53 protein-coding genes and 4 pseudogenes (2 of these 57 cut by a window edge) are annotated in these 55,474 nt (G+C 66.5%); 23 read left to right on the top strand and 34 right to left on the bottom strand.

Features of this window, described 5'->3' with window-relative positions:
• The 3 genes in view from AC3WSN_RS25630 to AC3WSN_RS25620 are tightly spaced (at most 38 nt apart) and all read right to left on the bottom strand, a layout consistent with a single transcriptional unit that may run on beyond the window.
• Positions 1-2,599: the 5' portion of a hypothetical protein gene (locus tag AC3WSN_RS25630; RefSeq protein ID WP_492541816.1), read on the bottom strand. Its footprint begins 191 nt before the window's first position; only the first 2,599 of its 2,790 coding nucleotides appear in the window; the start codon lies at positions 2,597-2,599; its stop codon lies off the left edge, out of view.
• A gap of 38 nt (positions 2,600-2,637) precedes the next feature.
• Positions 2,638-3,999, bottom strand: a complete 1,362-nt coding sequence (locus tag AC3WSN_RS25625) for an HlyD family type I secretion periplasmic adaptor subunit (protein ID WP_492541814.1) — start codon at positions 3,997-3,999, stop codon at positions 2,638-2,640.
• Positions 4,000-4,002: 3 nt separating this feature from the next.
• The gene (locus AC3WSN_RS25620) at positions 4,003-5,766 is read right to left on the bottom strand and encodes a type I secretion system permease/ATPase (protein WP_492541812.1); all 1,764 of its coding nucleotides are present in this window, start codon (positions 5,764-5,766) and stop codon (positions 4,003-4,005) included.
• Between the two features lie 364 nt (positions 5,767-6,130).
• Between AC3WSN_RS25620 and AC3WSN_RS25615 the strand changes: the two genes are divergently transcribed.
• Together AC3WSN_RS25615 and AC3WSN_RS25610 are read left to right on the top strand one after the other, a co-directional pair.
• Positions 6,131-6,457 carry a helix-turn-helix domain-containing protein gene (locus tag AC3WSN_RS25615; protein WP_192706028.1) on the top strand — a complete coding sequence of 109 codons (327 nt, stop codon included), beginning with the start codon at positions 6,131-6,133 and terminating at the stop codon, positions 6,455-6,457.
• Between the two features lie 757 nt (positions 6,458-7,214).
• Positions 7,215-7,889: a sigma-70 family RNA polymerase sigma factor gene (locus AC3WSN_RS25610; RefSeq protein ID WP_492543252.1), complete on the top strand. Its 675-nt coding sequence runs from the start codon at positions 7,215-7,217 to the stop codon at positions 7,887-7,889.
• A gap of 139 nt (positions 7,890-8,028) precedes the next feature.
• On the opposite strand, the gene AC3WSN_RS25605 is transcribed toward AC3WSN_RS25610, so the two are convergent.
• Positions 8,029-8,253, bottom strand: a complete 225-nt coding sequence (locus tag AC3WSN_RS25605; RefSeq protein WP_492541810.1) for a hypothetical protein — start codon at positions 8,251-8,253, stop codon at positions 8,029-8,031.
• Positions 8,254-8,538: 285 nt separating this feature from the next.
• The gene (locus tag AC3WSN_RS25600; RefSeq protein WP_492541808.1) at positions 8,539-8,793 is read right to left on the bottom strand and encodes a hypothetical protein; all 255 of its coding nucleotides are present in this window, start codon (positions 8,791-8,793) and stop codon (positions 8,539-8,541) included.
• Between the two features lie 260 nt (positions 8,794-9,053).
• Between AC3WSN_RS25600 and AC3WSN_RS25595 the strand changes: the two genes are divergently transcribed.
• The 3 genes from AC3WSN_RS25595 to AC3WSN_RS25585 all read left to right on the top strand — a co-directional run bounded on the left by AC3WSN_RS25595 (position 9,054) and on the right by AC3WSN_RS25585 (position 12,246).
• Positions 9,054-10,289, top strand: coding sequence for an MFS transporter (locus AC3WSN_RS25595; RefSeq protein ID WP_492543250.1), 1,236 nt, complete (start codon positions 9,054-9,056; stop codon positions 10,287-10,289).
• A 408-nt stretch (positions 10,290-10,697) separates the two neighbouring features.
• On the top strand, positions 10,698-11,858 hold the full coding sequence (locus AC3WSN_RS25590; RefSeq protein ID WP_492541806.1) for an AraC family transcriptional regulator: 1,161 nt from the start codon (positions 10,698-10,700) through the stop codon (positions 11,856-11,858).
• Positions 11,859-11,934: 76 nt separating this feature from the next.
• Positions 11,935-12,246, top strand: a complete 312-nt coding sequence (locus tag AC3WSN_RS25585) for a hypothetical protein (protein ID WP_492541804.1) — start codon at positions 11,935-11,937, stop codon at positions 12,244-12,246.
• Positions 12,247-12,254: 8 nt separating this feature from the next.
• On the opposite strand, the gene AC3WSN_RS25580 is transcribed toward AC3WSN_RS25585, so the two are convergent.
• The 3 genes from AC3WSN_RS25580 to aspT form a co-directional block, all read right to left on the bottom strand.
• The gene (locus tag AC3WSN_RS25580) at positions 12,255-14,414 is read right to left on the bottom strand and encodes a hypothetical protein (protein WP_492541802.1); all 2,160 of its coding nucleotides are present in this window, start codon (positions 14,412-14,414) and stop codon (positions 12,255-12,257) included.
• 132 nt (positions 14,415-14,546) lie between these two features.
• A complete protein-coding gene (locus tag AC3WSN_RS25575; protein ID WP_492541800.1) occupies positions 14,547-16,196 on the bottom strand; it encodes a bifunctional aspartate transaminase/aspartate 4-decarboxylase in 1,650 nt (549 codons plus the stop codon).
• A 26-nt stretch (positions 16,197-16,222) separates the two neighbouring features.
• Positions 16,223-17,899, bottom strand: a complete 1,677-nt coding sequence (gene aspT, locus AC3WSN_RS25570; RefSeq protein WP_192706020.1) for an aspartate-alanine antiporter — start codon at positions 17,897-17,899, stop codon at positions 16,223-16,225.
• 398 nt (positions 17,900-18,297) lie between these two features.
• Between aspT and AC3WSN_RS25565 the strand changes: the two genes are divergently transcribed.
• Positions 18,298-19,221 (top strand): DUF4344 domain-containing metallopeptidase, encoded by a 924-nt coding sequence (locus AC3WSN_RS25565; protein ID WP_492541798.1) that lies wholly within the window; start codon positions 18,298-18,300, stop codon positions 19,219-19,221.
• Between the two features lie 102 nt (positions 19,222-19,323).
• Here AC3WSN_RS25565 and AC3WSN_RS25560 read toward each other — a convergent pair whose 3' ends face one another.
• The 5 genes from AC3WSN_RS25560 to AC3WSN_RS25540 all read right to left on the bottom strand — a co-directional run bounded on the left by AC3WSN_RS25560 (position 19,324) and on the right by AC3WSN_RS25540 (position 25,880).
• Complete coding sequence (locus AC3WSN_RS25560) at positions 19,324-19,689, bottom strand: PRC-barrel domain containing protein (protein ID WP_492541796.1); 366 nt, start codon at positions 19,687-19,689, stop codon at positions 19,324-19,326.
• 359 nt (positions 19,690-20,048) lie between these two features.
• Positions 20,049-20,888, bottom strand: coding sequence for a polyphosphate kinase 2 (gene ppk2 / locus AC3WSN_RS25555; protein ID WP_492541794.1), 840 nt, complete (start codon positions 20,886-20,888; stop codon positions 20,049-20,051).
• 15 nt (positions 20,889-20,903) lie between these two features.
• On the bottom strand, positions 20,904-24,095 hold the full coding sequence (locus AC3WSN_RS25550; RefSeq protein ID WP_192706015.1) for an efflux RND transporter permease subunit: 3,192 nt from the start codon (positions 24,093-24,095) through the stop codon (positions 20,904-20,906).
• A gap of 4 nt (positions 24,096-24,099) precedes the next feature.
• Positions 24,100-25,218, bottom strand: coding sequence for an efflux RND transporter periplasmic adaptor subunit (locus AC3WSN_RS25545; protein ID WP_492541792.1), 1,119 nt, complete (start codon positions 25,216-25,218; stop codon positions 24,100-24,102).
• Between the two features lie 95 nt (positions 25,219-25,313).
• Positions 25,314-25,880, bottom strand: a complete 567-nt coding sequence (locus AC3WSN_RS25540; RefSeq protein WP_192706013.1) for a hypothetical protein — start codon at positions 25,878-25,880, stop codon at positions 25,314-25,316.
• A gap of 459 nt (positions 25,881-26,339) precedes the next feature.
• Between AC3WSN_RS25540 and AC3WSN_RS25535 the strand changes: the two genes are divergently transcribed.
• Positions 26,340-26,795, top strand: coding sequence for a hypothetical protein (locus AC3WSN_RS25535; RefSeq protein ID WP_492541790.1), 456 nt, complete (start codon positions 26,340-26,342; stop codon positions 26,793-26,795).
• 91 nt (positions 26,796-26,886) lie between these two features.
• The gene (locus AC3WSN_RS25530) at positions 26,887-27,306 is read left to right on the top strand and encodes a hypothetical protein (RefSeq protein ID WP_492541788.1); all 420 of its coding nucleotides are present in this window, start codon (positions 26,887-26,889) and stop codon (positions 27,304-27,306) included.
• Between the two features lie 80 nt (positions 27,307-27,386).
• Here AC3WSN_RS25530 and AC3WSN_RS25525 read toward each other — a convergent pair whose 3' ends face one another.
• Positions 27,387-29,066 (bottom strand): SulP family inorganic anion transporter, encoded by a 1,680-nt coding sequence (locus AC3WSN_RS25525; protein WP_492541786.1) that lies wholly within the window; start codon positions 29,064-29,066, stop codon positions 27,387-27,389.
• Between the two features lie 155 nt (positions 29,067-29,221).
• A complete protein-coding gene (locus tag AC3WSN_RS25520; protein ID WP_457108446.1) occupies positions 29,222-29,650 on the bottom strand; it encodes a potassium channel family protein in 429 nt (142 codons plus the stop codon).
• A 138-nt stretch (positions 29,651-29,788) separates the two neighbouring features.
• On the opposite strand from AC3WSN_RS25520, the gene AC3WSN_RS25515 reads away from it, so the two are divergent.
• The gene (locus AC3WSN_RS25515) at positions 29,789-31,150 is read left to right on the top strand and encodes a TAXI family TRAP transporter solute-binding subunit (RefSeq protein WP_492541784.1); all 1,362 of its coding nucleotides are present in this window, start codon (positions 29,789-29,791) and stop codon (positions 31,148-31,150) included.
• 520 nt (positions 31,151-31,670) lie between these two features.
• Positions 31,671-32,882 carry a cystathionine beta-lyase gene (locus tag AC3WSN_RS25510; RefSeq protein WP_492541782.1) on the top strand — a complete coding sequence of 404 codons (1,212 nt, stop codon included), beginning with the start codon at positions 31,671-31,673 and terminating at the stop codon, positions 32,880-32,882.
• 255 nt (positions 32,883-33,137) lie between these two features.
• On the opposite strand, the gene AC3WSN_RS25505 is transcribed toward AC3WSN_RS25510, so the two are convergent.
• The 6 genes from AC3WSN_RS25505 to AC3WSN_RS25480 form a co-directional block, all read right to left on the bottom strand.
• Complete coding sequence (locus AC3WSN_RS25505; RefSeq protein WP_492541780.1) at positions 33,138-33,335, bottom strand: hypothetical protein; 198 nt, start codon at positions 33,333-33,335, stop codon at positions 33,138-33,140.
• Positions 33,293-33,811, bottom strand: a complete 519-nt coding sequence (locus AC3WSN_RS25500; RefSeq protein ID WP_492541778.1) for an enoyl-CoA hydratase-related protein — start codon at positions 33,809-33,811, stop codon at positions 33,293-33,295. The genes AC3WSN_RS25505 and AC3WSN_RS25500 overlap by 43 nt, the downstream gene beginning before the upstream one ends.
• Positions 33,812-33,921: 110 nt before the next feature.
• Positions 33,922-34,368 (bottom strand): hypothetical protein, encoded by a 447-nt coding sequence (locus AC3WSN_RS25495; protein WP_246695523.1) that lies wholly within the window; start codon positions 34,366-34,368, stop codon positions 33,922-33,924.
• Between the two features lie 294 nt (positions 34,369-34,662).
• Positions 34,663-35,253 carry a hemerythrin domain-containing protein gene (locus tag AC3WSN_RS25490; RefSeq protein ID WP_492541776.1) on the bottom strand — a complete coding sequence of 197 codons (591 nt, stop codon included), beginning with the start codon at positions 35,251-35,253 and terminating at the stop codon, positions 34,663-34,665.
• A gap of 112 nt (positions 35,254-35,365) precedes the next feature.
• On the bottom strand, positions 35,366-36,025 hold the full coding sequence (locus AC3WSN_RS25485) for a hypothetical protein (RefSeq protein ID WP_492541774.1): 660 nt from the start codon (positions 36,023-36,025) through the stop codon (positions 35,366-35,368).
• A gap of 96 nt (positions 36,026-36,121) precedes the next feature.
• Positions 36,122-36,304, bottom strand: coding sequence for a DUF3606 domain-containing protein (locus AC3WSN_RS25480; RefSeq protein WP_003600567.1), 183 nt, complete (start codon positions 36,302-36,304; stop codon positions 36,122-36,124).
• 339 nt (positions 36,305-36,643) lie between these two features.
• On the opposite strand from AC3WSN_RS25480, the gene AC3WSN_RS25475 reads away from it, so the two are divergent.
• Complete coding sequence (locus tag AC3WSN_RS25475) at positions 36,644-37,492, top strand: metal-dependent phosphohydrolase (RefSeq protein WP_238199532.1); 849 nt, start codon at positions 36,644-36,646, stop codon at positions 37,490-37,492.
• A gap of 129 nt (positions 37,493-37,621) precedes the next feature.
• Here the strand turns inward: AC3WSN_RS25475 and AC3WSN_RS25470 are convergent, their stop codons facing one another.
• The 5 genes from AC3WSN_RS25470 to AC3WSN_RS25450 all read right to left on the bottom strand — a co-directional run bounded on the left by AC3WSN_RS25470 (position 37,622) and on the right by AC3WSN_RS25450 (position 40,825).
• Positions 37,622-37,801, bottom strand: a complete 180-nt coding sequence (locus AC3WSN_RS25470) for a hypothetical protein (protein WP_192711722.1) — start codon at positions 37,799-37,801, stop codon at positions 37,622-37,624.
• Positions 37,798-38,055, bottom strand: a complete 258-nt coding sequence (locus tag AC3WSN_RS25465; RefSeq protein WP_192711721.1) for an amino acid transporter — start codon at positions 38,053-38,055, stop codon at positions 37,798-37,800. Before AC3WSN_RS25465 ends, AC3WSN_RS25470 begins: the two co-directional genes overlap by 4 nt.
• A 254-nt stretch (positions 38,056-38,309) precedes the next feature.
• Entirely contained in the window at positions 38,310-38,561 is a 252-nt protein-coding gene (locus AC3WSN_RS25460) for a hypothetical protein (protein ID WP_492541769.1), read from the bottom strand.
• Between the two features lie 129 nt (positions 38,562-38,690).
• Complete coding sequence (locus AC3WSN_RS25455) at positions 38,691-39,557, bottom strand: ImmA/IrrE family metallo-endopeptidase (protein ID WP_492541767.1); 867 nt, start codon at positions 39,555-39,557, stop codon at positions 38,691-38,693.
• Positions 39,558-39,955: 398 nt separating this feature from the next.
• Positions 39,956-40,825, bottom strand: coding sequence for an AraC family transcriptional regulator (locus AC3WSN_RS25450; protein WP_192706003.1), 870 nt, complete (start codon positions 40,823-40,825; stop codon positions 39,956-39,958).
• A gap of 164 nt (positions 40,826-40,989) precedes the next feature.
• Between AC3WSN_RS25450 and AC3WSN_RS25445 the strand changes: the two genes are divergently transcribed.
• Positions 40,990-41,553 carry a DUF308 domain-containing protein gene (locus AC3WSN_RS25445; protein WP_492541765.1) on the top strand — a complete coding sequence of 188 codons (564 nt, stop codon included), beginning with the start codon at positions 40,990-40,992 and terminating at the stop codon, positions 41,551-41,553.
• 375 nt (positions 41,554-41,928) lie between these two features.
• Here the strand turns inward: AC3WSN_RS25445 and AC3WSN_RS25440 are convergent.
• Together AC3WSN_RS25440 and AC3WSN_RS25435 are read right to left on the bottom strand one after the other, a co-directional pair.
• Positions 41,929-42,027: pseudogene (locus AC3WSN_RS25440) on the bottom strand (helix-turn-helix domain-containing protein); the annotation flags it as partial.
• A 662-nt stretch (positions 42,028-42,689) separates the two neighbouring features.
• Positions 42,690-43,706 (bottom strand): autotransporter-associated beta strand repeat-containing protein, encoded by a 1,017-nt coding sequence (locus tag AC3WSN_RS25435; RefSeq protein ID WP_492541763.1) that lies wholly within the window; start codon positions 43,704-43,706, stop codon positions 42,690-42,692.
• On the opposite strand from AC3WSN_RS25435, the gene AC3WSN_RS25430 reads away from it, so the two are divergent.
• From AC3WSN_RS25430 to AC3WSN_RS25420, 3 genes are read left to right on the top strand one after another with little or no spacing between them, the layout of a single operon-like run.
• The gene (locus AC3WSN_RS25430) at positions 43,666-44,529 is read left to right on the top strand and encodes an autotransporter outer membrane beta-barrel domain-containing protein (protein WP_492541761.1); all 864 of its coding nucleotides are present in this window, start codon (positions 43,666-43,668) and stop codon (positions 44,527-44,529) included. The two genes, AC3WSN_RS25435 and AC3WSN_RS25430, sit on opposite strands and share 41 nt — an antisense overlap.
• A 55-nt stretch (positions 44,530-44,584) precedes the next feature.
• On the top strand, positions 44,585-45,013 hold the full coding sequence (locus AC3WSN_RS25425) for a MerR family transcriptional regulator (RefSeq protein WP_492543249.1): 429 nt from the start codon (positions 44,585-44,587) through the stop codon (positions 45,011-45,013).
• Complete coding sequence (locus AC3WSN_RS25420; RefSeq protein ID WP_492541760.1) at positions 44,949-45,338, top strand: carboxymuconolactone decarboxylase family protein; 390 nt, start codon at positions 44,949-44,951, stop codon at positions 45,336-45,338. Before AC3WSN_RS25425 ends, AC3WSN_RS25420 begins: the two co-directional genes overlap by 65 nt.
• Before the next feature lie 271 nt (positions 45,339-45,609).
• Here the strand turns inward: AC3WSN_RS25420 and AC3WSN_RS25415 are convergent, their stop codons facing one another.
• On the bottom strand, positions 45,610-45,741 hold the full coding sequence (locus tag AC3WSN_RS25415) for a hypothetical protein (RefSeq protein WP_492541759.1): 132 nt from the start codon (positions 45,739-45,741) through the stop codon (positions 45,610-45,612).
• 117 nt (positions 45,742-45,858) lie between these two features.
• On the opposite strand from AC3WSN_RS25415, the pseudogene AC3WSN_RS25410 reads away from it, so the two are divergent.
• From AC3WSN_RS25410 to AC3WSN_RS25385, 6 genes and pseudogenes are all read left to right on the top strand, one after another.
• Positions 45,859-46,098 (top strand): annotated as a pseudogene (locus AC3WSN_RS25410) (transposase); the annotation flags it as partial.
• 955 nt (positions 46,099-47,053) lie between these two features.
• Positions 47,054-47,295: pseudogene (locus tag AC3WSN_RS25405) on the top strand (pyocin activator PrtN family protein).
• Between the two features lie 210 nt (positions 47,296-47,505).
• Positions 47,506-48,600, top strand: coding sequence for a methyl-accepting chemotaxis protein (locus AC3WSN_RS25400; protein ID WP_492541757.1), 1,095 nt, complete (start codon positions 47,506-47,508; stop codon positions 48,598-48,600).
• A gap of 193 nt (positions 48,601-48,793) precedes the next feature.
• Positions 48,794-49,246: a BLUF domain-containing protein gene (locus AC3WSN_RS25395; protein ID WP_192711564.1), complete on the top strand. Its 453-nt coding sequence runs from the start codon at positions 48,794-48,796 to the stop codon at positions 49,244-49,246.
• Positions 49,247-49,717: 471 nt separating this feature from the next.
• On the top strand, positions 49,718-50,002 hold the full coding sequence (locus tag AC3WSN_RS25390; protein ID WP_492541755.1) for a hypothetical protein: 285 nt from the start codon (positions 49,718-49,720) through the stop codon (positions 50,000-50,002).
• 72 nt (positions 50,003-50,074) lie between these two features.
• On the top strand, positions 50,075-50,500 hold the full coding sequence (locus tag AC3WSN_RS25385) for a hypothetical protein (RefSeq protein WP_492541753.1): 426 nt from the start codon (positions 50,075-50,077) through the stop codon (positions 50,498-50,500).
• A 7-nt stretch (positions 50,501-50,507) separates the two neighbouring features.
• On the opposite strand, the gene AC3WSN_RS25380 is transcribed toward AC3WSN_RS25385, so the two are convergent.
• On the bottom strand, positions 50,508-50,702 hold the full coding sequence (locus AC3WSN_RS25380; protein ID WP_492541751.1) for a hypothetical protein: 195 nt from the start codon (positions 50,700-50,702) through the stop codon (positions 50,508-50,510).
• Between the two features lie 234 nt (positions 50,703-50,936).
• Between AC3WSN_RS25380 and AC3WSN_RS25375 the strand changes: the two are divergent.
• Positions 50,937-51,140: pseudogene (locus tag AC3WSN_RS25375) on the top strand (integrase core domain-containing protein); the annotation flags it as partial.
• 253 nt (positions 51,141-51,393) lie between these two features.
• Here the strand turns inward: AC3WSN_RS25375 and AC3WSN_RS25370 are convergent.
• From AC3WSN_RS25370 to AC3WSN_RS25360, 3 genes are all read right to left on the bottom strand, one after another.
• On the bottom strand, positions 51,394-51,642 hold the full coding sequence (locus AC3WSN_RS25370; protein WP_492541750.1) for a hypothetical protein: 249 nt from the start codon (positions 51,640-51,642) through the stop codon (positions 51,394-51,396).
• A gap of 152 nt (positions 51,643-51,794) precedes the next feature.
• Positions 51,795-52,163 carry a response regulator gene (locus tag AC3WSN_RS25365; RefSeq protein WP_192711567.1) on the bottom strand — a complete coding sequence of 123 codons (369 nt, stop codon included), beginning with the start codon at positions 52,161-52,163 and terminating at the stop codon, positions 51,795-51,797.
• An 806-nt stretch (positions 52,164-52,969) separates the two neighbouring features.
• A complete protein-coding gene (locus AC3WSN_RS25360; RefSeq protein WP_492541748.1) occupies positions 52,970-53,539 on the bottom strand; it encodes a Ros/MucR family transcriptional regulator in 570 nt (189 codons plus the stop codon).
• 387 nt (positions 53,540-53,926) lie between these two features.
• On the opposite strand from AC3WSN_RS25360, the gene AC3WSN_RS25355 reads away from it, so the two are divergent.
• Positions 53,927-54,418, top strand: a complete 492-nt coding sequence (locus tag AC3WSN_RS25355; RefSeq protein WP_192711569.1) for a Ros/MucR family transcriptional regulator — start codon at positions 53,927-53,929, stop codon at positions 54,416-54,418.
• A gap of 241 nt (positions 54,419-54,659) precedes the next feature.
• On the opposite strand, the gene AC3WSN_RS25350 is transcribed toward AC3WSN_RS25355, so the two are convergent.
• Positions 54,660-55,474: the 3' portion of a hybrid sensor histidine kinase/response regulator gene (locus AC3WSN_RS25350; protein WP_492541746.1), read on the bottom strand. The gene runs 811 nt beyond the window's last position; only the last 815 of its 1,626 coding nucleotides appear in the window; its start codon lies beyond the right edge, outside the window — the gene reads right to left on this strand; the stop codon is at positions 54,660-54,662.

The following is a 55,474-nucleotide window of genomic DNA, read 5'->3' as shown; positions in this document are numbered from 1 at the left end:
GCCCACCGGCATGGGATGTCTGGCTGACGGAGGACGGCTGACCACCGCTCACGGCGGGCGATGCGCCCGAGCCTGGCGGATCAACCGGCTGCCCGGAGCTTATCTGCAGCCCAGGATCTGCCGCCGCAGGAGTGTTGGCGTGAGGCGCGCCCTGAGCCTCGGTGCCGGGTTGGACGTGCCCTGGACCCGCGCTGTTCGCCTCAGCCTGCGATGCTCCGGACTGAGGGCCCGCATTCGTGCCGTTGACGGCGCCATGACCGCCGGCGCCCTGCGTGGCTGATCCGCCCTCCTTGAGTTGACCCGGTGCCTCGGCGCTGTTGCCGGGTGCCTCGCTGGCTTGAGCAGAGCCTGGATCCGCGCCGTTCGCCTCGGCTTGCGACGCGCCGGACTGATGGCTCGCGTTCGCGCCGTTGGCGGCGCCATGACCCTCGGCGCCCTGTGTGGCTGATCCGACCTCGTTGAGGTGACCGGGCGCTTCGGCGCTGTTGCCGGGTGTCTCGCTGGCTTGAGCAGAGCCTGGATCCGCGCCGTTCGCCTCGACTTGCGACGCGCCGGACTGATGGCCCACGTTCGTGCCGTTGGCCGCACCGTGACCCTCGGCACCGTGGGTGGCCGATTCCGCCTCCTTGAGTTGACCCGGCGCCTCGTCGCTCTTGCCGGGTTCTTCGCCCGCCTGAGCAGAGCCTGGATCCGTGCCGGTCGCCTCAGCCTGCGATGCTCCGGACTGATGGCCCGCGTTCGCGCCGTTGGCGGCACCGTGACCGTCGGCGCCGTGCGTAGCTGATCCGGCCTCTTTGAGCTGACCCGGTGCCTCGCCGCTCTTGCCGGATGCCTCGCTGACCTGAGCAGAGCGTGGATCCGCGCCGTTCGCTTCAGCCTGCGATGCACCGGACTGATGGCCTGCATTCGTGCCCGTAGCGCCGCCATGACCGTCGGCGCCGTGCGTAGCTGATCCGGCCTCCTTGAGCTGACCCGGTGCCTCGCCGCTCTTGCCGGGTGTCTCGCTGGCTAGAGCAGAGCCTGGATCCGTTCCGCTCGCCTCGGCCTGCGACGCGCCGGGCTGATGGCCCGCACTCGCGCCGTTGGCGGCGCCGTGGCCCTCGGCGCCGTGCGTGGCCGATCCGGCCTCCTTGAGCTGACCCGGCGCCTCGCCGCTCTTGCCAGGCGACCCGTCGGCCTGAGCAGAGCCTGGATCCGCGCCGCTCGCCTCGGCCTGCGACGCGCCGGACTGATGGCCTGCATTCGTGCCGTTGGCGCCGCCATGACCGTCGGCGCCAGATCGGTTTTGATCCGGCTCGCTTCTGCCGGAATGAGCCGGATCTCCAACCGCATTCGCGGCACGCAAGGCCTCTCCCTCTGAAACGGGGCCGCCCCGCGCGGCGTGCTCCTGTCCCCCGGTCCCGTCCTCCCTCCGCGCAGGCGCCAATCGAGTCAGGTCGGCCTGCGTCGTCGCAGTGAGCCCGTCGATCGGCGATGACGGCGTCTCGGTCGCTGAATGCCCGATTGTCTGCGCTGCGCTCTGATGCTGAGACGCGGTCTCACCATTCGTGGCGGGCGACGGGCCCGTCTGCCCCGCACCGTCGGCGCTGCCCGACGCAGCCGCACCGGCGTCCGACCGGGCCTCCGGCGACGTCGACGACCCTGCGGTTCGGGGTGTGCCCGCCTCCGCCGCTTGGGCCGAAGCCTGATATGCGGGCTCCAGGCCTGCCCAGGCAGGACCGTGCACGAGCGTCGGATGTCCGGGACCGATGGCTCTGACATCGGTGCTGCCCGGTTGGGAGGGCGCGACCGAAATCGGCTCGGCCGTCGTGGAACCGGCAGTTCCGCTCGCGGCCTGGCCGCTCGCGCCGGACGTGAGCGGCACACCCGCGCTCGCGGTGCGGATCGCCTCGCCTGCAGGCACCGGGACGCTGCCCTGCTCCCACACGGCGGCAGCGTTGCCGCCCGCTGAGCCGAAGGACAGGCCCGGCTCCGTCGCCGGCTCGCCGTGGTCGGCCGCGAAGGCATCGGCCGCGAAGACCATCGCGGAGAACACGATGACGCCGAACTGCTTGCGATGGCTGTCGCGCTCATCGGCATCGCCGGAATCTCCGGCGCCCGCCGCCCGGTGCTGGAGCGTCTGGCCCAATGGACCGGCCGGAACCGGGCCGTCGCCGGCATGCTCTTGGTCAGCCGCGAACGCGTCTTGGGGTGACAAGCTCAAAGCCGCAGCCGCGACGAGAGCGGCAAGCAGGGCGGCCGGATGGACCGAGAGCTTCGTTCCGTCGGCGCCTTGCGGGATCGGAAGGAGTTCCGGGTAGCGCTGGGCGACCTGGTTGATCAGGGCACGGAAGTCGCTGCCCCGCATCGGGCTGTCCAAGACTTCCGAGGCAATGACGTAGCTGCCGTCGATCCGGGCGAAATGCATGATCGCGTCGCCGTCGGGCCGGCAGAAGACGAACCAGGGCTCCGCCTCGTCGCTCAGACCCTGCTCGCTGCCGATCTGCAGGCCGGCCCGGATCAGCGCGGCCTCGACGCGGTAGAACTCCGCGAGCTCCTGCTGCGACCAGCCGCCCTGGCTGGTCGATGCGGGCCGGAAGAAGGAGATGACCGCACCCATCGGGACCTCACTTCCGCAAATGAACTGACGAACAGGCTTTATCGCTCATGGAAACCGTGTCCGAGGGCTTCGAAGAACGGCGTAACCAGATAGTCGAGCGCCGTGCGCTCGCCGGCCGACACGACGATCTCGGCAGGCAGGCCCGCCAGGAGACGGGGCCGTACGTCGTCCGGCAATTGCTGATCGTCGATCTCGACCGTGCCGGCGAAGTAAGGCTGCTTTGTCCCCTCATCGAGCAGGCGATCGCGGGAGACCATCGTCAGCGTTCCGAAGATGGCGGGCGTGCGGCGCGTCTGGAAGGCCGGGAACTTGACCTCGGCGCGCATGCCGGCATGGACGGCCTCCAGATCGTTCGGCGCGAACTGGACGCTGATCACGAGCCGGTCGTTGGTCGGGACGATCTCCATCAGCGGCTCGCCGGAGCGGATCACCTGCCCGATCGTGTAGACCTTCAATCCCTGGATGACGCCCTGATGGGAGGCCCGGACCTCGTGTCGCCGGAGAACATCCTGGGCAACGATGAGCTTCTCGCGCAGTTCGGAACTCTTCTGACGGACGTCCAGAAGCTGTGCCGTCAGTGTCTCCTGGAGCTTCTGCTTGAGTTGCGCCGCCTGCATCCCCGCCTCGTTGATGCCGTTCTGCGCCTTGGCGGTCTCGGCCACGGACCGCCCGATCACACCCGCGAGGCGTGCGTGCTCCCGCTCCATCATCAGGACGCGGGAGAGCGGGATGAGGTTCTTCTCGCGCAGGCCGCGCAGGCCTTCCAGCTCCTGCTGGATCAGGGCGACCTGTTGCTCGACCGAGGCCTTCTCGACCGCGAGTCCGGCGATCTCGGTCTTCAGCTGCGTGACGCGCGCCTGAATGAGCCCAAGCTGTGCCTGAAACGACGCGCGCCGCTCCGACAGCTGACGGGCTTGGTCGTCGATCATGCGGGCCACGGCCTGGTCATCCCGTCGCGACGCGATCTCCTCCGGCAGGACCAGATCCGGCGCCTGCACCTGCTCGGCGCGCAGCCGCGCCTCGAGGATCAGGGCCGCGTCGAGCTGACCGCGGAGCAAATCGTTGCTGGCGCGCGATTGCACGGGATCGATGCGGAGCAGGACGTCGCCCGCGTGGACGGTCTGCCCGTCTCGCACCAGCACCTCCTGCACGATGCCGCCTTCGAGATGCTGCACCACCTTGCGGCTGCCTTCCGCGACGATGATGCCGGGACTGATGACCGCCCGGTCGAGGCGCGCAGTGGCGGCCCAGCTCCCGACGACGCCGAACGTCGCGACGATGACGGCGTAGCCGGCGACAGCGTACACGCGCCAATTGGTCGGACCGCCGCCCGCCCGCTCCACGTCAGGCGTGCGCTGCGGGGGCGACAGGCTCGGCATCGCGGCTCGCGAGAGGGTCATCGCCTATCCCGCGCTCCGCTGCGCCTCGGAATCCCGGCGGCCCTGGGACGCCGGGGTAGCGACGGGCGGCACCAGGGTCGGGACCGGGCGCGGGCCGGTGATCTGTGACAGAACCTGCTCCGCGGTGCCGTCGGTCTGCAAGGTGCCCCCGCTCATGAGCAGGACGCGGTCGGCCTCGGCCAGCAGGCTCACCTTGTGGGTCACGATCACCACCGTCGTGCCCGACTGCCTCAGCTCCGCCACCGCCTGCATCAGCGCGGCCTCACCGACCTGGTCGAGACTCGCATTCGGCTCGTCCAGCACGACCAAGCTCGGCTCGCCGTAGAGGGCGCGGGCCAGCGCGATGCGCTGACGCTGGCCGCCGGACAATCCGTGCCCGTCCCGCCCGATCACCGTATTGTACCCGTCCGGAAGGGACTGGATCAGCTCGTGACAGCCCGCCCTCCGGGCCACCGCGATGACGCGCGCGTCGTCCTCGGCGGCGAACCGCGCGATGTTCTGCGCCACTGTGCCGTCGAACAGCTCCACGTCCTGGGGCAGGTAGCCGACGTGCTGGCCGAGCGCCTGCTTGTCCCAGTGACGCAGGTCGGAGCCGTCGATGCGCACGGTGCCGTCGAGCAGGGGCCAGACCCCGGTCAGGGCGCGCACGAGGGTCGACTTGCCGGCCGCACTCGGGCCGATGATGCCCACGAGGCTGCCGGGCTCGAGCCGGAAGCTCACCGCGCTGAGGATCGGCCGCGTCGAGCCGGGTGCCGCCACAGAGATGTTCTCGACCTGGATCGAGCCCTGCGGGCGCGGCAGCATCAGGCGGCGGGTCTCCGGCCCGGCGACGTCGATGAGATCCGTCAACCGCCGGTAGCTGGCGCGGGCGGCCGTGAAGCCCTTCCAGTTGCCCACGACGGCCTCGATCGGCGCGAGCGTGCGGCCGATGATGATCGACGCGGCGATCATCGACCCGGCGGAGATCTCGCGGCGGATGGCAAGGTACGCGCCCGCCCCCAGAACCAGGGTCTGCAGGAGCATACGGACGAACTTCGTCCCGGCGACGATCAGGCCGGCCCGATCGCTCGCACGGGCCTGAAGGACCAGGACGTCGTCGTGGCGCCGACGCCAGAGACCGCGCAGGGACGCCAGCATGCCCATGGCCTGCAACACTTCCCCGTTCCGGAAGACGGTGGCGGCCTGCTGCCCCGCCTCGCGCGAGGCCTGACTGGCGGCGTCGAGTGTCCAGCGCGTCGCGATCTCGGTGAGCAACGTCAGCCCGAGGATCGTGCCGCCGCCCACGAGCGCCATCCAGCCGAACCAAGGATGCAGCACGAAACAGGCGAGCAGAAAGATCGGGATCCAGGGCAGGTCGCAGAACGCAAGCATCCCGCTGCCGGTCAGGAACTCGCGCAGGACATCCACGTCGCGCAGCGCCGTGTCGTGACGCGCGCCGGGCCGGATCAGCATGCCGCGGTGGGCGGCATCGAAGATCGGATCGGCGATCTCCCGGTCGAAGATCACGCCGCCACGCACCAGAAGGCGCGAGCGCAGCATGTCCAAGGTCGCGTAAACGGCAAGGCCGAACGCGGCGATCAGCGTGATCCCGATGAGCGTCGTTTCACTGCGGCTCGGAATGACGCGATCGTAGATCTGAAGCATGTACAGCGGGCTGACGAAGAGCAGCAGATTGATGAACAATCCGAAGATCACAGCCGTCGCCAGAACCGGTCGAAGCGCGCGCAGGCCGGTGGTCAAGGTCGACGGCAGTGAGTGATCGCCCATACTGCTTTCGTCCTGCAATCGACCGGCGCAATCAGCGGCCTTCGAAACCCCACGTCGCGAAGTCATCGCGCCGACGACCACCGGACGCCGACCTCCGCACCCTTGAGCCAAGGGTCCGATCGTCGCCACGCCCGAGGGGCCGATCGGGAACACCATATGGCAGGCTGGCCATCGGCACCCTCTTCCATGTTGGTCCCCGAGATCGACATGATAGGGCCATTCGGAGGCATGCCAAGCATCTCGTCGCGGGAGCGACGACGTTCATCGGCCGGTGTCTGGACAGGGCATGGCCGTCGCAGCTATATGGCTTTTACTGTATAAGCACCGCGTGCAGCCGCGATCGCACGCAGGAAGGCAAACCCTCGTGTATGCGCATTACCAACGCCTGGACTCGGAGGAGGTGCTGGAGCTGCGTCGCGAAGGTGGGCGGTATCTGAAGGAATTGCGGGAGGCGCAGGGCCTGTCGCAACGGCAGCTCGCCGCTCTCGTGGGTGCGGAATACTATACGTTCATCTCGCAACTCGAGACGGGGCGCGGCCGCATCCCTCCGGATCGCTACCGGGCCTGGGCAGAGGCGCTGAAAATCGAGCCCCGGGAGTTCGTCCGGAACGTGATGCGCTTCTACGATCCGATGACGTACGAGATCCTGTTCGGCGATCTCACCGCCCGGGCCGAGGACGACGAAGCCTAGGCCGTCGTTCGCCCTTCGGGCGTGGGTGCGTGGAAGAGCAGATTCCGAGGCGGATGGAGGCAGGGCCCACGCTCAAGACGTGGTCTGATCGGCATCGTGCGCCGTCTGCGATCCGAGGCGCGACGCCCCCTGCGACGCGTCGTCGGCCGACGATACGGGCGCACCGACCGCCGCCATCAGGACCCGTAACCCGTCAATCCAAACATCGACCTCAGCCCGCGTGACGCATCCAGAACGCTTGAAGACCTTGCCGGATGCGAGCGCCACGACAACATCGAAACGGCCGTCCGACCTGTCTTCAATTCGGTAGACTACAGTTTGTGACATCGTCGCTGCCCAGCGGTTCCTTTTCGAACGACAACGGGAGCGATCCAAACCCGTCCCCGGCAGCGCTCCGATCGAGCGCCGTTCCCGACCAGCCCCCTCGTTTGGCACGTCCCGAGGTCCGGGCATCGCTGAACGCGACGATCCTCGCGGCTCCTACTCGTCTCACCAAACTCCGCTGCCGACCGAACGGAGCCACCACAAACGCACAAGCCTCACAGAACGATCCTCGGCTTGCAGGGTTAGATGTTCACTGTACAGTCAGGTGGCGGGGCCTATGGCAGAGGGTGGACGCTTGAAGACGCGCATTTCCGGGACGCCATCGCTGGATGGCCCATCGTTCCACGCCGTCACGTCGGACGACGTGCACGATGGACCGGGGCTCGGCAGTACAGCGGATGTCTTGAGAGGACATGTCTTGACCGACAGGTTGATGAGCGAAGGGCCGGCATCTGGCCGGCCGAAACCACCCGACCGCCTGGATACGGCCTCACTCCCTCCCGGTGTGCGGGATCATCTCGGCGCCCATCTGCGCGGCGCCTACGAAGCGCTGACGCGGGCGCAGACACCGCAGCGTCTGCTTGATCTCGTGGCGCAGCTCGACGCCACCCTGGAGGGGCAGAGCCGCGAGAGGGCCTTGTTCTTCCGCGCGGAGCTGACCAAAGCGCTTCCTGGGCTGCGTGCGTTCGCCTTGTCGCTCATCGCCGACGCCTCGCGCGCCGACGACTTGGTGCAGGAGACCGTCCTGCGGGCCTGGGCTCACCAGAACCTGTTCGCAACAGGCTCGAACCTGAAGGCGTGGCTCTGCACCATCCTGCGCAACCAGTTCTACACCGAGTGCCGCAAGCGGAAGCGCGAGGTCGAGGATGTGGATGGCGCTGCGGCGGCGCAACTCACGGCTCCGGCAGCCCAGGAGCACGGTTCCGACCTGCAGACCGTCTGGTCCCATATCGGCAAGCTGCCCGAGCTTCAGCGCGAGGCCTTGCTGCTCGTGGGTGCACAAGGCCTCACGTATGAGGCGGCCGCCGAGGTGATGGGGTGTCAGACCGGCACGGTGAAAAGCCGGGTGAGCCGCGCCCGAGCCCTGCTCGTCGCCGAACTCGCGTAGGGTCTGCAACGCCCTCGTCGGAGCCCCCGACACCGACGCGCTCGCGACCGGGATGACGGCCGCGAGTGGGGATGGTTGAACGGCCGCGATGGCAGCCGAGAAGCCAGGGCGATCCGCGCCCGGAAGCTCGGGTCCGGTCTCAGGCGAGATCGAGTTCGAGGACCAGATCCGTCAGGTAGAAGGCGATGCGGCGGCTCGCCTCGCGGTCCGTGCACTCGACGCTGAAGCCGACCGTGAGAGGCTCGCCCGCGTAGCGGCGCAGGACAGATTCGGCCATCAGGGCGGCCTCGCGCTCCGCCGCTGCGGTGAGGACGCGTCGGCCGTCGCGGGTTTCCAGCGTCACCCGGAACTGGTTGTGAGGCATCTCAGGGCGCTCCCCCAGCCAAAGCAGGCAGCCTCATCGGACCGGTGCATGGGCCCTCTAACGTCCCTGGCGGCCAAACCGATCCAGCGCCGTACAGCAAAACTGCTACTCAGTCGGGCCGGGGATGCCGGGCCGAGACCGACCTTGCTTCAGCAGCAGGTCGGCGCCGCGCGACGGGCGGGTTGCGGCCGGCGAGAGCCGCGAAGCGGCCAGCATCGGGCTGGCAAGAGCGCAGATGGGGCGCCCGGCAGGGCGCCCCCGAGAGTCTCCGAACGAGGCGGCCGCTCAGTCGTCCCAGTCGTGATGGCGATGGAAGCCGCCGTCGCGACGCTCGATCACGCGCACGCCCGGGCGATCCCAGTCGTGATGCCGGGAGCCGACGCCGCGGTAGCCGTCGCGATAGCCCTCTCGCACGATGACGCGGGAGTGACCGTAGCCGGGACCATAGCCGTAGCCGCCACCCCACTCATGCGCCTGAGCAGTGGAGGCGGCGCCCACGAGAGCGGCACCGGCGGCGAGGGTCAAAGCGATTGTCTTCAAGCTGTGTCTCCGTTTCGATGATGGCTCCAAGAACGTCATCGCCTCGAAAACCGTTCCCTCGAAGTACGACCCCTGGTTTGAGGCAATCGCTAACCTTGATCCGGCGCGGCGTCTCCGGCCGTCTACCTGCGATCACGCGCAACGCGTCCGACGCGGAACGGTTTAGGTTGTTCGAACGTCTCTGGTGACCTGTCTTCGCGCATCGAGCGCGGGCTACGACGCCCTTCTTCCGGGAGGTCGTGGCACACCGGCCTGAGACCATGCTCGCCACCACGCACCTTGCGCTCATCAACGTCTTCACCGGCGACATCCAGGGCGGCCTCGGTCCCTTCCTGGGAACGTGGCTCGCCGAGACGGGCGGATGGTCACCGGCGCGGGTCGGGTTCGTCACGACGCTGGTGGGCGTCGGCGCGCTGTGCCTGAGCGGGCCGGCCGGCGCCCTCGTCGATCGGATCGGGCGCCCCCGCCTCCTCATCGCCGCCGCCTGCGCCGCCATCCTGGCCGGCACGCTGCTGATCATGCCGGCCAAGTCCTTCCCGGCCGTGTTTGCCGCCCAGATGCTGGCGGCCGCCGGCGGCGTGCTGCTTCTGCCCGCCGTCACCGAGTTGACGCTCGGCATTGTCGGCAAGGACCGCTTCCCGAAGCAGCAGGGCCGCAATCAGGCCTACAACCACCTCGGCATTCTCATCGCGGCAGGCCTCATCAGCTTCGGCACCGTCCAGTTCGGACCCGCCGTGGCCTTCTGGGTGCTCGGGGCCATGGCCGTGCTGGCCATCGCGGCCAGCGTGACGACGCCCGGTCACTGCTACAACGGGCGCCGCGCGGTCGGCTGGAAGGAGGACGATCCGGACGACAAGCCGGAACGTGCGACCACCCGCAGCGTGCTCGCGAACCGCAAGCTGATGGTGCTGGCGGTGGCGCTCGCGCTGTTCAACCTCGGCAATGGCGGCATGCTGAGTCTGCTCGGGCAGAAGCTCGTGGCGGCCGGCACGGACGCCACGGCCTGGACGGCCCGGTACGTCATGGTCGCGCAGCTGGTCATGATCCCAGTGGCCCTCTTCGCCGGCTCGCTCGCCGACAAGCGCGGGCGCCGCAAGCTCCTGCTGGTCGCCCTCGCCGTGCTGCCGGTGCGCGCAGCCCTATCCGCCTTCATCGACGACCCGGTCTGGCTCATCTCGGCCGAGATCTTCGACGGCGTGGCCTCGGGGATCGTCGGGGTGGCCGTGCCCGTGGTGGTGGCGGATCTCACCTGGGGCTCGGGCCGCACCCAGACGGCGCTCGGCACCGTCAACGCCGTGCAGGGCATCGGCGGCGCGCTCTCGGCCTGGTACGGCGGCCTGGCGCAGTCCGTGCTCGGCTGGACCGGTTCGTTCCTGGCGCTCGGCGCGCCCGCGCTGATTGCCCTCGCCCTGGTCATCTGGCTCGACGCGACCTCCGAGCCGGGACGCCGCACGCGCAGACGCGAGCGCTCGGCCACACGCTTGCAGCCAGCCTGACCTAGGATGCCACGGGCCAACATCCTCGGGCGCTGGTGCCCCGGGGTCCAGCTGTTCGGCGAGACGCGTGCGCGCCAGCGTGCCGGTTCTGGAAAGCCACGCGAACACCGCGGATCGGGACAGCGGACTGCGGAGGAGGGTTTCGGCGGCAGTCTCTGTCGCGTGTCGAGCAAAGCTCGAACGGTGAAACAGCGCTGCAACCGGCTGCTTCTCGCCGGCAGCAGATCCTGGCCGACTGAACCTTTCGGGGCCCTCGCGTCCGTCTGATCCCGGACAGAGTCCCATTCGATCAAGACGTCCCGTCTTATCTTATGTCAACTGCACTGCTTGTACCGACTCAGGGTTGAAACAGGGGTGGCCATGTCCTCTTCTGTCACAGCAGGAGCGCCGGGACACGCAGCGCGGCCCATGGGACCTCGCAGCGCCGGTGCGAACGGGCAGCCGCTCCCTGTCGCGTTGAGCCGTCCGGGGGTCAAACAGGCGATCTACGCCGCCCTTGTCGAACTCGGTGCCGATCCGGGCGACCTCCTTGCCGAGCTCAAGCTTGACCCCGGTTTTTTCCACGGCGGCACGCGCGTCCCCTACGCGGACCTCAACCGGCTCATCGCGCTCGGGGCCGACCGGACGAACTGTCCGCATCTCGGGCTGCTCATCGGCCAGCGCGCGTCGCTGGGGTCTTTGCGACAGCTCGGCGTGCTGATGCGGCACTCGGAAACCGTTGGCGACGCCTTGCGCGCGCTCGTCTTGCACGTCGGCGTCCAGAACTGGGGGGCGGTGGTCGGGCTTGGCATCGACTGCGACGTCGCCATCCTCAGCTACGCTCCGTATGGTCCGGAAGCCGATTGGGCGGCCATTCATTCGGAGCGGCCGCTCGCCACGATGGCCAACGTCCTTCGGGCGCTGTGCGGGGCCGATTGGGCTCTGCAGGAAGTTCTGCTGCCGCGCGCCAAGCCGCGCGACGCCAGTCCCTATGACCGCTTCTTCCAAGCGCCCGTCCGGTTCGATCAGGAAGTCGCCGCTCTGGTGTTCTCGGCCAAGCTTCTGGATCAGCGTGTCGCCGGGGCAAAACCGGTTGTCTGCCGGATGGCAGAGCGCCGCATTCGCCGGCTTGAGGCCGAACAAGCGTCGAATTTGACGGATGAGCTTCGTCAATATCTTCGGATCCAGGTGACGCGGCAGCGCTGCAAGGCTGAGCGCGTGGCGCGCATGCGGCTCGTGGACCGCCGCACCTTGAGCCGTCGCCTGCGGGCTGAGGGAACGACCTTCAGGCAGCTCGCCAACGAGGCGAAGTTCCGGGTGGCCAAGCAGCTCCTCGCTGACACCACCATGAGCGTGACGCAGATCTCGGAGGTCCTCGGCTTTTCCGAACTCGCCGCCTTCACACATGCGTTCCGGCGCTGGTCGGGCACGACGCCGAGCGTGTGGCGGCGCGAGAAGAAGCCGGTGGACACCGCTCAGCTCATGAACGCTCGGAACGCGACCGAAAGGCCCAACCCGTTATTCCGAGCCCGGTATCTCAGAGGTCCGATCTTCTTCTGTCATCTGCCCACTCCGATCGACCCTGCATGAGCGCGCGCATCAGGCGCAGCGGCGGCTGTTCGGCCCCGAAACACAGTGCGACGGCCAATAACGAAGACGTGCCGTTATGAACCCCAAGCTGCTGTTGCCCCTGATTGTTGCTCTCTCGGCATGCTCGTCGGCGACGTCGGCCCCGGGCCACATCGAGGCGCTGGGCAAGTTCTACTATCAGCCCGACTCCGGATACCATCAGAAACGGTGCGAGCGGGTGAGCGCCTTGCTGGCGTCTCGACTGTCGACTCATTACACGTGCAGCAAGCTGGATTCGCCTCGCAGTTTCGGGAAGAGCTGCCTGAGCGCGAAAGGCCCGGAATTCGTGCTGTTCGACACCATGGCGGCGTGCGAGCACCGGAAGAACGGCAAAGCCAACCTGAAATAGTGCGACTTCTACTCCGGAGGTCGAAATCGCGCGGGGGCGGGTCCCGCGTAGAGCTGACCGTCAGGACCGAACGCACCGGCGAAGGCCTGACTCCCGCTGATTTCCGCGCAGACGAGATCCTGCTCGGAATCCTCCGTCACCGCGCATCCCGAATTTGCCGCCAGCGCGCCCGGAATGAGCCGAAAGTCGCCGCGTTCGGGCGCCGCGAAGCCTGGATCGCCGGCACGTCCGTGAGGCTCGATCCCGCGCGCGTGCTTGAGCGCGACAGGAAAGCCGTTGCTGCTGACATCGTAATCGAAGACGCTCGCGAGCGCGGGGAGATCGCGGCCGGACTCGTCGACGGGCAGCCACCGGAAGCAGTCGAAGAACGGCAGCGTTCCCGTTTCGCCGAGATAGCGGGCGAGACCGTCTCCGCCGACGACGCCGCGTCCGCAGGTGCTCACATCGAACCTGCCGGGCCTCGGCCGGCACAACTCCCTCTTGTAACCGGGCACGCCGTCCTCGCAGAACAGCAGGGCGTTGTTCCAGTGCCTGAGATTGGCGGCCGGGCCGATCCCCGTCACCGGCGAACGCAGGTACCAGCTGTTGTTGAACAGGTAGATCGCCCCGCGCTCCGCGTAGCGATAGGTCCCGGGCTGCCCGTCCAGAGGCGGAAGCGCGAGCTTGACGACCCGGCCCTGGAGGCTGGCCTCGCAGGTCTGATCGCGCGGATCCATCCAGGAGACGTCACCGGCCGGGCCGATGCTCTCGACCCCGACGGGCAGCCAGCGGGCGCGTGCGTAGTCGTAGCGCCGGTCGAGCTTCGGGTCGAACGCCCCGTTGGCGGCCGGTTTCTCGACAGGATGGCGCGTGCAGGGCGGCGGGAACGATGAATGATCCGGCAAGGCGATCGCCGGGACGTCGTCGAACCAGCCGCGATTGCCGTAGACGTAGATCGGACCGCCGCCCATGTCGTCGAACGAGAACCACGCGTGGGCATTGACGATCCGGTTGCGGTAGATCCGGACGTCCGTCGCCCAGGTCTCCAGTTCGACGGGGTTGTCGCGCACGTAGGCGAACAGGTTGTCGTAGATCCAGACGTCCCGATTGTAGGGACAGGTTTCCGGCGAGAGGTCCGAGGCCTTGCGGTCGTCGCAGGCGGAAGCCTTCAGCCGAACGCCGTTATAGGCCGAGAGGACCGTGTTGCGGCGGAAGATGATCGGTCCCCGCACGTCGGTTCCGCCGAGCAGCGCGCCGTTGAAATGATCGTAGGCGCCGTGGTGGCCCACGCCCCAGGGGATGCTCCGCCAGAGCAGGCCCGGGCAACCGAGCGGGCTGACGCGGCCGTCGACGCAGCGGAACGGCCCAGCGCGTGTCAGGGCCGCGGCGTCGTAGCCGCTCGCGTCCTGCACCCATGTCACGTCCTCGACCACGAGAGAGTCAACAGGACGCTCCCGGCTGCCGCGTGCCGCAAGGCCGTAGCTGCTCCCGATCACGAGGGAGCGGTGCAGCGTGACGCGGCGACTGCCGATCGCACGGACGGCCGCGAGCCAGCACCCGTCGAATGTCAGATCCTCGATCGTGACGCCGTCACTCCGGTCGATGTCGAGGCAGGCGGCCTCCGCAAGCCGCCCGGAACGGCCGATCGGTATGGCGAGCCGCGAGCGGCGGCTGCGCTCCGGCTCGCCGGTCGAAGCCGGCGTGGTCAGGGCACCGAGCAGGTCCGAGGCCTGGGGGGCCGCGAGGGCCGTCGCGAGGCCGCCGCAGGCCTGCTCGACATCGTCCTCGGGCATCGGGCAGCCGCGGACGTCATCGACCGTGCGTCCAACCAGCCGCGTGCGCCCGCCGAGACCCCTGATCAGGATCGGCGGCGCGTCCCGCACGCCCAAGCCGGACAGAACGATCCGCCTGGCGTAGAGCGCCGCGACGGTAGGATCCGGGCTGTCGGCGAGAAGCTGGACGACGTCTCCCGGGCGCAGTCCGCGCATCGCCTCGGTGGAGAAGGCCTGCGTCTGCGGGGCGATCATCCGGCCGTCCGCATCGTAGCCCGGTCCGGACCCTGCGGGCGTGACGTAGATCGTCCGCGCCACGGCGGCCTGCGTCCCCAGGCAGAGCAGCCCTGCCGCGAGCAGACGCCGCGCGCGGTGGCCGTCCAGAAGCGCCCGAAGACGGGCCGGCGGATGTGTCATGGCGGCGTCCGCCTGACCGATGAAAGCCATCGTCGGCGCCTCGACGGTCCAAGTGTAGCCTAGAGGCGGCCCGGAGATGCGGTCGGCCGGCCCGGGTCCGGCGCGCGGACCCGGCACCCGGCGTCGGGGCGGTCACTCGGCCGGGACCTGCTCGACCTCCTGCGTGCCCGCCGCGGAGGCGCGCGTGGCGGCCTCGTAGGCGTCCCGATAGCCGCGCGCGACGGCGCGCACGCCGCGTCCGATATCGGCGTAGGCCTCGTCGGGCAGGTTGGCGAGGGAGACCCGCAGGGACCAGTCGGGCGCTTCGAACCCGCCGCCGTTGAGCAGCACGATGCCGTGGACCTCGGCCAGCCGGAAGGCGAGGTCGAGGGGATGGACGTTGCGCTTCAGGTAGGCAACGGCCTCCTCGCCGATGTTCTTGCGCGCCCAGAACTCGAAATCGATCAGCCCGTAATAGGCATCGTAATTCGGGTTGGGCGTGATTTGGAGGCCGAGCCCTTCGATCATCGACCAGGCGCGCCGGTTGACAATCTCCATGCAGGCATCCTGATAGGCCTTGTTCTCGTCCATCAATTCGGCGAGCGAGAACAGGCTCATCATCACCTGCTGCGGCAGGGAGAGGCCGGCGGTGTGGTTGAGCGCGATGTCGCGACTGTCGGCCACGATGCGGTCGATGAACTTGAGCTTGCGCGGCTCCAGGGTCAGCGGCCCATAGCGCCTGTCGAGATCGGCGGTCACGTCGGCCGGCAGCTTCGCGATGGCCGTGTCGAAGATATTGTCCTCGTGGATCGCGATGGCGCCGAGCCGCCAGCCGGTGCAGCCGAAATATTTCGAGAACGAGTAGACGCCGATAGTGTTGTGCGGCAGCTCCGCCATCAGCGATCGGAAGTCGTGCACGAACGTGCCGTAGACGTCGTCGGTCAGGATCATCAGATCGGGCCGCTTGTCCCTGACCAACCGGGTGATCTTGGCGATCGTCTCCGGGCTCAGCGCCATCCCGGTCGGGTTGCCGGGATTGACGACGAAGAAAGCCTTGACCTTGGGATCGAGCAGCTTGTCGATCTCGGCATCCGTGTACTGGAATTTGTTCTCCTGCGGCGCCTCGATGTGAACCACGTCGAGGGCATAGTCCTCGAGATGCGTCATCTCGAGATAAGGCGTGAAGATCGGCGTGCCGAGGGCGATCGTATCGCCCGGCATCAGGAGCCGGTTGGCCTTGAGAGATTTGAACAGGTAGCACATCGCCGCCGTGCCGCCCTCGACCGCGTAGATGTCGAAACGGCCGGCGGGCTTGCGCGACCCGCACATCGCCCACATCAGGTATTCGTGCACGATCCGCTCGTTGTGGACGAGCATCCGATCCGGAACGGGGTAATTGTCGCCGACGATCGAATCGACGAGTTCGTGCACGAAGGCGTCCGGCTCGAAGGCAAACGTCCGGGTCGCGTAGGGGACGAGGGCCGCCAGGAAGTCGGCGCCGGGCTGATCGGCACGCTGCTGCAGCCAGGCTGCGAGCCGCTCGGCGCTCCCGGACGCCTGCGGCATGCCGCCGAGCCCGGCCGGGTGGCTCATCACGCGCCGGCTCTCGCTCATCGCGAACTGGCCGAGGAGGAAGAAGGCGTCGCGCGGCGTCGTGGCGACCCAGTTCGGGTTGCCCCGCCCCGCATTGAGGAAGGCCGATTGTGTCCGGCGCGACGTCGCCTTGGCCAGCTTGATCAGTTCGTCCTTGATCTCGAACGGGCTGAGCGACTCGAAGTCCCGCAGATCGAACGATTCTGACATGACAATACTCCCCGTTGCGGGTTGCCTCAGGAAAAGACGAGCACCATCACCATCCCGTAGATGGTGAGCACAGTGTTGCCGATGGCGTAGGGCATGCCGTAGCCGAGAGCCGGGATCTTGCTCTTGGCGGCTTCCTGAACCATGCCGAGGGCCGCCGTGGTGGTCCGCACGCCCGCACAGGCGCCGAACAGGATCGCCGGGTGGAACTTGAAGATGTACCGGCCGATGTAGACCGACAGGACCATCGGGATGGCGGTCGCCAGGGCGCCCCAGAGAAGGAGACTCAAGCCCACGGCCTGAACGCCCGCCACGAAGCCCGGACCGGCGCTGATGCCGACGACGGCGATGAAGATGTTGAGGCCCAGCGTATTCAGCAGCCAGAGGGCCGGCCCCGGGATACGCCCGAAGACCGGGCGGATGGTCCGCAGCCAGCCGAGCACCAGACCGGCCAGCAGGGCGCCGCCGGAGGTCGACAGGCTGATCGGGATGCCGCCGAGCTTGTAGCTCAATGCACCGACGAGGCCGCCGAGGACGATGCCGGCGGCCAGGAAGGCGATATCGGTCGTCTCGACCGTCCGGTCCGGGTAGCCGAGCTGCTTGATCGCCGCTTCGACGTGCCGGCGGCCTCCGGCGAGCGTCAGGATGTCCCCGCGCAGGATCTCGGTCCGCGGCAGCACCGGGATCTCGACCATGTTGCGCATGATCTTGCGCAGATAGACGCCGCGTGCCCATTCATGGCCCGCAAGCGCCTCAAGGGTCATGCCGGCGACGGTGCGGTGCGTGACGAGAACATCGACGACCTCCGCCGGAACATTGAGGAGTTCCCGGTCCTGAACCTCCTCGAGCATGGGGTTGAGGCTGTCGACGAGGCGCTCGCGACGACCGGAGACCGCCACGATGTCGTCCGGCCGCAGCATGGTCTCGCCATCGGCCTCGATGATCTGATCGCCGCGCCGCACGCGTTCGACGAAAACGCGCATCCCCGGCCAGATCTCCCGCACCGGCCGGCCGACGATGCTGTCGTCGTCGGGCACCCGGTACGCCCGGAGCTCGATATGGCGAATGGCCGAGATGAGGCCGCCCTCGCTCACCTCGCCGCCCATCGTACGCTCGTAGTCTTTGCAGGCCTTCTCGAGGTCGACGCCGATCAGCTTCGGCCCGAGCTGCGCCAGGATGATCGCCGACCCGATCGTGCCGAAGATGTAGGTGACCGCGTAACCGATCGGAATCTGATCGAGATAGGTCTTGGCTTGGTCGGCCGGCATGTCGAGCCGCGCGATCTGGTCGGATGCCACGCCGATCGAGGCCGAGATGGTCTGCGAGCCGGCGTACAACCCCGCCGCGTAGCCGAGATCGAGGCCGGCGAGCTTCGCGCACAGGACCGGGGCGAGCAGGCAGAGGACGAGGACGACGAGGGAGAAGCCGATCTGCCGCGGCCCCTCCTTGGTCAGGCCGCTCACAAATTGCGGCCCGACCCCATAGCCGACCGCGAAGATGAACAGGATGAAGAACGTCGATTTGACGTTGGGTGAGATGGCGATCCCGAGCTGACCGATGGCGACGGCGGCGAGAAGGGTCGCCGTGACGTTCCCGAGGCTGAAGCCCCCGATCTTCCGGGGACCGATTGCAAACCCGATCGCCAGTGACAGGAATATTGCCAGCTCAGGATAGGTTTGAAAGGTCTTGACGAGCCAATCGGCCATGGGAGGCTTCCCGATCTGGCCGCCCGCCCTCGCTCCAGCGAGACCAGGCGCGCGGATGACAGCTGCCAATCTTGCCGCAACATCCAACACACTGCGTCGCGGCGAGAACGCGCGTGTGAAGCGGTGAATATTTGGATCTTCAACGAAACGGATACATTTTGCTTGATCGTATGGGACAAACCTCTACTCGAGAAATCCGATTTTCGTTGGCCGACATTCTGCTAGGTTGCGCGGCCGGGCGGCAGTTATGATCTCGGCGGCCGACGGGATGTGGCGCAGCGCTCGACCGGACGGGCCCCCGGAAACGGGGCGTCCATTCGCCGGTCGGATGATCACCGTGAGACCGTAACTGGGCCGATCCGACCCTTACGGACCTCTCATCCGTCGGGTTGCCCGTCATGGACATGGCACACAACCCACAGACGATACCGACATCCGAGTTCAGCGGTCGGGGCCGGGACGGCGGCAGGGTCGAGCGCGTCCGGTTTGGAGCCATCCCCGGGGTCCTGCTGACGGCCGCCACCCTCCTGTCGGCTGCGCCCGCCCATGCCCTGCCCGTGTCGCACGGCCGCGATCGTGTCGTCGTGACTTACGTGCCGCCGAGCGACCCCGCGCATGGCGAGATCTATCGGGCTCTGCGGCGGCAGCACGTGCTGGAGCGGCTCGGCGCGGTCGTGCGCCTCGTGCGGCTGCCCCGGCGCCTGACCCTCCGGATGAAAGGGTGCGCGGGAGAGGCGAACGCTTGGTACGATCCCGACAGCCGCGCCGTCACTATGTGCTACGAGCTGGTCGCGGGCATCATCGCGCGCGCGCCGCACGAGCCCTCGCCGGCCGGCGTCACCCAGGAGCAGGCGACCCGCGGGCCGATCGCCCAGATCCTCGTGCACGAGACCGGCCATGCCCTGTTCCACTTGTTGCGCGTCCCGATCTTCGGGCGCGAGGAGGACGCGGCCGATCAACTCGCCGCCCTGCTCCTGCTCCACCTCGCCCCTGCGCAAGCCCGGGATCTCGTCGGCGGCAGCGGGTACTTCTTCGCGATGCTCGGGCGGCAGGAAGCAACCGACACAAGCCGTTTCGCCGATGTCCACGGCCTGTCGTGGCAGAGATTCTACAGCCTCGTCTGCCTCGCCTACGGCTCCGATCCGCGTCGCTACGCCGACGTCGTCGCGAAGGGGTATCTACCGGCCGATCGGGCCACGACGTGCGGCGATGAGTACAAACAGGTCGCGTACGCGTTCAGGCGGCTGATCGGCCCGCACCTGCGCGTGCGCCCGCATCGCGGCGAACGCCTCCGGCGCGCGTGGCAAGCGCGCGAGCCGTGATAGAGCGAAGGCCGATGCGGCCGGCGGCCGCCGCGCCCAGGTCGACGGACGCCCGGATTGCGGTCTTGAGGACGCATGGCGCTGATCCGGTCGGCGCCCGTCTCAGGGTCTGATCACCGGAAGCTGTCGGATATCGTCGCGCGTGGCGCTGACGGTCAGGTCGTTGTCGCGCTGATGCAGCCGTGGGACCGGGATACCGATCTCCCCGCCCCCGAGCCATCGCCGGCGGGCGACGACGGCAATCAGCGTATGGCCGTCCGGCGAGACCCGGACATCCTGCACGCGCCCGACGGCGAGCTTGTGATCGGCATGGAGCCATCGTCCCCGGAGTGTCGGGATCAGCGAGGCCGCAGCCATCTGCATGCGCGAATCCGTCTCGACCGCGACCAGCGAGTGGGTCTCCTGCGCGCGCGCCGCGGTGGCGAGCAGGGCGAGGGTGCAGGCCACAATGCGAGCGGGGTGTCGCATCCGTCGTCCCTCCCTAACCCGAGCGCGGTTTTTCAGTCTCTGACTGGTCGGCGCACGGCCGGGTCCGCGCCGGCAATCGCCTGCTGCACAGGCGCGTTGCCGGAGAGACCGAGGCGGTCCTGTCCCGATCGAGCCGGACGGGCGCGTGGGAGCGCTCGGCCACGGCCGCCTCCGTCAGGCAGAAGCTGCTGCGCAACGCGACGGACAGGGGCATCGTCGCATCCTCCGACGCCAGCTAATCCGACCCCTCGTTTCCTGCTTGATCGAACAGGACACCGGACCAGCACCGACCTTGGCAAGCGCCACCTCGATCGTCGTCGATGCGGAGCGCGCGGTGAAACGCGGACGGCGGCCGACGCTCAGTACAGCTCCGGCACGAAGCGCTGGTCGCGCAGCGTGTCGTCGTAGGCGTTCTTCTTGCAGCGCTTCGGCAGGGTCACCGGCTCGGGCTTGAGCTTCCTGTAGGGGATCAGATGCAGCAGGTGCGCGATGCAGTTCAGCCGCGCCCTGCGCTTGTCGTCGGAGCGCACCACATACCACGGGAGATCATCGGAATCGGTTGCCGCGAGCATCGCGTCGCGAGCGCGGGAATAATCATACCAGCGCCGATAAGATTCCAGGTCCATCGGGCTCAGCTTCCACTGCCGCAGCGGATCGTTGATGCGGGCCTCGAAGCGGAGCTTCTGCTCCTGGCGGCCGACTTCCAGCCAGAACTTGATGAGCTGGATCCCGCTCCCGGTGATGAACTGCTCGATCTGCGGACAGAGGGTCAGGAAGCGGCGCTGCTCGGCCTCGCTCGTGAACCCCATGACGGTCTCGACGCCCGCGCGATTGTACCAGCTGCGGTCGAAGATCACGATCTCGCCCGCAGCCGGGAAGTGCGCGATGTAGCGTTGCAGGAAGAGCTGGCTCTTCTCGCGGTCGGACGGCGCCGGCAGAGCGACGACGCGGAACACGCGCGGACTGACCCGCTCGGTGATCGCCTTGATGGTGCCGCCCTTGCCGGCCGCATCGCGGCCCTCGAACACCACGATGATCCGCGCGCCGGTGGCCTTCACCCAGGCCTGCAGGTGACAGAGCTGCACCTGGAGCTTTCGCAACTCGCGCTCATAGGCTTTGCGCTTGAGCCGGCTGTGCTCGACGAGCGGCTCGGCGTCGGCGGGCCTGTCGGCGAGCAGCACCTGATCGGTCTCGTCCATCGGGACAACCCTCCGCTACTCGGCCGGCAGATGCTCCGGCGTACCGGCGGGCACCTTGGGCGGCACTGCCGGATGATCCCTGCCCTTCCCGCGACCCAGGAGCCGCCACGCCCGCTCGCGCAGGCCCTGGAACACGACGTAGAGCGGCGGGATCACGAAGATGCCGAGGAACGATGCGGCGATCATGCCGCCGAACACCGGCGTCCCGACATCGCGCCTGGCGAGCTGCGAGGCGCCGGTGGCGATCACGAGCGGGAGGAGCCCGAGGATGAAGGCGAAGGACGTCATCATCACTGGGCGGAAGCGGAGGCGCGCGCCCTCCGTCGCGGCCTCGCGCAGCGGCACGCCCTTCTCGCGCTGCTCCTTGGCGAACTCGACAATGAGGATGCCGTTCTTGGCGGCCAGGCCGATCAGCACCACCATGCCGATCTGCGCGTACAGATCGAGGGTGAGGTTGCCCCAGACCATCGCCAAATAGGCGCCGACGATGCCGACCGTCACGGAGAGCAGCACGGGCACCGGGATGGTCCAGCTCTCGTACAGGCCGACCAGGAATAGGAAGGCGAACAGCACCGCGAAGGCCAGAATGATCGCGGTCTTGCCCTCCGCCCGCTTCTCTTGGAAAGCGGTGTCGGTCCATTCCCCGCCGAAGCCCGCGGGCAGTGTGCGCGCCGCCACGGCCTCCATGGCCGCGAGCGCCTGGCCCGAGGAGACGCCCGGCGCGGGGCCGCCCTGCACCGTCACGGCACGGAGGTTGTTGTACCGGATCAGCGCGGGCGGCCCGACGACGATGCGGGCCTCCGCGAGGCTGCGCAACGGGACCATTCCGCCGTCCTTGTTGCGCACATTGATGCGGTAGATGTCGTCGATCTTCTGGCGGTCCGTCGCCTCGGCCTGGACCTGGACCTGCCACGCGCGGCCGAACAGGTTGATGTCATTGATGTAGTAGCCGCCGAGCGAGGCCTGCAGCGCCTGGAACACGGCGTCGAGCGACACCCCGAGGATCTGGACCTTGTTGCGGTCGATATCGAGGTAGACCGAGGGGTTCGTCGCCGAGAAGGTGCTGAAGACGCGATTGAGCTTGGGCTCCTGGTTCGCCGCGACGAGGAGCCCGCGCAAGACTTGCGCGAGCTCCTTCGGGTCGCCGCCGCGCAGGTCCTCCAGAACGTAGGCGAAGCCGCCGCCGGTGCCGAGACCGATGATCGGCGGCGGCGCGATCGGCACGACCGTGCCGCCGGGGATCTCGCGGAAGCGCTGGCCGAGCCGCGCGATCAACGCCGCGGCGCCGTCGCCCGCGCCCTTCCGCTCCTCGAAGGGCTTGAGCGTCACCACTTGGAAGGCGGCGTTGCCCTGCGAGTAATTGTCGATGAAGTTGAGGCCGACGACCGTGGTCGTGTCCGCGACCGCGTGCTCCTCGCGCAGGATCGCCTCGGCTTGCGCCGCGACCGCCGAGGTCCGGTCGACGGACGCACCCTCGGGCAGTTGCACGACCACGAAGAACGCGCCCTGGTCGTCCTCCGGCAGGAAGCCCGTGGGCGTGATCTTGGCCAGCTCGACCGTGCCCCAGGCCGCCGCGAGCGACAGCACGACGCCGATGATCGACAGGCGGACGATGCGGGCGACCGCCACGCCGTAGCCGTCGCGCACCCCGTCGATCGCGCGCATGATGAAGCCCATGATCCCGCGGCGCGGGCCGTGGTGCGGCCGCAGCAGCACCCCGCAGAGCGCGGGCGAGAGCGTCAGCGCGTTGATCGCCGAGAGGAACATCGAGACCGCGACCGCCACGGCGAACTGGCGGAACAGCTCCCCCGAGATGCCGGGCACGAAGGCCACCGGCACGAAGACCGAGAGCAGGACCAGGGTGATCGCGATGATCGGGGCCGTGATCTCGGCCATCGCCCGCTTGGTGGCCTCGCGCGGGGAGAGCTCGGGATGCTCCTCCATCACCCGCTCGACGTTCTCGACGACCACGATGGCGTCGTCGACCACGATGCCGATGGCGAGCACCATGGCGAGCAGCGAGACGGAGTTCGCCGAATAGCCCACCGCCTTCAGGGCGATGAAGGTGCCGATCAGGCTGACCGGCACGGCCAGCGTCGGGATGAGCGTCGCGCGGAGGCTGCCGAGGAACAGGAACACCACCACCACGACGAGCACGAACGCCTCGATCAGGGTCTTCTGCACCTCGTGGACGGTCTCGGTGATGAAGGCCGTCGGGTCGTAGGTGACCTTCCACTCCAGCCCCTCCGGGAAGGACGGAGCGAGCGCCGCGACGCGGGCCTTGACCTCTTTGAGCGTCGCGATCGCGTTGGCGCCCGGCGATTGGTAGATCGCCACGACGGTCGCCGGGCTGCCGTTGAGCCGGGTCTCACGGTCGAGGCTTGCCGCACCCAGTTCGATCCGGGCGACGTCGCCGAGGCGGAGCAGGGAGCCGTCCGGGTTCGTGCGCAGGACGATGTTCTGGAACTGCTCGGGCGAGGTGAGCCGTCCCTGGGTCTGGATGCTGAGCTGAAGCTGCTGCGCGTTGGAGATCGGCCGGGCACCGATCCGCCCCACGGGCGCCTGGACGTTCTGCGCCTTGATCGCGTCGATCACGTCGCTCGTGGTGAGGTTGAGCCCGGTCAGCTGGTCGGTCCGGACCCAGGCCCGCATCGCGTAATCCTGCGGCCCCCACAGGGTCGCGTCACCGACGCCGGGCGTGCTCTTGATGCGGTCGAGAAGGTTGATGGTGACGTAGTTCGAGATGAAGAGCGGGTCCTGGGCGCCCTTGGGCGAGTAGACCGCGAGCACGCCGAGCAGGGCGGACGACTTCTTCTTGACCGTGATCCCCTGCTTGCGAACGTCCTCGGGCAGCTTGGCCAGGGCGATCTGGACCCGGTTGTTGACGTTGACGGCGTTGATGTCGGGATCGGTCCCGAGTTCGAATGACCCGGTGAGCGTGTAGCTGCCGTCGTTGCCGCTGACGCTCTTCATGTAGATCATCTTGTCGACGCCCACGACCTGCGACTCGATGGGCTGGGCGACCGTGGATTCCACCACCGCGGCGGCGGCGCCGGGATACGTTGTCGTCACCGAGACCTGCGGCGGCACGATGTCGGGGTATTGCGCGACCGGAATGGTGAGCAGCGCCAGGGCACCGGCGATCGACGTGACGATGGCGATGACGATTGCCAGGCGCGGGCGGTCGACGAAGATCGCGGACAGCATGGCCTCAGATCCCGCTTGCCGACTGGGCGATCGGGTTCGCCCGAACGGCGATCCCGGGCCGCACCCGCTGGAGGCCGTCGACGATGACCAGTTCGCCGCCGGACAGGCCCTCGTCGACGATGGCATCCGGTCCGGTGCCGCCGGAGCCCAGCTTGACCCGCCGGATCACGGCCCGCCCGTCCTCGACGACGAAGACGTAGACTCCGCCCTGGTCGGCGATGAGGGCAGCCTGGGGCACCACCACCTTCTCCACAGGCGCCCCGGTCTGCAGCGCGACCTTGACGAGCTGGCCGTCCCGCAGGGTGCCGGCGGGGTTCGGCATGCTGGCGCGCACCAGCACCGTGTCGGTGGTGCGGTCGACGCTGATGTTCACGAAGTTGACCCGGCCGATCTGGTCGTAGGTCGTGCCGTCGGAGAACTGGATCCGCACGGCGATCTTGCTGCGGTCCGGGTGGGCACCGCTCTGCTGCACCCGGAGGAACTCGCGCTGGCTGACCGGAAAGGCGACGTACATGGGATCCTGGCTCACGATGGAGGTGAGCACCCCGCTATCCGGCCCGACCACGTTGCCCTTCGTGACGCTGGTGCGTCCGATCCGGCCGGCGATCGGAGAGAGGATCTTGGTGTAGCCGAGGTTGATCTGCGCCGTTCTCAGGCTCGCCTCGTCACCCATCACGGCGCCTTGCGATTGTTCGAGGGCGGCGCGCGCCTGGTCGCGCGCGACCACGGTGCCGGAATTGCGGTCGAGGAGATCCTGCGCGCGCTGGAGCTGGATCGCCGCGAGCGTCTCGGCCGCGCGGGTGCGCTCCAGCGCCCCCTCTGCCTGACGGACGGCGGCCTCGAAGAGGTCGGGCTCGATCCGGTAGAGCGGCGCGCCCTCCGCGACCAGCTCGCCCTCCTTGAACAGGACCGCGTCGAGGTACCCCGTGACCCGCGCCCGCACCTCGACGCGGCTCACGGCCTCCACCCGGCCGACGAAGTCGAGCGCCGTGTCGATGGCCTTCTTCTGCGCGGCGACGGTGCCGACGGGCAGCGCCGCGGCGGGCGCGGTCTCCGCGGCGGCGGAATGCGATCCTGCGGTCAGAAGAAAGAGGATGAAGAGACAACGAGACCAGCGGAACATGACCGTCCCTCGCCCGGAGAATCCCCGCGCATCCTTGCAGATTGCGTCTGTCCGGCTTGATCGGACGGGACAGCCGGACCTCCCGCCCGGACCGATCAGGCCCTCGGTGGCACCTCGGAACCCGAGAGCATCAGCGCCCTCAGCGTGTCGCGGCCGAGCACGCGCCCGAGTTCGCGCCACGTGAAGTAGGGGACGAGCGCGATGGCCATGATCACCGTCATGACCGCGAGGCCGCGCACGCCGCCGCCGCCGATCGCCGGCAATGCGTCGGCGAGGCTATGCCCCTTCCACAGATTGATCGCCGACTCCTCCGCCGCGTAGGCGCAGACCAGCAGCAGGGCAAACCCGGCGGATCGCAGCGCGATGGGCAGGATCAACGGCCGGCCCGCGAAGTGCGGGCGGGCGTCGAGCCCTTCCGCCACCAGCATCACCTTGGCGAGGATCCAGGCATTGATGAAGGCGAGGCCGTAGAACTGGGCGCTCAGGCCGTGCCGCGACAGCACCACCGATTCGTGCAGCACCAGCACGCCGAATACGACCCACAGATAGATGAAGATCGCGGCGATGCGTTTCGCCTCTTGGGACACGCGCCGTCCGATGCGCCGCCAGCGATCCGTCGCCCCGGTGTTGCGGACGATTGCCGGATCAGCGGGCGTGCTCATCCGCTCCCCTCCTGTCCGACCGTCCTGGATCGTCCGATCGCGAACGCCGTGCGCGACGACGATGATCATCGACAGCCGCCTGTCCCGTACGCACGCGTCGCAGGGTAGCAGTTCGGCCCTGCCGAGCGACCGTACGCGATGACCTTTCCGATCATAGGCCAAAACAATCAGCCCAGGAATGCGCTTCTGCTACATCTATGAAATTTAATCTGAAGCAATCCAGGCCATATCATCTACCGGCAATCGTATCGGGCAGGAATCGTCCTTCAGTCCTGCTTCCAATACGGCCGGGCGGCCTCGGTCCGGAACCATCGCGTGTGTCCCTTTCGATCAAGCTTTCCGATCCGGCCTAGATTAGAAATCGAGCCAATCTACTCGCATGGTGGAATGTTCATATCTCCGCTTTGGCACGCGACGAGGCTGGGCCGGCCGTTCCATCAACAAGGAGGAGCCGATCTCATGAAGTGCTTCATCATTGCTGTCTCCGCCGTCACCGCCCTGATTGTCACCAGCGCCGCTGCGGAGGCACGCGGCTTTGGGGGTGGCGGCTTCCGGGGTGGCGGCTTCCGCGGCGGCGGCTTTCACGCGGGCGGCTTCCGAGCCGGTGGCTTCCGAGCCGGCGGTTTTCATGGCGGAGGGATCGGAGGCTATCGCGGCGGATACCGCGGTGGTTATGCCTACCGCGGCGGCGTCGGCCGCTATGGCGGTGCCTATGCCTATCGCGGCGGCTATGGCCGTTACGTTCGCCCCGGCTACGGTGCCTACGGCTATCGCTATCGCCCGTATGGCTACGGGCTGGCGGCCGCCGGCGTCGGTGCCGCCGCGGCGGCGGCTGGCTACTACGGAGCGACGTCCGGCGGATGCGGTCCGTACCAATACTGGGACGCCTATGCCGGCGTCTGCCGCCCGAACTGAGGTCAACCACAGGGACGGCATTACCGCGCCAGGAACGCCGACCTCCGGCGTTCCGCATCACCCCGTCACGTGATCCGATGAGGCGTCCGTCATGCGAACCAGGATTGCTGCTTTCTGTCTCGCCGCTGCCGGATTGTCGTCCGCACAGGCGCAGGCGCAGGACTTCTCGAGCACGCCGCCGCTCCTCGTGCACGGCAATTACTGCGGCCTTGGCAACCGCGCACCGCTTCCCCCCGTCGACGCGCTGGATCGCGCCTGCGCGCGCCACGATGCGTGTACGCCCGCGGGCGGCCTGCCGTCTCGGCTCTGCAATCTCCGCTTGTCGCGGGAGGCAGACCTGATCGCTCGGGATCCCCGTCAACCCGACGACGTTCGGGCGGCGGCCGGGTTCATCGCCTTCAGCGCCGCGACGATGCCGTTCGACCCAGCGCCGCGGGCCGTGATGGTCGTGGCGCCCGGTGCCGCCGGCCCTTACGTCCGCCAACGTGCGCGCGTCGGGTACGACTACTAGCCTCCGGGGGCGTCACCCGAGGGCCGTCATCCAAGAGCGGTCACGCAGGAGCGGGCGGCCGGCGCCGGCCGCGCTGCCGCTCAGGGTTCCGTCGACGGTGCCGTGGCCGACCGGAGCGCCCCGTAGCGTGCAATGGCCGTACGGGCGTTGAACAACAGGCGGTCCGGGCCGAGTTCCCGGTCCAGGCCCGTGCGCCGCACCATCCGGAGCACGTCCGGGTTGCAGCCCACGAGCCAGACGCTGACGGCAGCGGACCGTATGCCCTCCCGCAGCATCTGAAGCGCAGAATACTCGATGTCGGGCACGCGGCTGAGGTCGAGGGCGACGACGCGCGGCTTGTGCTCCTCCGTCAGCGCCCGCATCCGCTCCCCTACGGTCTGGGCGTTCGCGAAATACAGACGGCCCTCCGGACGGAGGATCAGAAGCCCGTCGAAGGTCTCATCCTCGGGATGGTCGAGGGACTGTGGACGCAGGACGTCGGCCCCGGGCTTACGGACGATAATCGAGATACGGGGCTGAGCCGTCTGGAGGGCGAGGCCCAGGAACGAGAGGACGATGGCCACGACGATGCCCTGGAGCGTCCCGAAGGCGAGGACGCCGATTGCCGCCGCGACGGCCCAGCGAAACTCCATGCATCGGACCGTATAGATGGCGCGGAACTCCGCCGGCTGGATCAGGCTGGCCGAGTACACGACGACGATCGCCGCGAGGGTCGCCTGCGGCAGGAGGCCGAGGATCCCGGCGAGGAACAGCATCGTGGCGAGCGCGGCGACGGCGGTCGCGAGCGAGGTCGCCTGCGTCCGGCCGCCGGCCGCGCGAACGACGCTCGTCTGCGAGGTTCCACCACCCGCCGGCATGGCGCCGAGCAGGGCTCCGCCCAGGTTTGCCGATCCGGTCGCGACCAGTTCGCGGTTGGCATCGACGGGCGGATCGCCGGGGCCGACGAAGGCCCGTGCCGCCGCGATGCTCTCCGTGAAACTCATCAGGGCGATCCCGACCGCGCCCGGCAGAAGCGCGAGGACGAGTCCGGGATCGGGCACGGTCAGGGACGGTAGGCCCTGCGGGATCGGCCCGACTGTGGAGACGCCCCGCGCGCCGAGGTCCAGCACCCACGAGGCGGCGATCGCGGCGGCGGCCACGATCAGGGGCGCCGGCGAGTGCGGCTTCAACCGTTCCATGCCGATGAGGATGGCCAGCGTCGTGCCACCGACGGCCAAGGTTGGCAGAGAGATCTCGGGGAGGTGGCGGACGACGCTCGCCAGATCGGCGAAGAACGACTGCTTCGCGATATGCAGCCCGAGGAGCTTGGGGGCTTGGTCCAGCAGGATCACGAGACCGATGCCGGTCTTGAAACCCGTGAGCACCGGCACGGAGATGAAGCTTGCGATGAAGCCCAGCTTCAGGACCCGCGCCGCGAGAAGCAGCGCGCCCACAAGGGCCGTCAATGTCGCCGCGGCGACCGCAAGTCTCGCCGGATCGCCGTCCGGAACCACAGTGCCGAGCTCGGCCCCGGTCAGGATAGCCAGCGTCGTCGTCGAGCTCACGCTGAGGACGCGCGACGAGCCCAGCCATCCGTAGACGAGCGGCGGCACGAACGCGGTGTAGAGCCCGACCGACACCGGCAGTCCGGCCACCGTAGCATAGGCCATCGCCTTCGGCAGGACGACGGTCGCGGCCGTGAGCCCCGCCACGACGTCGTGGCCGAGATCCGGTGACACACGGTTCCCGCCAGTTCGACGCGCCTTGCCGGGATCTCTCATCGGAACCCCCGTCTTCAGGGCACACAACCGACTGTAGCACCGTTCGGGAGAGTATTGCGGGGTGAAGACGCGGCGACGTCTGATCTGTTTTTCGGGTCGGCTTTGAAAGATCGACGCCGGACGGCGCCCGGAAGCTGGACATACGGGACGTGGCCTCAGAACGCATCTCTCTCCATGAGGGCCAGGGTTCGTCGCAGGATCTCGAAGATCACAGCCGTCGACCAGCCGAACAGCAGGATCCCGTTCATTGCGGCAACCGGACCGAGGAGGCGCCAGCGTTCGGCTGGAACGATGTCTCCGTAGCCGAGCGTTGTATAATTGACGAACGCGAAGTACAGAAAGTCGGATCCTGCTGGCGCTATGCGGATCACTTTGTAGATCGCGGCCCAGATCGCAACTTCAACAGTATGCGCCGCCATAATGACGCACACGGCTGACGACATGATGCGCCAGAGGGTCACGCTGCTGTAGCCGCGGATGGCGCCGTGCACACGAACCACCTTCAGAATGATGGTCATCATGAAGGCGTGGATCGTGATGCTGCACACGCTCCCGAGCGCGCCGATCGCGAGTTGCGCCAGCATGTCGTTCCCCCGGAATCGATGATACTTGAGCACGCGCCAGGACAACAGTCGATCATGATGGCATGCCATCGCGGTCCAGGGCCGCTCGCCCGGCAGAGCGCAACGGACACGTCGAGCGGCTGAGGGCCGGGAGTAGGCATGCGCAAATCGGCGTTTCCAGTCGGTCGTGAGGCATGGCTCACCCTCGGATTGGTGCTCGTGCTCGTCGCCACCGCGGCAGCGGGGTTCTATTTCACCCGCGCCACGACCCTGACCCTTGCGGTCGCCCCGAATGGCGGAACCGAGCCGGACTTGCTGCGGGCCTACGCGGGCGAGCTCGCCCGCCGGAAAACCGGTGTCCAGCTCAGGATCCTGGACTTCCCGGGAGTCCGCGAGAGTGCGGAGGCGCTCAGGACCGGCAAGGCGGATCTGGCGGTGGTCCGACCGGACGTCGCCATGCCCGGGAACGGCTTGACCCTCGCGATCCTGCGCGAGCTCGCGGCCTTCGCGGCGGCGCCGGCGGGATCCGGCATCGGGAGCATCCCGGATCTGGCGGGCAAGCGGCTGGGCATGCTGGCGAGCCGGGACGCGGACAGGACGCTTCTGCGCGACCTGCTGACCCGCGACGGGCTGGAACTTCTTACCGAGGCCCCGAACGGCCCCGTTCCGCCGCAGGCCGTTCTCCTCGTGCCGCTCGAGGAAGCGGACGTGACGGCCGCATTCGGCGACGGGCGCATCGACGCGATGGCGCTTGTGACGACGCCCACGCTTCCGGCGGCGCGGCGCTTGGTCGGCTTCGTCCGCGCGGCGAGCGAGGACGGCACGGTCGCGCTGGTCGGCGTGCCCGACACCGCCGCGGTGCTGGCGCGCTGGCCGCGCCTCCAGTCGGTCACGGTGCCGGCCGGGCTGTTCAGCGGCAACCCACGCCTGCCGGCCGAGGACATCGCGACCGTCGGCTCGTCCTACCGGTTGATGGCGCGCGCCAGCCTGTCGCGCAGCGTCGCCGCCGAGGTCACGCAGCATCTGTTCGAGATGCGCGCGGCGCTGGCCGAGACCGTCCCGGCCGCCGAGGCGCTCACCTATCCGGCCTATGAGGACACGGCGGATGCCACCACCGCCCGCCTGCCCATTCACCCGGGCGCCATCGACTATTACGAGCGTGAGCAGGAGACCTTCATCGAGCGCTACGAGAGCTGGATCTATCTCGTGGCCATCTTGGGCGGCGGCGTCTGCTCGACCATCGCTTGGCTGCGGCAGCGCCTCGGGCGCATCCGCCGGCAGCGGATCGAGGTCGCGACGACGCGCCTCCTCGCCCTCCGCTCGACCGCCCGGCGGGAGACCGACCGGGACCGTCTGGACGCCATCGCGGCTGAGGTCGACGACCTAGCGGCGAGCATCGCCCGTCACGCCCTGAACAGACCGACGGAGCCGCGGCTGCTCGGCGCCGCCACGGTGGCGATCGAGGCCGCACGCTCGACGGTCCGTCGCGCCGCGACGCGCCCCGATCAACCGGCCTGCTGATGGAAGTTCGACAGAGGCTGTCCATGCCTCGATGATCTGCGGGCGATGAGGCCTGTCACCCGGGCCATCCGCCCGATGCGGGTGCTGGTCCTCGAGCGCTGCGGCGAAAGCGAGAGAACGCAATCTGCAAGAACCGCCTGATCTCTGCCGATCGTGTCGGTGAACATGATCGCCCGGCGGGACCTACAGGGTAAAAATCCTCGATCCCCCGCGATGGAAAAGGCACGGTGGTCGGGTCGAACGAGCCTGCAATACGCAGGGCATCAACCATGCGGCTTCCGTCCAGAACTCCAGCTTGATGGTGGGACAAAAGGTGGGGCGAGCCCCGCGTCAGCCGAACAAGCGCTGCCATTCAAAGTTACGTGGCGGAGCGTGGGTCCGCCGGAAAAGCTGACGATCTCCTTCTGACCCATATCAGGCGTGCCAACGGTCGGCAGGACCTTCCGAAAGCAGCCGTAGGTCGGCCGCCATTCCCGGTCGGTGCAGGGTGAGTACCAGTCGTTTCTAGTGCCGTCCCTCGTTGCTGCCCTACATCGCACCGGACGACATCGACCGAGGCATGATGACTGACGAGCACCCTGCTCCACACTGGCGCACGAAGCTGGTACATCCCGGGGTGAGGGCCCCTCAGGACTTCCGGGCGCTCGTTCCCGCGGTCCACCGCGGCTCCACGGTGCTGTTCGATCGTGTAGCCGATGCTCGCGATGACTGGCGTGGGGACGGCTACACCTATGGCCTCTACGGCACGCCTACCACGCGCGAACTCGCTCTGCGCGTCGCGGATCTGGAGGGCGCGAAAGCCAGCTTCGTCGTGCCGGGCGGGCAGGCCGCCATCGCCCTCGTCTACCTTGCCCATTGTCGCGCGGGCGACCACGCCCTTGTGCCAGAGAGCGCCTACCGCCCCAACCGCGAACTGGCCGACAAGCTGCTCGCCGGGCTCGGTATCGAGGTGCAAGCCTACGACCCGCTGCTCGGCGCTGAGATTGCGACACTGATCCGCCCGAACACGCGCCTGATCTGGTGTGAGAGCCCCGGTACGATCACGATGGAGGTGCAGGACGTACCCGCCATCGTCGCGACCGCGCACGAGAGAGGCGTGCCGGTGGCGCTCGACAACACCTACGCTGCGGGCGTCCTGTTCGACGCCTTCGCCCATGGCGTGGACGTGAGCATGCAGGCGCTCACCAAGTACGTAGGCGGCCACTCCGACCTCCTGCTCGGCACCGTATCGGTGGGTACGGTCGAGGCGCACGAGCGGGTGGGTGCAACGCACCGCCTTCTCGGGCTGGCGGTGTCGCCGGACGATTGCGCGCTGGCACTGCGCGGGTTGGAGACGCTGGCGGTACGCTTAGACCGCCTGCAAGCGACAGCGCTAAACGTGGCGCACTGGCTAAAGACGCGCCCAGAGGTCGAGTTAGTGCTTCACCCAGCGCTACCAGACTGTCCCGGCCACGATGTCTGGCGGCGCGATTTTACGGGTTCGGCGAGCGTGTTCTCAGTGGTGTTCCGGCCCGAGTGGGATGCCGAGCGGATCACGCGCTTCGTGGAGGGGCTACGGCTGTTCCGGCTAGGGTTCAGTTGGGGTGGCACGCACAGCCTCGTCATGGCCTACCCGCCATTGCCACGCATGCAGCGGGGCTACGAAGGTCGTGTGGTGCGGCTCAACGTTGGGCTAGAGGAGCCTGCCGACCTCATAGCCGATCTGCGTCACTCCCTGTCACAGGTCTCCTGACGGTTTGCTGGGTGCCGAGAAGGAGCGGAATGGCTACGTCCGCTCTGGTGCGTTTGCCTCTCGGAAGCGGACCACTGCAATTCCACCCATCCCAGACGCTCGGAGGATCATCGGCGGCATCCGGATCCGGCCGATAGCGGCACGGCAGCTTTTGGGTGCGTTGCTGGCCACAGCAGACGGTGAACGCCTCCTCTCCTCAACGGTGTTTTCCTTGGAGGAGAGGTCTGTAGCTCTTGTTCTATGCGGATCGTCCAATCAGGTTCCCAACCAAGCCGAGGATCGCTTGTCGAGAAAGGCCCGAACACCTTCGGCGAAGTCTCGGCTGCCGTAGCAAGTGTGGATGCCGTCGCCCCCGTCGATGTTGGGATCGACGGCGAGCGCGGCCAGCATTTCCCGGGTGACGCGCATGGTCACCGGCGCCTGGCCGAGCAGGCGCTGGCAGATCTGCGCCACGGTCGCCTCCAGCGTCTCGGGGCTGGTGATCGCGGCGCGGTAGCCGAGCGGCTCCAGGCTCTCGGCCGTCGGCCAGGAGGAGCATGCGTTTGACGGTGCTCAGGCCCACGTCGCCGTGAGACGACGCAAGTTCGCGGGCGACAGGCCGTTGCCGAGGGTCCGGGCGATCGGAACGCCAAACCGCGCTCCGGCCGCGGCGATGCGCAGATCGCAGGCATTGGCCATCGCAAGACCGCCCCCGACCGCCAGAGCCCCTCGACGAGAGCGATCGTCGGGACACGCACGCGTTTCAGCGCGGCGACACAGGTATCAATCTGCGCCTCGTAGGCCACTCCGTCATCCCCGGAGAAGCCCACGAACTGCTCGATATCGGTACCGGCGACGAAGGCCTTACCACCAGCCCCGCGCAGGACGGCGACGCGGATCGCCGGGTCGTCCTCGATGCGGGCGAGCCCGGCAGCCAGCTCTTCGTACACACGGCAGCCGCGGCCTCGGCACGGCGTCCCAACCAGACTTCCTGAAGCTTAATCCCCAAAGGAAACAGCGTGAGTCCGAGTTCATCACGCCAAAGGCCGACCCAGCGGGTCTATGGCTTACTCGCGGCCTTCTTTGACGGCTCGGCCGGTTTGATGCTTCCCGTCTCGGATACTCGATCACGAGCTTGATCGAAGCGCTTCTTCGAAGCGATAAGCTCGCGCTGTGAACCGGCTAGCTGCCCCTTCGCTGCGTCACGAGCCGCGATAGCTTGGCCGAGTTCCGCGCGGGCAGAGGCGAGTTTGCCCTGCCACTCACGAACGAGCTCGATGCTCGCCTGCTCCGACTCTTTCTGACGGCTCACTAACCCGTCTCGCTCCGTCTGAAGGAGGGCGACCTGAGTGGTGAGATCGCGGTTGGCTGAAGCTTTATTCGCATAGGCTCCCCAACCCGCTAGGGCGTAAACCCCCAGGATCAGGGGCAGCAACTGAGCACGTGTCGGCTTCCATGCAAAAAGCATCTGAAGTTTCCAGCGCAGCAGTTCGAGCAGGCGAGGCATGGACCGGTTGTCTCCCGTCTCGAGTGGGCGGACCCCGTTGGTCCGAACGGCTAATCGATCAGGCCCAGAACGATGCCCGCGCAGAGTTAATGCTTGTTTACGGCGCACATCATCGGGCGGTTTGAGGATGTATCGCGAGTTGCAGAAGTCGGGACGCCGCCGCTTTGCGCCTGGTCAGTCGCGCCGCTGCGCCTCAAGCCGCGCTCATCGAACTCGCGGCAGCGATGCAGCCGTTCAATCTCTACCCAGCGTGTCTGCGCCGGATAGACTTAGCGGTTATGCTGCGGCGCGATCTCAACGCGTGGATGTGACGAGAAGCTTCCGCCCTTTGGCCGAGGCCGAACGCCCAGCAAGGTAGCCGATACCGGCCGCAGCAGCGCAGACGGCGCAGGCCCGTGCGATTCTGGCCAACGTCAGTTTATCGGATCTGCGACCATGCCGTGCCTTCAGAGTTTGCATCTTCGCACGAACGAAGGCGTGTGCGGCGGCATCGACTTGCGCCGGAGAGAGAAGCTCCTGAGCTGCCGGTATCAGCTCCTGAGTGTAACGGCGGAGGTGCTGACCGATCAGAGCGACGTCGAGGATCATACCCGTCTGCGAGGAAAAGCCGCCCTGCCGCGATCTCGCGAGAGCATCAAGTTGCCCGAGGAACTGCGCATGCTCATGGTGCAGGTCCTCGGCGAGTTGGCGTGTCCGATCCAGGTGGCGCAGCGGCGCATAGAGACTGGCCTCCAACGCCTCGGCATGAGCGGCAAGCTCATCGATTAAGCCGCCCAGCACCTCCTCACGGTCGTGGATCGCCGACTCACCGAAAGTGTACCGACTCTCTGCGATCAGATGCGCGAGGTAGGCGTGATCGTGGGCGATGAGCTGCCAGACGTTCATGCGCCGGATCATCTTTGCGGGTGGCCTTGGCCAACCCGGAGGAGGTCGGCTCGTTTCCCACGGGCGATCGGTTGATCCGGCGTCGTAGTACCCATCGAGGTCCGCGGCCTGACTATGCGAGGATGTTGACGGCGCGTGCGGCGACAAGGGCCACAGTAAGCAGGGAGATCAACGCCTCAGCCATCATCAGCAATTTCGCACGCGGCGTCAGCGGCAGCGTGTCAGTGGGTGAGAAGGCGGTGGCGTTGGTGAAGGCCAGAAACAGATAGTCTACGAAGCCCGGCACGAACGGGGCTTCCGCATCCTGCTGCGGAAGCGTCATTTGTGGGAACAGAAAGTCCGGATCCCGCGCACTCGGATGGCCGCGCAAAGCCGCACCACCGCGATCTGTCGTCCAGAACCAAAGGGCGAAGATCACGACATTGGTGCCCCAGATGTTGAGGGCATCGATCAGTAAGGTCGGGCCGCCGGCTGCCTTGCCGTTCAGGAGGGCGTGGACCAGGGCCGCGAGGGCGGCGGTGTTGGTCACGGTGACCAGCGCAGTCATGAAGAGTGCCATCCTGCGGATCAGGCGATGGTGGCGGTGGACCTCGGCCCAGTGTGCGTCCGTCGTGGCGCGCCGCGCCCGGCCCTGGTTCCAGGCCGTGGCGGCCGAGAGTGGCACCAGCAGCGCGAGTTCGAGCGTCGGGGCAAGCCAGCGCGGTCCGAGCGAGAAGTCGTTCACAACGAGCAGTTGGAGGGCGGCAACGCAGGCGACGGCGCTTCGGGCCAACCAGAAATCCAGGGCGCTGGTCCGAACACGATCAGGGTGCGGCCTATCCATCAACGACGTCCCCTGAGGAGCTACCCTGTTGTGGCGAGCGCGCCCCTAACGCTTTTTGCCCAACTCGGCGGCGATATCCTTGGTCATTCGACCGACCTTCCGATGCGCCGCCGTGAGCTGGTCCTGCGTGACGCCCCAGCGCTTCATCCAAAACTCGACAGCCTTGCGTTCCGACAGATCAAGTCGGTCCTTGTCGATGAAGCCACGTTTGTCTTTAAGGCCGGCCATGGGGAATCCTATCGGTTTGGTTTCACGTGATCTGGAAAGGGTCTCAACCGACCTGGCGGTGAGGCGTGCAAAGGGATGCGAGGAACCGCAACGGCAGCCTAGCCTGACTGGTGCTTCGGCCTCCGGTTGAGGCTGCCGAAACGGCGCTTGATGATATCGGCTGAGCTAGAGAACGAGCGCGGCTACAGCGGCTGTGGAATCATACGAGCCTACCTGGAGCTTGATGCCTCGACGCTCAGAGGGCGAGTTCCCGATATGGGCTGCCGCTCACTTGATGTCATGATGCAGACCGACGCGACAGCCAAAATCGGCGTTTGCTCGATGTGCGGGATATCGGTCATGTTCGATGTGACGAAGATGCTGGCCGACGCGCTCGGCGAGCACCTCGCTCTAACGTATCAGCGCACCTTCGGCAGTCGCGAGCCACGTTTTGCCGAGGTGATCGAGGCGTCCGCACGTCTGACCATCGAGCGGATCGTCGGCAGCGATGCGCTCTACCATGACGGCGACCACACGGCTCTCGTCACCCTCGTCGCTCAGGACATCCTGCGCGGCCGGTTCCTCGACAAGGGCATCACGCCGGAGGATTGGCTGCACATGATCCTGGCGGCCCTGTACCATGACATCGGCTACGTGCGTGGTGTCTGCTCAGGCGACCGGGCGAACGCCTTCGTCATCGACGCGCAGGGCACCACCATCGGTCTGCCACGAGGTGCGTCCGATGCAGCGCTGGCACCTTACCACATCGAGCGCTCGAAGCTGGCAGTGCAGGAGCGCTTCGGCACGAATGACCTCGTCGATGCGCAGCGGGTGATCCGCGCCATCGAGTTGACCCGTTTCCCCGTGCCTGCGGACGACGAGCACCGGGAAACCGGGACCGAAGCCGGCTTGATGCGTGCGGCTGACCTGATCGGGCAACTTGGCGATCCGCTCTACCCTCGTAAACTGAACGCGCTGTTCCACGAGTTCGCCGAGGTCGGCCTGGCTGACCAGCTCGGCTATGCGAACCCGGCGGACCTCGCGGAGCGATACCCGGCGTTCTTCTGGGGCAAGATCGAACCGGTCATCGGGGACGCGATTCGCTTTCTCGATCTCACGGTTGAGGGGAGGAGCTGGGTGGCGAACCTCTACAGTCATGTGTTCGCCATCGAGCATGACCGCCGCCGGATGGGACCGCACCCGGGCTGAGCCACGCAAGAGCAAACCTCGCAACTCCTCGCGAAAGCTACACCAACCGCCAAGACAAACTCGCTGTCTTGGCGAAATCGGATGATGATCAATTTTATACGTTGGCGGACCAACAGACAGGGAGAGAAACTACTCTCCGGGCACTTTCCGCTCGTCTTGATATTTGAGCCAAATCGCGCGATCCGCTTCAGCGCGCTTGAGGCGGTCGGATTCTCTCTCATGCGTCAGCCACAGGACGACGGCGACCATCGTCGCCAGGACGAGCGGGCCGAGAAAAAGAACAACCATCTGTGCGAGCGTCAGGCTCACGCGCGCAGGGCTCCGAGCAGGCGTCTAGCCACCAGATGTAGTATACCTGCCAGGAGACTCCAACCAACCAGGAGAGTGCTGGCTGTAAGCGCGCTGGCGGTGCCCGAGAAGATTGCCACTGACGGGGAGATGCCGCCGACAGCCACGGAGGCGACTGCGACCCCGTTGACCCACATCGCCGTCAGCTTCGCCCGCTCATTGCGGATCAGCTTGGCGTCGTCGGGGCTGAGTGGCGGGATTTCGGTATCGGCCATGACACGGGGTAGCTCGGAGCAACCGAGGGGTTGAACAGGGGCTCGATCCGTGAGGCCATTTAGAACAAAACAGGAACAAAATCCAGGGTCGATCCTGCCTTTTCGCCGGTTTTGGCGCCACCATCCCCAATATACGAGCGCTCGGCTGTCGGCGGTTATCGGCGGCGGAGGAGGCACATGGTGAGCGTACGCCGCTTCTTGGATGAGGTCGGCAGGCGCCTCGAAGCGCTTGATATGCACTGTGGGGACGGCGGCTAGGCCAATCCCAGCTTCCCATGCGCCTCGGCGGGCGTCATCTGCCGAATGGCTTCTTCGGAAAAGCCAAGCTCACGAAGCGCCGCCCGCTGACGGTTCGTGATCATCAACGACACGGCAGGAGACGTCGCAGGCGCGCTGCCCGTCGCGTTCAGCTCGGCATCCTCGGTGAGGCCGACACGGTCGAGGAACGCTTCCTCTGCCGCCGCTTGGTTGAGGAGCGGCCGAAGGCTGTCGTCAGTTCGCGCCATTCATGACCTCATTGCTCCCCGACCAACCTCGGGAGTGCGCCGGATCAGCGACGGGACGGCGGTACGGCCCGCTCTGACGAAGCAGCAGGTTAGGGCCGTCAGGGCTGTTCCGTCAGAGCCGGATCTTGCCTACCGTCGCCCCGAGTGGAAGCGGTGACGCCAGCCCTCATTCAGCCTGCGCTCCTCAGCGCTCTCCTCCGGGACAGCGTCCAGACGCAGCAGGATCATCGCAAAGCCGTTCTGCTGACGGTACACCTGCTCATAGAGGCCTGGCGCGCGGAGGTCGCGCTTCACGTCGATCCAGAGATCGGGACTGCACGCGGCGGTGTCGCTCACGATGTTCGGCCGATGTGGGCTGCTGTGAAAGAGCGAGCCTGTCGGGACCGGGCTGCCGACCGCGCAGGTGATGGCGGGAAAGGAGAGGCTCCGGTAGCACCGCTGCACCCGGCCATTGCCCGCCACGACGATGGCGATCCGATCGGGATGGTATTGTACGTAGGCCCGAGCCGCCGCCTCCTTGCCGACCGCGAAGTCGCGCGCGAGCACAAGAACGTGCTCCAGATCCGGCTCGCGAAAGGCCGCCATCGCTCCCCGCAGCAGGTGGGGAGGCATCAGCATGAGGGTGGCGAAGCGGTTGGCCTCGACCTCCCTGCGTTGCCGCTGATCGCCCTCCTTCGCTGTGACGCGGAGCAGGTCAGAACTCTTGCACAGGAACCGCCCGGGCTGATCCGGGACGTGGTGCGCCATCAGGAAGTGGCCGAGTTGATGTGCGATCGTGAAGCGGCGACGCGGTTCGCCCCCGCGCTTGGCGAGGATGGTGCCTTCAGATCGCTTCGCGTCGGTAACGAGGCCACCCTCGAACTCGTCGGCGTCGAGGTTCTCGATCCGGAGGATGCCGAGTCGTGCGCACAGCTCTTGGATCGGCACGGGCACCGGAAGGTTCGGCTCGGCCTGTAGGATGCGTTTGACGAGCGCCTCCGGCGAGCCCGCGTCCACGAGGTCCACCCTGCTGACCGACATCCGCGCAGCCCCTTCCCGTCCCGGAGTCGATCCATCAGGCCGCCCCGCACCCGCGATCCGACTCAGACCGCGTGCATGCGGCCTGAAGCACACCGCGCAGCGCTATTGGCTGATCGTAGCTTGCAACGTCCGCTTACTGGAAGTCGCCACAGTCAGCTGAATCGTCGGGATGGGCGCCAAGCCGAACGTCCGGTCTTGCGCGCTGGCAATCCGGCGTGGCGAAGTCTGACCGAACGGGGAATGGCTGCTTCAGTTCAGCGTCGCCGGAACAGCGGACGGCCGCCTATCGGTCCAAGTCGGTCGTCGGTTGCCTCGGCTAACGATCGCCGAAGCGGACGTCGGCGAAGCCATCCGCCGTGAAACGGTTGCAAGCCTCACGCCTCGTCCCGCGGCGGATGCCCGAACAACGCCTTGTAGGCACGGCTGAAGGCAGCCTCCGACTCGTAGCCAACCCGCAGTCCGATCTCGCCAACGCGCGCCTCACGCCGCATGAGCATGTCCCGGGCAAGACCGAGCCGCCACTCGTTCTGATAGCGCAGCGGTGCGCGTCCGACGAGTTCGGTGAAGCGCTCGGCGAAACTCGAACGGGACATCCCCGCCACCTCGGCCAGTTCCTCGACGCTCCAGGGCCGCATCGGCCGCTCGTGCATAACTTTGAGCGCACGCGCGATGCGCGCGTCGGATAAGCCGCCAAGCCATCCGGACGTGTGCCCGAGATGCACCCACGTGCGCAGGGTACGAATGACGAGCAGGTCGATGATCCGAGAGATCATCAGGGCAGCCCCGGGCTGCGCGTCGACGGTCTCACGCATCATGAAGGGGACCATACCGTCGAGCCATTCCGCCCCGTCGGCGTGGCAGATGTGGATGCGCTCCGGCAGGGCGGAAATCATGCCTCGCAGGCTGTAGGGGTCGAACCAAAATCGGCAGACGATGGCGACCGCCTGCCCGTGCGGTGCCTCAAGGCGTGACGCCCCGGGGCCGCGGGGTAGAAGCACCAGGTCGCCCACGTCGATCATGGTGAGCGCATCACCGGCGCTGATGCGAAGAGAGCCTTCCGCGACCACAAGGACATAGGCCGCGTCAATCTCAAGCTCCAGCCGGGCCGCCTGCGCGACGGTGCGCGCTTGGACTTGGTCCCCGGTGAGGCGGATCTGCGCCAACACGTGCGAGAGAAGATCGCCGGAGGCGCCGCGCGAACCGGCGTCCGGAGGATTGATCAAGTTTTCCCGCGTTCCCGTCATGGCCTGTATCGATTGAGGGTTTTACGAAGTCCTCCGACGACGGCGCCTATCCCATTGATGGCGAGCGATATTCTGGGATCGCACCCGTGCGCCTACTCGTCGCTCCGCTTGATCGGCGCTTTGCCGATCCTCGGCGCGGATAACCCAGCACGAAAGACAAGGCGATGATACCTCTTACAACACCACGCTGGTTGACCTCCTATTACTTCGTTCGCGCGGGCGTTGCCGCGGCCTGGGTTGCGGCGGCCTACACCATCGGGCGCAGCACGCCTCCTTTCGCGGCAGCGCTCTTGGTCGCCTATCCGGCTTGGGATGCCGCCGCAAACCTCGCCGATGCCCGCCACAGCGGCGGACTGGCTCGCAACCCCAGTCAGGCCCTCAACGCGGTCGTCAGCATCGTCACCGCGCTAGCGGCGGCTCTTGCCCTGCGGCAAAGCCCTTACGTGGTGCTCGCCGTATTCGGCGCCTGGGCTATCCTAGCTGGTCTGCTGCAGCTTGCTACCGGCGTTCGGCGCTGGAGCACGGGCGCTCAGTGGGCGATGATCCTGAGCGGGGCGCAGTCAGCGCTGGCGGGCACCCACTTCGTTGTGAAGGCGAATGGCCCTACGGTCCCTGGGATTACGGACATCGCGCCTTACGCCGCCTTCGGCGCCTTTTACTTTCTGGTCTCGGCGATATGGCTGACGGTGACTCGGGCGCGGCACGCCTCGCTGGGTCGCGCTGTCTAGCTCATGGCTTTGTGAGCCCTTCATCCGCGACGGCGCAGAGCCCGTCATCGATGCGTCCCATGATGTTATGGCCGCCCAGCGTGGAATTTTCGACCAATGGCTGCGGTTGGGTGGCGGGCGCCCGTTGCGGCCGCTCCCGTCAGCGGCTTCGAAGTGGCGCAACTGGGACGCACAAGCCGAGACGGTCAAACGTCCGCTTCGCGGATGCCGCAAGAGTTGGCTGAGCGTCCGAGATGGGCGCATTGCGGTACGTCGGCTTTCAGCCGGAAGCTCTATGGCAGATCGGCATCCGTCCGAGGCGCTCACACGAAGTCCCTCAGCTAACGAGGACGACAGCCGGAAAGCGGACGCGACCGAATGCACATCCCGCCTGTGCGCGTGCCGGTACTCACGCGGGTTCATGGCGTAGCGATCTTTGAAGCGGCGGGCGAAATGCGCCTGGCTACTGAAGCCGCAGCCGTAAGCCAGCATGCCGAATTTCGCTTACGCCCGTTCGATGATCGAGCACGACGAAATCCCCGGCTCACCGCCTCACGCTGGTTCTGCTGGACGGCATGGCAGCCGCGTTGAGTTAAGAGCGCATAGAGGCGATCGTCCCGGCCGTTCCGCCGAACTGCCTCGGGTATTACTTCGGTGTGAGCGGAGCTCTGAACGCTTCGCGTAATTTGCAAAGGTTCGAACGCGGTGAACTCGATCCAACCTTGCAATGGCGCAGCGTCAAGTTGCCGGATCTCGTTCGGCACCAGCTGGCTGCACATCATTTCCCGCCATCGGCGGAAGGCAATACCAAGATGACATCCTTCGGTCGAGAACAGAGGTTACATCCGCAGCCCTGGCCTACAACCTGCCATTCAGCAGCGCAGGCTGGAAGATTCGATCGTCTATTGTATATAGTTTGATGGATCAACAATCGCACGCCGAAAACTGGCCTACACCCTTAGAAAGCGGTCCTCCCTGAGGTATGGCTTTGCGCCGTGTGGAGGATGTTTTCAGGGCGCAAGCCTCACGACCAATTTCTTTAAAACTTGTACACCAAGCGTCCCTTGGCGACGTGATCCTGGGCGCGTTCCCCAATCTGCCCGGTATAGGACAGCCGGGCGCTCAGGCCCGGCGCCAGCGTAACCTTGAGCCCAACCTCACTCACCAGCGCATCCCGGTCGATCGGAAGGCCCCGGCTCGTGAACCGTGCCCCGGTCCCCCGGAATGCCAGCGGCACGGTCGTGACCAAGTCGCCGAACGAACACCGGTAGGTGATCATCCCGTGCGGTGAAGGCGTTACCGGTGACCTGGAGGGTTCCGCCGTCGAAGGCGAGGGGACCGCTGGCGGCGCCAAGGTTGGTGTCGCGCGACACCGAGAGGGTGCCGCCCGCCAGGACGACGCCGCCCGAGGAGGTGTTCGTGCCGCTCAGCGTCAACGTGCCGAGCCCGAGCTTGAACAAAATCCCCGGACCGGACACGACGTTCGACACCGTCAGGGTCTGAGCCGGGTCGATGGCCAGACCCGAGACACCTTGCAGGGTGAGTGGGCGCGCTGACGTGAAGCTCGCCATCGCCTCCAGGGCGGCGCCGTCGCCGATCGTGACTGCACCGTAGGGTTGGCCGAGATTCGCCTCCCGCAATCCGGCACGACGACGGTCGTCTCGAGCCCGGCCGCGCAGGTGACCACGGCGCTCCTGATCCAGACCGCGTCCGGCGTCGTGCGGGCGCTCAACAGCCTGTCGGGCGAGATCCAGGGCTCGGCGGTGATGGTGCGGGCGCAGAGCGCCCTCGCCGCGCACGGCACCCTGCTCGAACACCTGCGCTTCGGCGCCGATTCGGCCGGCAGTCCCGGCCTGACAGGCGCTGCCGGCCAGAGCTTCGCCCCCGGCACCACCCTGCCGGCCGGCTACACTGCCTTCACCCGGGACGAACCTGCCACCGGCCTCGTGCCGGTGCGGCCGCTCGCGCCGCGCTACACCTTCTGGGGCTCGGCCTTCGGGGTGTTCGATGCGAGTGACGCCACTCACAACACCGCCCGCCTCACCCGGGAGTCCGGCGGCTTCGTGCTCGGCGCCGAGACCGGCCCGGCCGTGCTCGGCGACGTGCTCCGGCCTCGACGGCTGACGCCTCGGCGTGGCGGGCGGCTCCGGCGTCACGCAGTTCGACGCGACCACCCGCCAGTCGCCCGGTCGGATCGAGGGCAGCTTCGGCGCCGCTTATGTCACCGGAACGCTTGGACCCGTGCAGGTCCGGCTCGGAGCCATGCATGGCAGGAACGCTCTCGACACCCGCCGTGCGGTGCTGTTCCCGGGCTTCTCGCAGGCAGTCAGCGGCCGCGACGGAGGCAGCACGCTGCAAGGCTTCGGCGAGGTAGGCTACCGAATCGGCGGGGCGGAGCGCTACGTCGAGCCGTTCGTAGGCGAGGCGGCGCTGCGCTTGCGCCAGGACCGCTTTACCGAGACGGCCGGCTCGGCGGCGCTGGCAGTATTCGGGCGGACCGACATGATCGAGACGGCCACGGCAGGCGTTCAGGCACAGATAGTGGTGGCAGATCTGTTCGGGAACGCCGGCCCACTGTTGGCGCAGGGTCTGATCGGCTACCGGCGGGCGTTCGGGGACGTGGTGCCGGCCGCGCTGCTGGCGTTCCGCGGCAGCACGGCCTTCCGGACGGCCGGCGCGCCGCTGGCCCCGGACGCGGCCATGGTGACCGCAGGTCTAAACTGGGCGGTGGCGCCGGGAACAGTGATGGGTTTGAGCTACGACGGCCAGATCGGGGCGCGGACGAGCGACCACGCCGTCAAGGGCAGCCTCTCGTATCGCTGGCGAGCGGGGTTGGTTTCAGATCCAGGTTCATACCGCATGTTATGGGAATGGCCGGCTCAGGATCGCGATCGCACCTCGACGCCTCGTCCAGATCCGGACGGGCTGCTTGCAACCCAATCCGGTTGCCTGCGGCGCTATCAGCGCTTCCCCATAGCGGCTCAAATAGGGCCTTGACTTAGAGCGCACTCAAACTCCTAGCCGCAGACGCGTTGTGGCGAGAACGGTGCTCATGAAGATTGGGAAACTGGCGAAGCATTCGGGATTGTCCGCTCACACTATCCGCTATTACGAGCGGATCGGGCTGCTGCCCTATGCCGACCGGGACCAATCGAGCCAACGTGACTACGATGCATCGATCCTGACCTGGATCGCGTTCCTCGGCCGTCTCAAGACGACCGGAATGCCGATCCGGGAGATGCTGCGCTACGCAGCCTTGCGGGAGAGCGGCGGCGTCACGGAGGCTGAGCGACGTGACATGCTGGAGCAGCACTTTGAGCGCGTCCGCGCCCATGTGGCTGATCTACAAGCCTGCCTCCTCGTCCTCGACACCAAGATCGCCGGCTACGCCGGTCCGGACGAGAGGACACAGGCCTATGACGAAATCCCACCACAGCGGCGGCGAAAGCCGGCTCGAACGCGGACGGCGGGCGCTCGCTGAGATCGATGGCCAGGCCGGAGAGCATGTCGTCGCCTCGCTCGCCGAGATTGCCCCTGATTTCGCGACCTATCTGCTCGAATTCCCCTTTGGCGACATCTACAGCCGCCCCGGCCTTGACCTGCGCGCCCGCGAAATCGCCACCATCGCGGCTCTAACGGCGATGGGCAACGCGGCCCCGCAGCTCATGGTTCACATTGAGGCGGGCCTTAATGTTGGTCTCTCGCGCGAGGAAATTACCGAGATCATTATGCAGATGGCTGTCTACGCAGGCTTTCCCGCGGCTCTGAACGGCTTGTTTGCTGCCAAGGAAGTGTTCGCGAAATGATATCTCGACTGATATGACTACGGTGGGTCGAACGCCAATGTCATAATGAGGTCCGCTCCGATGCGCTCGTCGCTCGGAAGCGGACCACCGCGAAACCACTCAATCAAGTCGTAGGTAGGCTTCTGCATCGTCGGCTGCCTGGATGCGGGCCGTTCCGAGGCGCATGATGGAATACGCGCGTTCGCTGAAAGCCGCGCCCTGCCTCGTTCCGTAGCGTTCCCTTCTGCAAACAGCCGCTATGGCGTAGAAGCGGCAAGGTGCCGGGTGCTGGTCAGCGATAGAGTCCCTCGGCCTGAAGACGGCTGAGCAGCGCGCCAGCCTGCTCCTGGGCCGCAATGCCGTCCTCAGGCCCCTGGAAGCCATACTCGCACATCGGCATCAGCTTCTGCATCGCCTGGTCCATCGCCGAGCCTTCGCACAGGATCAAAACTTGGCGGTCGGTCAGGTCCTTGAGGAAGCGCCAGAGCATCAGCATGAGGTTCAGGGCCGGCCGCTCTTGCCAATCGGCGAACGCCTGCCGCGTGAGGCGCTCGAGGCGGCAGGGGCGCGGCTCCTCTACCGCCCGCCCTATTCGCCCGACTTCAATCCGATCGAGCAGATCGTCTCCAAGCTCAAGCGCCTGCTCCGGACTAGGGCAGCCCGCACCGTGCCCGACCTGTGGGCTGCCATCCGGCAGGCGCTTGCCCGCTTCACAGCGCACGAGTGCCGCAACTGCGTCGCCGCCGCCGGATACGGAGACGACGTGGCCATTGCTACATGATCGGGCGAGGCTCTAGATCAGCGTGGCCGCTACGTGCCGACCATCAACCCTACTGTGCCTCATCGCTGCTATCGAGGCGAGGCGTCGGCCCTCGCGCGCGAGGTCATTGTCCGCCAATGGCCGAAACAAGCCAATTGAAAATGTGGGCCCGCAGCTTCAAAGGGGCCGATTTCTTGAGTTAAAACAATGATTTAAAATAAATAGTTGGCGGAGAGGGTGGATTCGCCGCCGCACGCTCGAGCCCACTGCAAATTAAAGGCTTTTGCTCGCTCCGAGTCGAAACTTCGTAGCAACGTTTCGGGACACCCGTCAAACGCGGGGAAAGGTCAGAACGGCGCGCGATCACCCGCTCTCAGGGCCAATGGGTATCAGCATACGATCCGGTAGTGCTGCCGGATTGCGAGGCCCTTCGCTCATGACAGCGCCAGCACTGGGGCCAAACTCAGCGCCGATAAGCGGATGTGCCGCTTTGCGCCTGACCAAGACATTCAGCTGGCCGTGGCGACATCCCGTAAGCGGACGCTACTGGTCAGATCCTGGCCCACGCGATGGCTCGTATATTCGTCCCAATCCTATGGGGTAGCAGTGGAGCCACTCTCAATCGCGACGGCATCAGAGCGGCAACGACGACGGTAGCATCAAAGCTTGCGGCGCAACGGACCTCGCCTCGCTTGGTCTCAGCGCGTGATCGTGCCATGGCAGGATATGCAAAGCGATTATGACCACGGCGAGAGCCTCGAATGCCTCGCCTGCGGCGCCGTCTACGCGGCCTCGGCAGAGAGGAGCTTTGTCCTGACGGAGGACGACGCTCGCTGCACCTCTTGCACCAACGTCATGACGCACTGGCCGCAAAAGGTCGGGTTCGAGATGACCGAGACTGCCTTCGAGGCTCGGGGATAGGCGGCCTCTCTCCTATCCGTTGATTGCCCGTAGCGTGAACGCAGCCACTATCCTCATGGCGCAGTACGGCCCACGCGCCGTGATCCCGTGATCGAGTCTGCCGCGATTGTTTCAGCCACCTGGCGCCTGAGAAGCCGATCCGGAAGGTGTCGGACGGCGAGATCGCGTTGCCCCCTGGTGCGGATCGAAGCCAGCTCGAAGTGCGCGAAGGGTGTCGGCCTGATGGATCTTGCCGCCTACCCTGACTGCCAAATGGAGGCAGCTCGCAAGGAGTGCCGCCAGCTCACCGGATCATAGAGATGGTCGGACCCGTTGATGCTGCACGCCGACTACCGCCCGCAGCGCAAATCAGTGCAATCCATCGTTGTAGAAACCTAAGTTAATTGCTCGATTAGCTAATATTTAACCCTGATCAACCAGTTTCGCCCCGTCTGTGAGGGGGAGGTGACGGGCCGGGATAGTCCGGGGTCATACACCTGACGCGGATCCCCACGTCGGGCAATCAATATGCGCCACGCCACGCTCTCCATCGCCTCGGATCCGGCGAAGCACGATGCTCCTTCCACCCTGGCAAGCGTTTCCGCTCTGACTGAAGAGGTCAGACGCATCGCTCAGGACAAGGCTGGCCGCATCCAGCAGATCACCGCGCAGACCAAGATGCTCGCCCTCAATGCGCTGATCGAAGCTGCGCGCGCGGGAGAACAGGGTCGCGGCTTCTCCGTCGTCGCTCAGGAGGTGCGCGCCATCGGTAGCGAGGTGGAGACGCTCGCTCGCGAACTGGAGACGCATCTCTCGGCGCGGGTGAGCGACCTGCAGCGAGCCGTCGACGCAATGGCTGGTCGGGCGCAGGACGAGCGTCTCGTCGACTTGGCTCTGAATGCGGTCGAGCTGATCGACCGGAACCTCTACGAGCGCACCTGCGACGTGCGCTGGTGGGCCACTGATGCGGCCGTGACCGCCTGCGCGGCAGCACCGGACGACACTGCGGCTACTTATGCCAGTCAGCGCCTCGGCGTGATCCTGTCGGCCTACACCGTGTACCTCGATCTGTGGCTCTGCGACTTGGACGGGCGTGTTCTGGCCAACGGCCGGCCGGATCGCTACCCGGAGGTCCGCGGCCGCAGCGTGGCCGGTGAGCCCTGGTTTCGCGAGGCCGCCCGTCTGCCCTCCGGGGACGACTATGTCTGTGCCGACGTCTGCCTTGAGCCCGGTCTCCGTGGGGCACAGGTCGCGACTTACGCTGCGAGCGTGCGCGAGGGCGGTCAAGCAAACGGGCGACCGGTAGGCGTGCTCGCGATCCACTTCGACTGGGAGCCGCAGGCACGCGCCATCGTCGAAGGCGTGCGCGTGTCACCCGAGGATCGCAGCCGAACCCGCGTCCTGCTGATTGACAGCCGCAGACAGGTGCTCGCCGCCTCCGATAGCCAGGGCGTGTTGAGCGAGACGCTCGCGGTTGATCTAGGCGGGCGGCAAAGCGGTGTGGAGCGGGATCCGCGTAGCGGAACACTAACCGCCTATCATCGAACTCCGGGCTACGAGACCTACCTCGGCCAGGGCTGGTACGGCGTCATCGTGCAGCGAGGCGTTCAGGGCGGTCGATGAGGTCAGTCCGACAGGCTGGCCGCCTCGGAAGGCGGCCGAGACCAGTTGGTTCATCCCAGTCTTCTGTTAAGAGCCTATTATTCAAGGAATCACCTGTCGCACTTTGTCTGCGATCTGCTCGGGATCATCCGACGCCTCAGGCGTTATCGCTGAGCTTAGGGAGCCGGCATGGCTTCAAAGGGACGCAGCGTCGATGATCCACCAGCTTATTTACTATAGCCGCAACACCGTTCTGGGCGGCGATCGCGCCATGCTGACGAACCTGCGCGAGATCGTCTCCGCCTCTCAACGAAATAACAGCCGCGAGGGTGTTACCGGCTTCCTCATCTTCGACAAAACTTGGTTTCTCCAAATCCTGGAGGGCGAACGAGCCAAGGTGACGGAAACTTATAACCGTATCGCGCGCGATAGCCGCCACTCCGGCGCGACGATCGTCAACGTCCAGGATGTATCCACACGCTCTTTCCCGAACTGGACAATGGGCGGTGCCCTGCGCACCCTGGAGGTGCAGGAGATCTACTTGGCGCACAACATCGGTACGGTCATGGATCCGTCGCGCCTGAAGAGTGCTCAGATCCTCCAGCTGGCCATCGACCTTCAGGAATTCGAGCAGGCCAAGCGGCAAGGGCAGCGGCTTGCCAGCTGACGGGATGCGAGGTGGCGCTGCCGCCGACATCCTTGAACGACAACGGCGCAGCAACCCGGAAGGTCACTGCGCCGCTGGATCGGGCCGCCGAGGGGGCGATGACGGCCTTGAACGGTGAGTACACCTGGCCCAGCCCCCGTGAGGTGCGCCCCAGCACATCCACCAGCATGTGACTCGGCAGTGACACGCGTCGACGACCAGCTGTGGACAGCGCCGAGTGTCCCAGATTGGTCAAGGTTCAGCGGCCAGCGTGAGGGCTTAACCCCCGATTTGGCTCTCCTATGTTCGCTAGCCCTCACGCCTTCGTTCTCCACCACCGCGAGCGCCTTGCCGTGCTCCTCTCCTCGGCCCTGTTCCTGGCGGGCGCACTCCCGTTGTTCTGGGCGATCGGCTGAGCCTTCGCCGTCACCCGACGGATGTGCGGATCGAGTGTGCTATACTGTTCTGACCGACGAACCGACGGAGGTTCTGATGGACATCAAGCAGTCGCTCGAACTCGCGGTGCTCGTCATTGCGGCGATCGCGATAGTCGCGAGCCTGTTCAATCTGCTGACGCGGGAGCGACGCCCGAAGATCGGCTACACCTACAGTGGCAGCGGCTACTCGGACGGGACTGGCAGCTTCCCAGGTCAGGGCACAGACCCTAGCCCATTCTCTGGCAGTCATGGTGGGCACCACTGCTCGCACAGCGGCTCTGGCAGCAGCGACGGCGGAAGCTGCGGTGGCGGAGATGGCGGAGGAGGCGGCGGCGACTGACGCATCGAATAGTTGAGGCTGGCCGATCTGCGGCTACGCTTTCTTCAAGCTCGGTGGCAGATTGCGGCCACCATGCCGATCCGGTCCGAGCACCGCTTCTTCTACCCCAGCGACTGGGCGCAGCTTTCGGCCGTGATCCGGTTCGGACGGGCGAAAGGCTGCTGCGAAGGCTGCAGGCGGCCGCATGGACGGATGGTCTACAACCTCGGCGACGGACGCTGGTGGGACGCCGATGCCGGCCGGCGGCGCGATGGCTGGGGCAGGCGGATCGGGATCGCTGCGGAAGCTGACATCCTCGGCCGTGCCCGTCGTACCCGGGTCGCGCTCGCCGCTGCCCACCGGGACCACGACACCTCGAACAACGCGGACGCCAACCTCGCGGCCTTCTGCCAGCGATGCCGCATGATCCATGACCGGCCCGAGCATCAGACGCGACGCTGGCGGACGCTATCCCGGCGGAAGACGCTCGGAGACCTGGTCAGTGGATCCTACGCTTGAGGGCGTTCTAACCCGTCTGGTCTCGGCGGGTCAGCTGTTTCACCAACTCAGCCAGCCTTTCCTCGGACTTCTTTAGAGCAACCCGCGAACTGTGCCCTAGCGGCGTGCCTTCGGCTGCTTCTCGGAGCTTCGCTATGGTGCCTTGGGTCTTCTCAACCTCGGCATCGAGCGCCGCACGCTCGCCGGATCCGTGTTCGGCCATCTCGGCTCTCCCTATCGTCTGCGGCCTCTCATGCCGGGGCTGCTGCCGACTGAGTTAGGCCGTATCTTCAGGCGAGACGACCCCCGTGAGCCGCTTTAGGGGCCGGTAAGTGGCCGGCGGCGAGGGCAAACGAACGGTTCACCAAGTATGCGCAATTGCGCGGAATGCCGTGATCCCGCCGCCATCGGCTGACGTTCCACCGGCACACCCACCGGCGACATGCAGCCATGCTGACCGGTGCGCTCGCCGCAGAGCAATGGCATCGCGGAGGCGTTCGTGAAGACGCTGAAGCGCGACTATGCCTACCTCGCCATCTTGGCCGACGCCGAGACCGTGATGCGGCTCCTGCCGACTTGGTTCGAGGATTACAACACCATCCACCCGCACTCCGGACTGCGCATGCTCTCGCCCCGAGAGTACCTCAGCCGGAGTGCCTAAACCCGCCCCGCCGCCTGTCCGGTCAACCAGGGTGCACTCCAGCCCATAATCACGGCGGTCATGACCATCGTACGGCGCAGACCGGACGTCGTAGCTTTGCCCACCAGCAGCTTCTTGGACTGTGGGTGTATCTCGATAGCCCTGGCCACGTCGATCCTGTTGACCAACGGTCGAGCCAATGACCGGGCTTACCCCATTACGACAGCTCCGATCGTCTGCGCGACAGCGTTGGCTTGGTCGCGAGTTAGGCCGGTCACCAAGACAGCATTGTCCCGGTGTACGTGCCATCGTCGGTTGCGCGGATGCGGATCATGGAGCCTCCTGCAAATCGCTCATGCACGGTTGATGGGTGAAGCCGGGCGGCGCGTTGTCTCGCACACGCGTTGCGTAAACGGCGCATCTGATCCTGCTGAGCCTCAGCCTCTTGCGACGGATAGTTTGTCATCGAGAGGACGATTGACAGCGAAGAATTGTTCTCGTGCTGTAGGTGCATCAGTTTCATGGCGATGCCCCTCGTCACTGCTTAAGCAGCCAAGCTTAATCTTTCATTCACGGTTGGCAACTCTGGGGAGCGCCGAGGGTCGATCCGGATGTATGTACGGCGTTCCACCAGCTATCCGGGAACGCGTTAGCTCCCGAAGAGAGTCGCCCGGCTCAATGCAGCCGCAGCACCTCCAGCGCCTTGCGCACTAGCCGTTCGGCACACGGCTTGGCGATGAAGTGCGCGGTCTCGGGCAGAAGCGCAGCTTCGTCGGGCATGCAACCCGAGCAGACGATGATCCGAGTCTCTGGCCAGCGCGTGACTACGGCGTGCGCAAGATCGCAGCCGTTCATCGTGCCGGGCATGTTCACGTCGGTGTACAGCAGGGCGGCACCGCCGTTAGCCTCCAGGTGCTGGAGTGCGCCGTGGGCGTGCTCAGCTTCTAGCACTTGGAAGCCAAGCTTCGACAGCATGTCGGCCGCCGCTATGCGGACGATCTCTTCATCTTCGGCGAGGACGGCGAGCGGGCGAGATCCTGACATGGATCAAAAAATGCGAACCGCCGCGACGCGTTTCAGCTTTGCCGTAGATTTTCTCGATGTGGTGACGGGCGAAATTCCTGCTTGGGACCAGTCCACAATCGACGCTGGCACGCCGCGCTAACCGCCCTCCCCCATCCTGCATCTCGGGCCGCGTTGCGTACTTGCCCCGGACGTGAGGAACGGCACCGAGCCCTGCCACCCCCGTGAACAGCTGGGGCGGGGGCTTTCGTTCAGGCGCTTCGCCCACCTGCGAGCCGAGCGGACGGCAGATGCAAGAGCTTCCGCGGCCCATGATGTGAACCTCAGCTCTCGGCGCAGCATCCGCTTCTTTCAGAGCGCCGAGCTCTGGTCATTCTGTCGCACAGCACAGAACTCAACCTCGGCCTGTTGGTCTGAGAATTGGCTGGGAGTTCTGCAACCGTGTCTCTGGCGTACATCATCATGCTGACGGCCGCGATCGGCGCCATCGCACTCACGATCGCCGCGCTTCCAGCCCTCGACCGCTTCCTAAGGTGGTGAGGCCGCCATCCGAAACCTTGCCGCCTCATCGCGGGTTGCCGGCGTGCGAGTTAGGTGGAGGATACCGCGGTGGAGTTCGTTGTGATGATCGCGGGCGTGGTCGGAGCTGGTGCGACCCTGCTGTTCATGATGCTAGGCCTGGACACCTTCTTTTCCTGGTAGCCGATTGCCTATGTCCTGCGATACGGGCCGCGTCGCGTACCGGCCTGTCACCGCGAAGAACGAGCCCTGAGCCGCGTCAGCCCGTGATGAGATCGGGCGACGGGGCTCCAAATGCGCGTCGACCCTTACTTGGCCGCAGCGGCCTTCTTCGGCATGCGGGCGCGGGCCGGCTTCTCGGTTGGCGCGACGACGGGCTCGGCAGCCCTTTTCCGGCCCTGGCTCTTCGGCACCTCGGCAATGGTCTCAGCGACCTCAGCCACCTTCGGCGCCGCGTTCCGACGCCGGTTGCCGAGACCGAGCGACAGGGCGAGCTTGGAGCGCTGCTCGGAGTAGCTGGCGGCCGTGGACGGGTAGTCGCGTGGCAGCCCAAAGCGCTCACGATACTCCTCGATGGTCAGGCCGTGCTTGGTCAGGTGGCGCTTCAGCGTCTTATACGGCTTGCCGTCGATGAAAGAGATCAGCGCGCCCGGCGTGATCGACTTGCGGATCTGTCCAGGCGTCAGCTTCTCCACCTTGGGTTCGGCCGAAGCAGGCGCGCTATTGAGTCCGCTGATCGCAGTGTGAACGTCAGCCAAGAGTGCTGGCAGATCAGCCGGGCGTACGGAGTTCTTCGACACGTACGCCGAGACGATATTGGTAGTGAGGTCAATGAAATTGGTCGGACTTGTTTCGGGAATTGAAACGCTGTCGTCCATGTGTATCTCCTCGATATGCGCGCGCAGCAAACACGACGAGAAGGTCTGATAGTCAAGTGCACGGATGGAAAGTTCCGGCTAATCAGGCCAGATATCCGCTGGTTTCAGGGCCGAGATCTGACGCGCATCAGCTGGTGATCGGCCAAGATTGAGATGAACTCCGACCGCATAGGTGATCCAGGGCTCTCGTTCGGTCGGCCGTGCGTGAAAGGCCGGCAGCCCGGAGCTTCCGGTATCGTCACTGCCGCATTCGCTAACGAGCGCGTGGCCTTGCCCCCTGGATAAGCAAGTATCCATATCCATTGTATTGCTTTTGTTGAGTCGATACGGATATAGACGCGCTCCTCGGCACATCTGCGCGAGCGAACTGAAAAAAGCAGGAATAAAGTGACAAGCGAAAACGTTGAACACACCGCCGACATCACAGAGCTGGCCGGCGGAATTGTTGCCGCCTACGTCTCGAATAACCCCGTCCCCCTCGCGGAGCTTCCCAACCTGATCCGAAGCGTGCACGGCGCGATCGCCGGGCTCGTCACCGGTACCCTCTCGGCCGAGAGCGGCCCTGCGGCGCAGAGCGAGGTCGAGAAGCCGAGCGCCGCCCAGATCCGCAAGTCGGTCCGTGATGATGGGATCGTGAGCTTCATCGACGGCAAGCCCTACAAGACGCTCAAGCGCCATCTGAGCAGCCACGGGCTCGACCCGCGCAGCTACCGTGACCGCTATGACCTACCTTCGGACTACCCGATGGTAGCGCCGAGTTATGCCGCGCAGCGTTCTGCGCTCGCCAAGGCAATCGGTCTCGGCCGCCCGGGGGCGATGGCTGCTCAGGCTGAAGAAGCGGTCCAGTCTGAGCGAAAGGGCCGACGCAAGGCCGCCTGACCGTCCATCACCGTTCACGCGCGGCCAAGGCGCCGGCCTGTGGCAACGATCCGTTAACCATAATTGCCGAGGTAGCTGTCAGCGACCGGCTGGGGGCTGAGCGTCGGAAGAGCAGCACCGAGACCCGGATGTACGGTCTCACGTGCGGCCTCGCCGGCGCAGTCGCAACAAGCCCGCACCTGGAACACCAGGGCGGGCTTTTCTCGTCAAATCGGGCAACAGCCCCGATACAATCGGTTTCTCATCCTACTCCAGTCGGGCCATCGACAACCCGACGCACGCGGCGGGCGAGTTCCAGCCGCTTGTAGGGCTTGTTGATGATCTCGAACTCTATACCGCCTGCGTCCGTCCGCTCCAGCGACGCCTCCGCGTACCCGGTCGTCAGCAGGATCTTGATCTTGGGCTGACGCTCGCGGGCGGCACGAGCCAACATCACGCCGTTCATACCGCCTGGCATGATCAGATCGGTGAACAGCAGGTCGATGCGTTCCTCGTCGTCGAGGACCTCAATCGCTGCCCTTGGGCCATCCGCGATGATGACCTTGTAGCCGAAGTCCTCCAGGATGGTGCCCGCTGTGGCCGCAACGTCGGGGCGATCATCGACTACCAGGATCGTCTCTGTGCCGTGCCGATCGGCAGCGCGTTGGGAGGCTTTGCGCTCGTCCTCGATCTTCTGATCCGACGCGGGGAAGAGCAGGCGCACCGTCGTGCCGTGCCCGACCTCAGAGTAGATCTTGACCGATCCACCCGACTGCTTGGCGAACCCGTAGACCATCGCGAGACCAAGACCGGTGCCTTTGCCCTCACCCTTGGTGGTGAAGAACGGCTCCATCACGCGCGCCAGGATCTCAGGCGGCATGCCTGCCCCCGTATCGGTAACCGAGACCACGACGTAGGCCCCCGGTCCGACCGTCTTGAATAGCGCGCTGTCCTCGTCCTCAATCAGCAGGTTCTCGGTCTTCACCGTAACACGGCCGCCGCCCGGCATGGCATCGCGGGCGTTGATCAAGATGTTGAGGAGCGCGACCTCGGCTTGGGTCGGGTCGATGCGCGTGT

It is taken from the genome of Methylobacterium sp. FW102-HT35C08, assembly GCF_058790235.1.
This window is presented reverse-complemented; position numbering and strand designations above follow the sequence as displayed.

Excerpts from the sequence above, each read along its gene's own strand:
- AC3WSN_RS25495 (WP_246695523.1), bottom strand. The coding sequence starts at position 34,368 with ATGCCTCGCCTGCTCGAACTGCTGCGCTGGAAACTTCAGATGCTTTTT.
- AC3WSN_RS25380 (WP_492541751.1), bottom strand. The coding sequence starts at position 50,702 with ATGGCCGAACACGGATCCGGCGAGCGTGCGGCGCTCGATGCCGAGGTT.
- AC3WSN_RS25580 (WP_492541802.1), bottom strand. The coding sequence starts at position 14,414 with ATGACACATCCGCCGGCCCGTCTTCGGGCGCTTCTGGACGGCCACCGC.
- AC3WSN_RS25535 (WP_492541790.1), top strand. The coding sequence starts at position 26,340 with ATGAAGTGCTTCATCATTGCTGTCTCCGCCGTCACCGCCCTGATTGTC.
- AC3WSN_RS25480 (WP_003600567.1), bottom strand. The coding sequence starts at position 36,304 with ATGGCCGGCCTTAAAGACAAACGTGGCTTCATCGACAAGGACCGACTT.
- AC3WSN_RS25590 (WP_492541806.1), top strand. The coding sequence starts at position 10,698 with ATGGGACCTCGCAGCGCCGGTGCGAACGGGCAGCCGCTCCCTGTCGCG.
- AC3WSN_RS25400 (WP_492541757.1), top strand. The coding sequence starts at position 47,506 with ATGCGCCACGCCACGCTCTCCATCGCCTCGGATCCGGCGAAGCACGAT.
- AC3WSN_RS25365 (WP_192711567.1), bottom strand. The coding sequence starts at position 52,163 with ATGTCAGGATCTCGCCCGCTCGCCGTCCTCGCCGAAGATGAAGAGATC.
- AC3WSN_RS25565 (WP_492541798.1), top strand. The coding sequence starts at position 18,298 with ATGGACATGGCACACAACCCACAGACGATACCGACATCCGAGTTCAGC.
- AC3WSN_RS25415 (WP_492541759.1), bottom strand. The coding sequence starts at position 45,741 with ATGGACCAGGCGATGCAGAAGCTGATGCCGATGTGCGAGTATGGCTTC.
- AC3WSN_RS25545 (WP_492541792.1), bottom strand. The coding sequence starts at position 25,218 with ATGTTCCGCTGGTCTCGTTGTCTCTTCATCCTCTTTCTTCTGACCGCA.
- AC3WSN_RS25390 (WP_492541755.1), top strand. The coding sequence starts at position 49,718 with ATGGACATCAAGCAGTCGCTCGAACTCGCGGTGCTCGTCATTGCGGCG.
- AC3WSN_RS25595 (WP_492543250.1), top strand. The coding sequence starts at position 9,054 with ATGCTCGCCACCACGCACCTTGCGCTCATCAACGTCTTCACCGGCGAC.
- AC3WSN_RS25585 (WP_492541804.1), top strand. The coding sequence starts at position 11,935 with ATGAACCCCAAGCTGCTGTTGCCCCTGATTGTTGCTCTCTCGGCATGC.
- AC3WSN_RS25525 (WP_492541786.1), bottom strand. The coding sequence starts at position 29,066 with ATGAGAGATCCCGGCAAGGCGCGTCGAACTGGCGGGAACCGTGTGTCA.
- AC3WSN_RS25520 (WP_457108446.1), bottom strand. The coding sequence starts at position 29,650 with ATGCTGGCGCAACTCGCGATCGGCGCGCTCGGGAGCGTGTGCAGCATC.
- AC3WSN_RS25360 (WP_492541748.1), bottom strand. The coding sequence starts at position 53,539 with ATGGACGACAGCGTTTCAATTCCCGAAACAAGTCCGACCAATTTCATT.
- AC3WSN_RS25490 (WP_492541776.1), bottom strand. The coding sequence starts at position 35,253 with ATGAACGTCTGGCAGCTCATCGCCCACGATCACGCCTACCTCGCGCAT.
- AC3WSN_RS25370 (WP_492541750.1), bottom strand. The coding sequence starts at position 51,642 with ATGAAACTGATGCACCTACAGCACGAGAACAATTCTTCGCTGTCAATC.
- AC3WSN_RS25610 (WP_492543252.1), top strand. The coding sequence starts at position 7,215 with ATGAGCGAAGGGCCGGCATCTGGCCGGCCGAAACCACCCGACCGCCTG.
- AC3WSN_RS25625 (WP_492541814.1), bottom strand. The coding sequence starts at position 3,999 with ATGACCCTCTCGCGAGCCGCGATGCCGAGCCTGTCGCCCCCGCAGCGC.
- AC3WSN_RS25475 (WP_238199532.1), top strand. The coding sequence starts at position 36,644 with ATGTTCGATGTGACGAAGATGCTGGCCGACGCGCTCGGCGAGCACCTC.
- AC3WSN_RS25605 (WP_492541810.1), bottom strand. The coding sequence starts at position 8,253 with ATGCCTCACAACCAGTTCCGGGTGACGCTGGAAACCCGCGACGGCCGA.
- AC3WSN_RS25575 (WP_492541800.1), bottom strand. The coding sequence starts at position 16,196 with ATGTCAGAATCGTTCGATCTGCGGGACTTCGAGTCGCTCAGCCCGTTC.
- AC3WSN_RS25465 (WP_192711721.1), bottom strand. The coding sequence starts at position 38,055 with ATGGCCGATACCGAAATCCCGCCACTCAGCCCCGACGACGCCAAGCTG.
- AC3WSN_RS25445 (WP_492541765.1), top strand. The coding sequence starts at position 40,990 with ATGATACCTCTTACAACACCACGCTGGTTGACCTCCTATTACTTCGTT.
- AC3WSN_RS25395 (WP_192711564.1), top strand. The coding sequence starts at position 48,794 with ATGATCCACCAGCTTATTTACTATAGCCGCAACACCGTTCTGGGCGGC.
- AC3WSN_RS25385 (WP_492541753.1), top strand. The coding sequence starts at position 50,075 with ATGCCGATCCGGTCCGAGCACCGCTTCTTCTACCCCAGCGACTGGGCG.
- AC3WSN_RS25560 (WP_492541796.1), bottom strand. The coding sequence starts at position 19,689 with ATGCGACACCCCGCTCGCATTGTGGCCTGCACCCTCGCCCTGCTCGCC.
- AC3WSN_RS25540 (WP_192706013.1), bottom strand. The coding sequence starts at position 25,880 with ATGAGCACGCCCGCTGATCCGGCAATCGTCCGCAACACCGGGGCGACG.
- AC3WSN_RS25620 (WP_492541812.1), bottom strand. The coding sequence starts at position 5,766 with ATGGGCGATCACTCACTGCCGTCGACCTTGACCACCGGCCTGCGCGCG.
- AC3WSN_RS25450 (WP_192706003.1), bottom strand. The coding sequence starts at position 40,825 with ATGACGGGAACGCGGGAAAACTTGATCAATCCTCCGGACGCCGGTTCG.
- AC3WSN_RS25550 (WP_192706015.1), bottom strand. The coding sequence starts at position 24,095 with ATGCTGTCCGCGATCTTCGTCGACCGCCCGCGCCTGGCAATCGTCATC.
- AC3WSN_RS25460 (WP_492541769.1), bottom strand. The coding sequence starts at position 38,561 with ATGGCGCGAACTGACGACAGCCTTCGGCCGCTCCTCAACCAAGCGGCG.
- AC3WSN_RS25425 (WP_492543249.1), top strand. The coding sequence starts at position 44,585 with ATGAAGATTGGGAAACTGGCGAAGCATTCGGGATTGTCCGCTCACACT.
- AC3WSN_RS25420 (WP_492541760.1), top strand. The coding sequence starts at position 44,949 with ATGACGAAATCCCACCACAGCGGCGGCGAAAGCCGGCTCGAACGCGGA.
- AC3WSN_RS25515 (WP_492541784.1), top strand. The coding sequence starts at position 29,789 with ATGCGCAAATCGGCGTTTCCAGTCGGTCGTGAGGCATGGCTCACCCTC.
- AC3WSN_RS25530 (WP_492541788.1), top strand. The coding sequence starts at position 26,887 with ATGCGAACCAGGATTGCTGCTTTCTGTCTCGCCGCTGCCGGATTGTCG.
- aspT (WP_192706020.1), bottom strand. The coding sequence starts at position 17,899 with ATGGCCGATTGGCTCGTCAAGACCTTTCAAACCTATCCTGAGCTGGCA.
- ppk2 (WP_492541794.1), bottom strand. The coding sequence starts at position 20,888 with ATGGACGAGACCGATCAGGTGCTGCTCGCCGACAGGCCCGCCGACGCC.